The organism is Segatella sp. (genome assembly GCF_977051555.1).
This window is the reverse complement of sequence record NZ_CDRSSE010000022.1, coordinates 1-48,264: the sequence shown is the minus strand read 5'-3', so window position 1 is coordinate 48,264 and position 48,264 is coordinate 1. Positions and strand designations below refer to the sequence as shown.

General features: G+C 46.0%; 32 protein-coding genes. 7 read left to right on the top strand and 25 right to left on the bottom strand.

The window, feature by feature from the left end; all coding sequences use genetic code 11:
- Nucleotides 1-243 precede the first annotated feature (243 nt).
- The 6 genes from ACWJAO_RS07075 to ACWJAO_RS07050 form a co-directional block, all read right to left on the bottom strand.
- Entirely contained in the window at nucleotides 244-1,707 is a 1,464-nt protein-coding gene (locus ACWJAO_RS07075; protein ID WP_287828977.1) for an MFS transporter, read from the bottom strand.
- 110 nt (nucleotides 1,708-1,817) lie between these two features.
- Nucleotides 1,818-2,783, bottom strand: a complete 966-nt coding sequence (kduI, locus tag ACWJAO_RS07070) for a 5-dehydro-4-deoxy-D-glucuronate isomerase (RefSeq protein ID WP_449139743.1) — start codon at nucleotides 2,781-2,783, stop codon at nucleotides 1,818-1,820.
- Nucleotides 2,784-2,810: 27 nt separating this feature from the next.
- On the bottom strand, nucleotides 2,811-4,166 hold the full coding sequence (locus tag ACWJAO_RS07065) for a PTS transporter subunit IIC (protein WP_287839734.1): 1,356 nt from the start codon (nucleotides 4,164-4,166) through the stop codon (nucleotides 2,811-2,813).
- Between the two features lie 236 nt (nucleotides 4,167-4,402).
- Nucleotides 4,403-6,880 (bottom strand): bifunctional UDP-N-acetylmuramoyl-tripeptide:D-alanyl-D-alanine ligase/alanine racemase, encoded by a 2,478-nt coding sequence (locus ACWJAO_RS07060; protein WP_449139742.1) that lies wholly within the window; start codon nucleotides 6,878-6,880, stop codon nucleotides 4,403-4,405.
- 27 nt (nucleotides 6,881-6,907) lie between these two features.
- Nucleotides 6,908-7,729 (bottom strand): GSCFA domain-containing protein, encoded by an 822-nt coding sequence (locus tag ACWJAO_RS07055; protein WP_449139741.1) that lies wholly within the window; start codon nucleotides 7,727-7,729, stop codon nucleotides 6,908-6,910.
- Between the two features lie 15 nt (nucleotides 7,730-7,744).
- Nucleotides 7,745-10,252 carry a YfhO family protein gene (locus ACWJAO_RS07050; protein ID WP_449139740.1) on the bottom strand — a complete coding sequence of 836 codons (2,508 nt, stop codon included), beginning with the start codon at nucleotides 10,250-10,252 and terminating at the stop codon, nucleotides 7,745-7,747.
- Between the two features lie 239 nt (nucleotides 10,253-10,491).
- Between ACWJAO_RS07050 and ACWJAO_RS07045 the strand changes: the two genes are divergently transcribed.
- From ACWJAO_RS07045 to ACWJAO_RS07035, 3 genes are all read left to right on the top strand, one after another.
- On the top strand, nucleotides 10,492-11,169 hold the full coding sequence (locus ACWJAO_RS07045) for an outer membrane beta-barrel protein (RefSeq protein WP_287797248.1): 678 nt from the start codon (nucleotides 10,492-10,494) through the stop codon (nucleotides 11,167-11,169).
- Nucleotides 11,170-11,457: 288 nt separating this feature from the next.
- Nucleotides 11,458-12,156, top strand: coding sequence for a 5'-methylthioadenosine/adenosylhomocysteine nucleosidase (locus ACWJAO_RS07040; RefSeq protein WP_449139739.1), 699 nt, complete (start codon nucleotides 11,458-11,460; stop codon nucleotides 12,154-12,156).
- Between the two features lie 153 nt (nucleotides 12,157-12,309).
- A complete protein-coding gene (locus ACWJAO_RS07035) occupies nucleotides 12,310-12,795 on the top strand; it encodes an S-ribosylhomocysteine lyase (protein WP_449139738.1) in 486 nt (161 codons plus the stop codon).
- Between the two features lie 116 nt (nucleotides 12,796-12,911).
- Here the strand turns inward: ACWJAO_RS07035 and ACWJAO_RS07030 are convergent, their stop codons facing one another.
- Genes ACWJAO_RS07030 through ACWJAO_RS07020 form a run of 3 tightly spaced genes read right to left on the bottom strand, consistent with a single transcriptional unit; the run spans nucleotide 12,912 to nucleotide 21,283 of the window.
- Nucleotides 12,912-16,595 (bottom strand): pectinesterase family protein, encoded by a 3,684-nt coding sequence (locus ACWJAO_RS07030; RefSeq protein WP_449139737.1) that lies wholly within the window; start codon nucleotides 16,593-16,595, stop codon nucleotides 12,912-12,914.
- A 7-nt stretch (nucleotides 16,596-16,602) separates the two neighbouring features.
- The gene (locus tag ACWJAO_RS07025; protein ID WP_449139736.1) at nucleotides 16,603-18,750 is read right to left on the bottom strand and encodes a hypothetical protein; all 2,148 of its coding nucleotides are present in this window, start codon (nucleotides 18,748-18,750) and stop codon (nucleotides 16,603-16,605) included.
- Nucleotides 18,751-18,799: 49 nt separating this feature from the next.
- Nucleotides 18,800-21,283, bottom strand: coding sequence for a glycoside hydrolase family 95 protein (locus tag ACWJAO_RS07020; RefSeq protein ID WP_449139735.1), 2,484 nt, complete (start codon nucleotides 21,281-21,283; stop codon nucleotides 18,800-18,802).
- A 158-nt stretch (nucleotides 21,284-21,441) separates the two neighbouring features.
- Between ACWJAO_RS07020 and ACWJAO_RS07015 the strand changes: the two genes are divergently transcribed.
- Nucleotides 21,442-24,183 (top strand): two-component regulator propeller domain-containing protein, encoded by a 2,742-nt coding sequence (locus ACWJAO_RS07015; RefSeq protein WP_449139734.1) that lies wholly within the window; start codon nucleotides 21,442-21,444, stop codon nucleotides 24,181-24,183.
- A 92-nt stretch (nucleotides 24,184-24,275) separates the two neighbouring features.
- On the opposite strand, the gene ACWJAO_RS07010 is transcribed toward ACWJAO_RS07015, so the two are convergent.
- The 6 genes from ACWJAO_RS07010 to ACWJAO_RS06985 form a co-directional block, all read right to left on the bottom strand.
- Nucleotides 24,276-26,660, bottom strand: a complete 2,385-nt coding sequence (locus tag ACWJAO_RS07010) for a glycoside hydrolase family 3 N-terminal domain-containing protein (RefSeq protein WP_449139733.1) — start codon at nucleotides 26,658-26,660, stop codon at nucleotides 24,276-24,278.
- Nucleotides 26,661-26,675: 15 nt separating this feature from the next.
- Complete coding sequence (locus tag ACWJAO_RS07005; RefSeq protein WP_449139732.1) at nucleotides 26,676-28,277, bottom strand: DUF5123 domain-containing protein; 1,602 nt, start codon at nucleotides 28,275-28,277, stop codon at nucleotides 26,676-26,678.
- Nucleotides 28,278-28,296: 19 nt separating this feature from the next.
- Nucleotides 28,297-30,393, bottom strand: coding sequence for a RagB/SusD family nutrient uptake outer membrane protein (locus ACWJAO_RS07000; protein ID WP_449139731.1), 2,097 nt, complete (start codon nucleotides 30,391-30,393; stop codon nucleotides 28,297-28,299).
- 13 nt (nucleotides 30,394-30,406) lie between these two features.
- The gene (locus ACWJAO_RS06995) at nucleotides 30,407-33,610 is read right to left on the bottom strand and encodes a SusC/RagA family TonB-linked outer membrane protein (RefSeq protein ID WP_449139730.1); all 3,204 of its coding nucleotides are present in this window, start codon (nucleotides 33,608-33,610) and stop codon (nucleotides 30,407-30,409) included.
- A 210-nt stretch (nucleotides 33,611-33,820) separates the two neighbouring features.
- A complete protein-coding gene (locus ACWJAO_RS06990; protein ID WP_449139729.1) occupies nucleotides 33,821-35,137 on the bottom strand; it encodes an acetylxylan esterase in 1,317 nt (438 codons plus the stop codon).
- A 332-nt stretch (nucleotides 35,138-35,469) separates the two neighbouring features.
- On the bottom strand, nucleotides 35,470-36,012 hold the full coding sequence (locus tag ACWJAO_RS06985) for a hypothetical protein (RefSeq protein WP_449139728.1): 543 nt from the start codon (nucleotides 36,010-36,012) through the stop codon (nucleotides 35,470-35,472).
- 278 nt (nucleotides 36,013-36,290) lie between these two features.
- On the opposite strand from ACWJAO_RS06985, the gene ACWJAO_RS06980 reads away from it, so the two are divergent.
- Nucleotides 36,291-36,794, top strand: a complete 504-nt coding sequence (locus tag ACWJAO_RS06980; protein WP_449139727.1) for a sigma-70 family RNA polymerase sigma factor — start codon at nucleotides 36,291-36,293, stop codon at nucleotides 36,792-36,794.
- Nucleotides 36,795-36,807: 13 nt separating this feature from the next.
- Here ACWJAO_RS06980 and ACWJAO_RS06975 read toward each other — a convergent pair whose 3' ends face one another.
- Together ACWJAO_RS06975 and typA are read right to left on the bottom strand one after the other, a co-directional pair.
- Nucleotides 36,808-37,719 carry a transporter gene (locus ACWJAO_RS06975; RefSeq protein ID WP_449139726.1) on the bottom strand — a complete coding sequence of 304 codons (912 nt, stop codon included), beginning with the start codon at nucleotides 37,717-37,719 and terminating at the stop codon, nucleotides 36,808-36,810.
- Nucleotides 37,720-37,776: 57 nt separating this feature from the next.
- The gene (gene typA / locus ACWJAO_RS06970; protein ID WP_006849082.1) at nucleotides 37,777-39,579 is read right to left on the bottom strand and encodes a translational GTPase TypA; all 1,803 of its coding nucleotides are present in this window, start codon (nucleotides 39,577-39,579) and stop codon (nucleotides 37,777-37,779) included.
- Between the two features lie 183 nt (nucleotides 39,580-39,762).
- On the opposite strand from typA, the gene rpsO reads away from it, so the two are divergent.
- Both rpsO and ACWJAO_RS06960 read left to right on the top strand, forming a co-directional pair.
- Entirely contained in the window at nucleotides 39,763-40,032 is a 270-nt protein-coding gene (gene rpsO, locus ACWJAO_RS06965) for a 30S ribosomal protein S15 (protein WP_022122065.1), read from the top strand.
- Nucleotides 40,033-40,120: 88 nt separating this feature from the next.
- Entirely contained in the window at nucleotides 40,121-41,242 is a 1,122-nt protein-coding gene (locus ACWJAO_RS06960) for a helix-turn-helix domain-containing protein (protein WP_449139725.1), read from the top strand.
- Nucleotides 41,243-41,299: 57 nt separating this feature from the next.
- Here the strand turns inward: ACWJAO_RS06960 and folK are convergent, their stop codons facing one another.
- From folK to ACWJAO_RS06920, 8 genes are all read right to left on the bottom strand, one after another.
- The gene (gene folK / locus ACWJAO_RS06955; RefSeq protein ID WP_449139724.1) at nucleotides 41,300-41,710 is read right to left on the bottom strand and encodes a 2-amino-4-hydroxy-6-hydroxymethyldihydropteridine diphosphokinase; all 411 of its coding nucleotides are present in this window, start codon (nucleotides 41,708-41,710) and stop codon (nucleotides 41,300-41,302) included.
- Nucleotides 41,711-41,720: 10 nt separating this feature from the next.
- Complete coding sequence (gene queA / locus ACWJAO_RS06950; protein ID WP_449139723.1) at nucleotides 41,721-42,905, bottom strand: tRNA preQ1(34) S-adenosylmethionine ribosyltransferase-isomerase QueA; 1,185 nt, start codon at nucleotides 42,903-42,905, stop codon at nucleotides 41,721-41,723.
- Nucleotides 42,906-42,918: 13 nt separating this feature from the next.
- Nucleotides 42,919-43,635 (bottom strand): tRNA pseudouridine(55) synthase TruB, encoded by a 717-nt coding sequence (gene truB / locus ACWJAO_RS06945; protein WP_449139722.1) that lies wholly within the window; start codon nucleotides 43,633-43,635, stop codon nucleotides 42,919-42,921.
- Between the two features lie 9 nt (nucleotides 43,636-43,644).
- Nucleotides 43,645-44,490 (bottom strand): undecaprenyl-diphosphate phosphatase, encoded by an 846-nt coding sequence (locus ACWJAO_RS06940; RefSeq protein WP_144151938.1) that lies wholly within the window; start codon nucleotides 44,488-44,490, stop codon nucleotides 43,645-43,647.
- 29 nt (nucleotides 44,491-44,519) lie between these two features.
- Nucleotides 44,520-44,750 (bottom strand): DUF3098 domain-containing protein, encoded by a 231-nt coding sequence (locus ACWJAO_RS06935; RefSeq protein ID WP_006849068.1) that lies wholly within the window; start codon nucleotides 44,748-44,750, stop codon nucleotides 44,520-44,522.
- A gap of 106 nt (nucleotides 44,751-44,856) precedes the next feature.
- The gene (locus ACWJAO_RS06930) at nucleotides 44,857-45,735 is read right to left on the bottom strand and encodes a cell division protein FtsX (protein WP_144151940.1); all 879 of its coding nucleotides are present in this window, start codon (nucleotides 45,733-45,735) and stop codon (nucleotides 44,857-44,859) included.
- A 283-nt stretch (nucleotides 45,736-46,018) separates the two neighbouring features.
- On the bottom strand, nucleotides 46,019-46,801 hold the full coding sequence (lpxA, locus tag ACWJAO_RS06925) for an acyl-ACP--UDP-N-acetylglucosamine O-acyltransferase (RefSeq protein WP_118139306.1): 783 nt from the start codon (nucleotides 46,799-46,801) through the stop codon (nucleotides 46,019-46,021).
- Between the two features lie 30 nt (nucleotides 46,802-46,831).
- Nucleotides 46,832-48,226 carry an efflux transporter outer membrane subunit gene (locus ACWJAO_RS06920; protein WP_264902606.1) on the bottom strand — a complete coding sequence of 465 codons (1,395 nt, stop codon included), beginning with the start codon at nucleotides 48,224-48,226 and terminating at the stop codon, nucleotides 46,832-46,834.
- Nucleotides 48,227-48,264 lie beyond the last annotated feature (38 nt).

The following is a 48,264-nucleotide window of genomic DNA, read 5'->3' as shown; positions in this document are numbered from 1 at the left end:
TCACCCTCGTGGAAAAAGGTGAATACTATGACGCAAACTTCATCAGGCAAGACCCAAGGGTCGTTAAGCATAATTAACGTTAAAAAATACGCTCAAAGCTTGCTCAATTAGAGTAAAACAGGGCGACTTTTTTGTATTTGTTTTAAAACCCAGGGCGATGCCCTGGGCTAGGAGCTTCTGCCCTTTCAGGGCGTATTGGATGTGACTTATGACACACTCTCTTTTTACTTTTTTACCTTTTCATTATTCTACAACGATTGGCTTGTACTTAGGAACCAATGCCTTCATGATGCACCAGCCTACGAGGTAAGCAACACTACAGATGCAGAATACAATCATGTAGGCACCTGGCTTGCCATCGAAGCCCATGAAGCTGAAGGCGGAACCCTGACCATCTGCATAGGTGAAGAGCATACCGGAACCCTTGTTGATCAGGAAGGAACCGATACCACCTGCCATTGCACCAATACCGGTGATAGTAGCTACAGTTGACTTAGGGAACATATCACCGATAGTAGAATAAAGGTTGGCAGACCAAGCCTGATGACCTGCACCGAGCAAACCGATGATGATAGCTGGCCACCATGCACTGTACTCACCCATAGGCTGGGCAATCAGACCGAGCAATGGGAAGCAAGCGAAAATCAACATCGCACGCATTCTACCGATATATGGATTCATACCCTTCTTGTCTACAAAGTACGTTGGCAAGTAACCACCACCAATACTCAATACGGTTACAATAGCATAGAGAGTGAAGATGAGGGCGATACCCATACCTGAATCTGAAGAATAACCATACTGGTCAGAGAAGTAAGCTGGTGCCCAGAAGAGGAAGAACCACCAAACACCATCAGTCATCAACTTACCTACGATGAATGACCAGGTCTGACGATAGCTGAAGCACTTCAGAAAACCGATAGTTTTCTCCTCAGCGGCAGTTTCTGTCTCTTTCTCAGCCTCAACCTTATCGAGGTCCTCATCCTGTTCAATATAAGTAAGCTCAGCCTTGTTTACATGCTTGCTCTTAGATGGTTTGTCATAGAGCCATACCCAGAGGCCCATCCATACGTAACCGAGCACACCGATGATAATGAATGCCCACTCCCAGCCCATACTGCGAGCCAACAATGGAATGGTAGCTGGAGCTGCCAAAGCGCCTACTGAAGCACCACTGTTGAAGATAGCGGTAGAGAAAGCACGGTCTTTCTTAGGGAAATACTCTGCTGTTACCTTGATGGCTGCAGGGAAGTTACCTGCCTCACCCACAGCTAGAATCAAACGGCAAGAGAGGAACAACCATACACTGATTGTAGCAATCGCTACAGCTGCATCACTACCTGCCTGTACCATGCGGAGCGCCTCGATAGAATCATATCCTTCCATCTGCATAGCTACCCAACCGCAACCGGCGTGCATCACAGCACCTGTTGACCATACGAAGATAGCGATGAGATAACCTTTCTTGGTACCCATCCAGTCAACGAACTTACCTGCGAAGAGGTTGGCGATGGCATAGAAGATTGAGAAAAGACCGGTGATGGTGCCATAGTGGTCATCTGTCCAGTGGAATTCTGGAGCAATGAAGTCTTTCCATGTTAAAGAGAGAACCTGACGGTCCATGTAATTGACTGTGGTTGCGATGAAGAGCAGCGCACAGATTACCCAACGGAAGTTGGACATTTTGCTTGTTGTAATAGGACTCATTTTGCAAAAAGTTTTTAAGCGTTATACTTATTTTTATTTTAGATTACTATTTAGACGGCAAAGCCTGGATCATATTAATCATGAACCAGGTTGCCATATCATGTATCTTATTATTCCAATGTAGGAATCTTCACTACCTGCATATCGTTGTAGATCAGATTCTCACCTGCCATACCCCAGATAAAGGTATAGTTGCTGGTACCTGCTGCACAGTGGATAGACCACTCTGGAGCAATCACAGCCTGCTCGTTATTCAACCAGATAGGACGTGTCTCCTGTGGCTCGCCCATTACGTGGAGAATCTTCTGACCCTCTGGTACATTATAATAGAGGTAAGTCTCCATACGGCGGAGGTGAGTATGAGCTGGCATGGTGTTCCATACAGAACCCTCCTTCAACTCAGTAACACCCATCTGCAACTGGCAGGTACGAACACCGGCTACACCGTCGATAATCAACTGGTGGATTACGCGGTCGTTGCTCTCTTTCAGGCTACCAGCCTTGATGTTGTTGGCATCTTTCAGGGTAACCTTCTTGGTAGGATATGTCTGATGAGCACAAGCGCTGTTCATATAGAACTTAGCTGGCTTAGCTGCATCCTTGCTGCTTACCTCGATGTTCTTGGCACCACGACCTACGTAGAGAGCCTCCTGGAAACCGAGTGTATACTTCTTGCCGTCAACGATAACAGTACCCTCGCCACCGATGTTGATGATACCCAACTCGCGGTTGTCGAGCAGATTCTTCTGATCGTTTGGCTTGTCTGTATAGAGAGGAGCGATAGAAGTCAGCTTCAGAGGAGCGGCTGTTGGCTCAGCACCACCGATGAGGAAGCGGTCGAACATGGTGTATGTCCAGTTTACCTCGCCTGGAGCAAACACCTTCTCGATAGCGAATTCACTGCGAAGACGGTCTGTTGTATAGTGCTTTGCATCCATCGGATTGCTTGCATAACGAACGTTGTAGTTAGTGTAGGCATTTTCCGCCTTCACTTCATAACCACATTTTCCACACTGGCCAAAAGCCTGACTTGCTGTTAATACCATTGCTGCTAATATTAATGTTAATTTCTTCATAATTATCTTGTTTTATTTTTTACCTTTTTACTTTTTTTCTTCCTTCACGATGCGCTGACGGTTGATAACCATCATGGCTACTGTGATGACTGCGAGAACACCCATACCTACGTATGAAAGCTTCACACCGCGATAGATAACCCATCCGAAGAGAGAGGATGCGAAATCGAGTGCACCGCCAGAGAATCCGTCAGGGATATGAGCGGCATTATCGCCTGTAGCTACATAAACCTGGTTGGCTGCCAGCGTAAAGTCTGGTGCCATATCGGTAACGAAATAGAGACCGATGACGAGGGTTACCAGGCCGATGATAAGCGTCTTCACCACATTACCTCTTGTAAATGGCAGAATCATTGGGAAGAGGTAGAACATACCTGCCAACGATGCCAAAGGCAAGAACTGGTTGCCTGGCAGGAAGACTGCGATAGCCAGGATAACCGGAATCAGAATCACAGATGCTACCAGAGTAGTAGGATGGCCAATAACCAGGGCAGGACTCATACCGATATGAACCTTCTTGCCGTTAAACTTGGTCTTCACCAACTCCTGTGTCTTCTCTGAGATAGGCTTCAAACCGTCGATAAACAGGGCTGTAATACGAGGAATCAGCTCCATCACGGCTCCCATCGTTACACCCAGGAAGAGAATTTTCTTGATATCGAGCTGGGCTGCCCAACCAATCAGGGCACCTACGATAACGCCGAGTACCAGTGGCTCGCCGAGCACACCGAACTTCTTCTTCAGTCCCTCTGCATCGATGTCGAGCTTAGAGAAGCCCGGAATCATATCGAAGAGCTTGTTGAAGACGATAGCGAATGGCATGAAACTCTGGCAGAATGGCTGCGGAATTGAGATACCATCCAAATCGTAATATTTCTGGAATCTGTCGGCTGTCAGGTCTGCACAGACCAGGGTATTGATGTAGCAGACGATAGCTGCGAAATAGCCCCAGAGCAAACTCTGACCCATCACGAAGTAAGCCACCGCACCGATAAAGGCGAAGTGCCAGTAGTTCCAGAGGTCGATATTTACGGTACGTGTTGTCTTGGTAATCAACATCAGGAAGTTGACACCCAGACAGATTGGGATAATTAATGCTCCCACTGCTGTATTGTAAGCTACAGCTGCAGCTGCTGGCCATCCCATGTCAAAAACGTTTAACTGTAGGTGGTAGATATCTGAAATAGCCTTCAATGGGTCGTTGAAGTTGGTAGTCAGCAATGCTGTTACCACGCCCAAACCTACGAAACCCACGCCTACGAAGAGTCCCGACTTCAAAGCCTTTCCGAATTTCATGCCAATACACAGACCGATAACCGTGAAGATGATAGGCATCATCACGCTCGCACCGAGACTGATAATATAGCTAAATACTTGTTCCATTTTAATTTGTAGTATTGTTTAATTGTTAGAAAATACACGACAAAGAACACCCTCTTTTGTCTTTTAATGATTTGTTGTGTGCAAAGATACACTTTTTTCTTCAATTACAATACGTTTTGATGGAAAAAATTACGCAAAAAAAATCCTATCAGAACATTTCTGATAGGATTTCTCTATTTTATACGTTTTAAAATGATTTTTTACCGAATCGGTCTTCATTCTTCCCTCTTCACTTCCTAGTCCTGGAAGTAAACTCTCTTCACACGGTTGCTGATGGTGGTCAGCACCTCGTAAGGGATGGTTTCAAGGATGTCACTCAGTGTCTGGACAGGCAGATGCTCGCCGAAGATTTCTACCGAATCTCCTTCCTTGCAAGGGATGTCGGTCACGTCTATCATAGCCACATCCATACAGATGTTGCCCACATAATCTGCCTTCTGACCGTTCACCAGACAGTAGGCATGACGATTGCCCAGACGGCGGTTCAGTCCGTCAGCATATCCGATAGGGATGGCTGCGATGACGCTGTCTCTATCGAGAATTGTCTTGCGGCTGTAGCCCACACTGTCACCTGCCTTCACGTTGTGCATCTGCAGAATGGTTGTCTTCAGGGTGCTCACGCAGTTGATAGTCTTGTTGTTGCGCGAATTGATGCCGTAGAGTCCGAGTCCCAGACGGCACATATCCAGCTGGCGCTCCGGGAAGTGCTCGATACCTGCCGAATTGCAGATATGGCGCAATATCTTATGGTCGAAGGCTGCCTGCAACTGCTTGCTGCCCTTGTCGAAGAGTTCAAACTGATGAGCTGAGAAATCATCGAAACTGTCGTCATCGCTGCCCACGAAGTGAGAGAACACAGAACGTGGGATGATGGCATTCTGGTGCTTCAGCTTGCCGATGAGTTCCTCCATATCGTTCTCCGGGTCGAAGCCCATGCGATGCATGCCGGTATCCAGCTTGATATGGACAGGGAAACCGGTTACTCCCTCTTTCTCAGCTGCCTTGATGAGCGCATCGAGCAGACGGAAAGAGTAAACCTCCGGCTCCAGGTCGTAATCGAACATGGTCTTGAAGGCGGTCATCTCCGGATTCATGATCATGATGTTGCTGGTGATGCCGTTCTTGCGCAGCGTAACGCCCTCATCGGCTACAGCCACAGCCAGATAGTCTACACGATGATCCTGTAGGGTCTTGGCTATCTCCACGGCACCTGCACCATAGCCGTCTGCCTTGATCATGCATACCAACTTGGTTTCCGGCTTCATAAACGCACGGTAGTAGTTCAGATTGGCTACCACGGCATTCAGATTCACCTCCAGCGTAGTCTCGTGTACCTTCTGTACCAGCAGTTCGGTGAGCTGGTCGAAGCCAAACTGGCGGGCGCCCTTCAGCAGAATCACCTCATCGCGCAGGGAAGCAAACACCTCGCTGGCGATGAATTCCTCTACATTCGGGAAGAAGAACTTCTCTGAAATCTGAATCACATCGTGCTGCTTGCAGAGCTCAGGACCGATACCGATGAACTTTACCACGCCACGTTTACGGGCTAAATCGCTCACCTCTTTATATAATGCCTCCGGTTCCTGACCGCTCTGGTAGATGTCGCTCAATATCAGCGTATGGCGACGACCGCGATGGTCTGGACGGCGGTTCATGAAGTCGAGGGCGATATCAAGCGAATTGATATCACTGTTGCAGCTGTCGTTGATCAGCGTACATCCGTGCTGTCCTACCTTCACCTCCAGTCTCATTGCCACAGGTTCGAGCTGTGCCATGCGCTTGTCGATATCTTCAGCCGAAAGACCGAGTTTCGATGCCACGACAGCAGAGATGATGGCATTCTGTACAGATGCATCGTCGATGAACGGGATAGAGAAACTGTCTTCCTCACCTTTATATATATAGGTAATCACGCTCACGCTCTGCTGCTTCTCGATGTTCTTCACATAGAAAGGAGCCTCCGCATTCTTGAGCGACCAGAAGAGTTTCTCGCCCTTATAGTCGGGATATTCGGCCATCACCTTGTTGATAACCTCGTCATCGCCATCATAGATTACGGTCTCTGCATCATGGAAGAGGATGAGTTTCTCCCGGCATTTCTCCTCCATGGAAGAGAAATTCTCCTGATGCGCAGCACCCAGATTGGTCAGTACGGCGATGGTTGGCTGGATGATGTCACGCAGGGCAAGCATTTCGCCAGGCATACTGATACCTGCCTCAAAAACGCCCACCTGGGTCTGCTCGTTCATCAGCCATACCGACAATGGCACACCTATCTGAGAGTTGTAACTGCGCGGACTGCGGGTAACAAACATGCTTGGCGAGAGCAGCTGGTAGAGCCACTCCTTGACCATGGTCTTGCCGTTTGAGCCCGTGATGCCTACGATAGGGATGTTGAATTCGTCACGGTGGCGCTCAGCCAGACGCTGGAGAGCCTCGAGCGTGTTTACTACCTTCAGGAAGTTGGCTCCCGGATAATCTGAAGCATAGCCCTTAGGCACATTCGTTACAACAAAGTTTTTCACACCTCTGCGATACAGCTCAGGGATGTAGTTATGACCATCATTGCGCTCCGACTTGAGCGCAAAGAACAGAGTTTCCTCTGGGAAACAAAGTGAACGACTATCGGTCAGGATAAAACCGATGTTGGTATCATTGTCTCCATAGCGACGCGCACCTATCAGTGTGGTTACCTTTTCAATAGTATATGTCATTGTCTTGTTATTTAAATATTCTTTATTTTATAAGAGATGATATTTCTCCTCAAATTGTCTTTTCTTCTCTTCCGTCCTGGCGATGAACTTCTGATGTTCCTCGCTCTCGGGATGGAAGGGCTTGTGGCCGAGTGCTTCGCGGATAGGCCGCCAGTCTTCCAGAAACTGCTCCGCTGCCTTGCCGAAGTAAGTTGCCCGGAACCGCTCCCAGATATAGTCTACAGCCTGCTGGCTCGGGTGCAGCATGTCTTCCTTGTAGAAGCGATAGTCACGAAGTTCATCGTTCATGATCTCGTAAGCCGGAAAATAGCTCACCACCCCGGGATTCTCCTTCACCAGCTTATCGGCTGCCAGCAGGAGCGTAGCCTTCGAAAGCTGACTCCCATGATAGCCGTATTTCGCATAGCGGATAGGACTTACCGTGATGATGACCTTCAGAGTGCCTTCACTGCTACCGGATGCTGCGGTCTGCGATTTCAGCAGATTGATAGCCTTCTGCAGATAGCCGGCACATTCGTCCACGCTCAGTTCCCGCTCTTCGAAGAGGCGCTGCGGGCGTTTCTGGCAGTTGTCCACTATCTCGCCCGTCTCCTTCAGGATATACACATGGTTGGTACCCAGCGTAAAGACAGCCACCCGGGGACGGACCTCGGAACATTTCTCTACCGTATGGAGAATGCTTGCCGGATTATACATCACCCCGAAGGGATTCACCGTAGCCCGGAAGCGGTTCTCCACAAACCGCCTACCCAGATTGTCGGCAAAGCAACTGCCCACAAAGAGCATCCGCTCTGCCGCCCCTATCTCGAAGTCGGCCTTCGGAATATCTATTTCTGTGCGAAACAGCATAAGTCTTTCTCTTTTTTATTCATTCACTTCCGGAGAAGCCTTCTTGAGTTTTCTCACCTCAACCACTATACCTATTATAATAAGGAGAGCCAGAACGCCATAACCGATGTAAGCCACCGTCTCGGTATTCTTGAGCGACTGAGGATGGAAATCGAGCACAACCTTATGGCTGCCTGCTTTCACGTTCAGCGCACGCAGAATATAGTTCACTCTGCCCAGCTCAGCCGGCTGTCCGTCTACCGTAGCCGTCCAGCCCGGATAGTAAATCTCAGAGAATACGATCACGCCGCCCTTGCTCGACTTCACCTCGTAAGTCAGGTTGTTCGGCTTATACTGCGTCATCTTCACCACCGAAGTATCATCCTGCTTCACGCTCTGCGCCAGCTGTTCCTTAAACTTGGCATCAGCCACAGCCACGTGTCGGAGGTTCACCTTGCCCACGCCATCGATTTCCTCGTTGGCATTGTTCACATACTTCACCTCGTCTACGAACCATGCATTGCCGTAGGCATACGGATTCTGAACCGGAACGGTCTGTCCGCCCTTCAGCGGCATGATGAAGTATTTGGTATTCAGCATGTTCAATACTGGATAGATACTGTCGCCGTTCACCTTGGTCATATCGCCGCCCGCAGCAGCTACCGCCTGCATCGTCTTCTGCATCTCAGGAGCGATATGTGCATCAATCATCTCCTGGTAGCGACGGAGCTTGGCTGGATGATAACCGCCGATGCTCTTGTGGTAGTAAGAGGTCTCGTTCTCATTGAATGTATTCGATGCCAGATTCAGCACACGGTAGTCGAGTGACTTGTCACGGCAGATAATCTTGTCGGTCTCGGTCATCTGCTGCGGTGTATCGCGCTGCGCCTTGTCCACGAACATATCATCGTAGAGATAGCGCTTGTTCACCATCCACATATCCACCAGACAGAGCACGGCGATACCGGCAATCATATATTCCTTGCCCAGCTTCTTCATCTTGAAGAGCATCAGCAGTGCCGAACCGATGAGGATGATCCAGAACGAACGCCAGCAGTCGGATGTGAAGATGCCCTTGCGGATATCCGTCAGATTGCTCATGATTGGAGAGATATACTCCTGAGGCAACTGCTGCAGCGCCTGCGTCTCCTGTACCGATACGAAATCAGAGAAAAATACGCCCGGCATGATGGCGAAGAGCAGACAGAAACCTGCTGTCAGACCGAAACTGGCATATACATATTTTATCTTCTCTGTCAGAATCTCCGGCTCATCCACAATCTTCTTCAGCGCCATCATCGCCAGGAGCGGGATGGTGAATTCTGCGATAACCAGGATAGATGCCACCGTGCGGAACTTGGCATACATCGGCACATAATCGAGGAAGAAATTGGTAAACGGCATGAAGTTTCTACCCCAGGCGAGCAGGATGCTCAGGATGGTGGCTGCAAGCAGCGCCCACTTCATCGGACCCTTCACGATAAACAGACCCAGGATAAAGAGCATGCAGACGAAGGCGCCTACATATACCGGTCCGCTCGTTCCCGGCTGGTTGCCCCAGTACTGTCCCAGCTGCTGGTAAATCTGAACGAAGTTAGGATCCGCCTTCTCCATCGCCTGATGGTTCTGCGCCAGCGGCACGGAGGCACCGCCCTTGGCATCCGGAATCATCAGCGTCCAGGTTTCGTCGATACCATAGCTCCACTGTGTGATATAGTCTCTATCCAGACCGCTGCTGGTCTGGTTAGCCGCATTTTTCTTTACGAGTTCGCTCTTTCCACGCATGGTTTCCTGACCGTACTGCCAGGTATGATAAAGGTTCGAGAGGTTGAGCGAGATACCGATAAGGGCACCCACCACGCATACCGCCGTAGCCTTTCCGAAACGTGCGAGTTCACCTTTCTTGATGGCATCTGCCAGGAAGGCAATCACCATGAAGAGGATGATAAAGAGATAGTAATAAGTCATCTGCACGTGGTTAGCCTGCACCTCGAAAGCCGAGAAGATGGCAGTAAGGAGCAGTCCCTTGAGATACTTGCCCCGATAGGCAAGCACCACGCCCGCAATCATCGGCGGCAGATAAGCCAGCGCCCATACCTTCCAGATATGTCCGGCAGCGATAATGATGAAAAAGTAGGACGAGAATGCCCAGATGATACTTCCCAGCGCCGCCAGCGACTGTCTGAAGTCGAAGGCACGCAGCATGATATAGAAGCCCAGGAGGTATACGAAAACATACCAAACATAGTCTGGCAACCACAGATGATATGCCTTCACAATCTGGCTGAGCACCTGATTACTATCATACGAAGGCGACATCTGATAGGTAGGCATACCGCCAAACACCGAGTTCGTCCATCGTGTAGTCTCTCCCGTCTGTTGCTGGAAGAGTTCCTTTTCATGTCCCAGTCCCTTTCCTGCCGCTGCATCATGTTGGAAGAGGATTCGTCCGTCCATATCGGCTGGCATAAAGTAGACGAAGGAGATGATTGCAAATGCAATAACTACCAGAATATCCAGTAGATACTTCTTCAAAAATTTCATATTTCTATATAAACGTTTATAATTTGAAGGCAAAGATAGCATAAATTGGAGACAAAACAAAAAAATATAGCAAAAATTTATATTTTTTTTGTTGAGAAAGTTGTATTAGGTCAGAAATAGGGGTTCCCCTCTATCATTTAGGGAAACACTCGCTGCCGTTGCGTTTTTTATCCGTACCTTTGCACCGTAAAACAAGTTTCTTCAAACAGTATATATTAATGTATAAAAGAATAAGAATTATGAAAAGATTAGCATTCATCATGATGGCATTGCTTCTGGCTCTGATGCCGGCAGCAGCACAGAATTATCGTGACAGCAGATATTACAACAGCAAGACAGACCGTCTAGACTACCGTTACAACCACAACTACGGCAGCCCGTATTACGGATTCCGCATCGGTCCTGCCTTCACCTTTGTCAATTCCGACGATTCCCGTCTGGATGGTGGCGACTGGCAGACCGGTCTGAATGTGGGCGTAGTAGCCGGCATCCCATTGACCGACAGCGCCCCACTCTATCTCGAAACCGGACTCTCATATATAGAGAAAGGTGGCAAGAAGGATCTTCCTGAAGGCAAGAAGATGACCTACGACCTCAATTATCTTGAGATTCCAGCCGTACTGAAGTACAAGTACGAAGTAGACGATCACTTCTCCATCCAGCCTCAGGTAGGCGGCTATTTTGCCGTTGGTGTAGGAGGCAAGATCAAGAACTTTGCCGAGCGTGAAGCAGAGAGCTCATTCAAGGATGCAAACTTCCGCCGCCTTGATGGTGGTATCCGCATCGGCTGCGGCATCGGCTACGACATGTTCTATGCCGATCTCACCTACGACATCGGTCTTGCCAACATCTGCCACGACAGTTTCGACAAATCGCGCAATGGAGCCCTCCAGCTCAATTTCGGAGTTAACTTCTAGAAACGTTTAAAGGTAAAAAAGTAAAAAGAGCCTTACCCCCCTTCGCGCCCCCGTCCCCAGCGATTCCATCGCTGGTCCCCCGTAATGTTAAAAGCCCCTGATGCAAAAACACACCAGGGGCTATATAAATTTACGAGGGAATGGGGTTATAAAGAGTTAAGGCTCTTTTTACCTTTTTTACTTTTTTACCTTTTTACCTTTAAAAGCCTTTTTCCTTAAAAACTCCTTAAACTTTGCTACACTCTGCAATATTTTTAGTAATTTTGCACCCAAAAGTTAGTATACAATATGAAAATAGGAATTATCGTTGCGATGGACAAGGAGTTCGCGCAACTCAAAACATTATTGACCGAATCGCAGGTTGAGAGAAAAAACTATAAGGACTTCGTTATCGGAAAGATTGGCAATAACGAGGTGGTGATGCAACAATGCGGCATCGGTAAGGTGAACAGTACCATAGGTGCCGTGGAAATGATTGACAACTATCACCCAGACCTTGTTATCTCTTCAGGCGTGGCTGGAGGCGCTGATATCAACCTCAATGTAACCGAGGTTGTGGTAGCTACCAACTGCGTTTATCACGATGCCTACTGCGGAGAGGAATGTGAATTCGGACAGATTCTAGGCATGCCTGCTTCCTTCAAGTCGCCTAAGGAATATGTGGAGAAGGCTCTTGCCATCAACAGCCTGCCAGACAACAAGCACCCGAAGATCCATGCCGGCCAGATTGTGAGCGGCGAATGGTTTGTTGACAGCAAGGAGAAGATGCGCTCTATCCTGGAACACTTCCCTCAGGCGATGGCGGTGGATATGGAGAGCTGCTCTATCGCTCAGACCTGCCACATCTACAAGACGCCTTTCATCTCCTTCCGCATCATCAGCGATGTACCGCTGAAGGATACCAAGGCACAGCAGTATTTCGACTTCTGGGCTAAAATGGCTGAAGGCTCATTCAATGTTACCAAGGCTTTTCTGGAAAGTCTTTAGGAGTGTTGAATGTTGAATGTTGAGTGTTGAATTTTTGCCTAACGGACTCAAGGGCGCTAGCCTAATTCAACATTCAACATTCAACACTATTCATTCAACATTCAACACTATTCATTCAACACTTAACATTCAACATTCAACATTATAAAAAAGATGAATAAGATTCCAAGTTTTACAATCAATCATAACAAGTTGCTCCGCGGCATCTACGTGAGCCGTAAGGACGAAGTAGGCGGAGAAGTGATCACAACATTCGATATCCGCATGAAGGTGCCTAACCAGGAGCCTTGTCTGCACAACGGTGCCATCCATACCATCGAGCATCTGGCTGCCACCTATCTGCGCAACGACGAGGAGTGGAAGGACCGCATCATCTATTGGGGACCGATGGGATGCCTCACGGGCAACTATCTCCTCATCAAGGGCGACCTGGAGAGCAAGGACATCGTGGAACTGATGAAGCGTACTTTCGCCTTCATCGCCGATTTCGAGGGCGAGATTCCTGGACAAGCAGCCAAGGACTGTGGCAACTACTTGCTCCACGACCTCCCTATGGCAAAGTACGAATCCAAGAAATACCTCGAAGAGGTCTTGAATGTCATCAAGGAAGAGAACCTCGTCTATCCGACACAAGACTAAAAAAGTGTTTAACCCTAGCAGAAAGTTCCGTGCCACGCCGTGGCACAGAACTTTTCACTAGGCGAAAATACATCTTTATCTAGAGATAAATATATTTTCAGTGTACTTTCGATAAATTACTTCATTACCTTTTGGGTCTTAACAGAACCATCCTCATATATCGTCTTGACGATGTTCAAGCCTGGCGAAGTGTTAGCCTTTCTGATACCATCGGCAGAATACACTTCTGTTCTTGCAACCTCAGCATCAGAAGCAACCTGAGAGATACCTGTAGAAACAGCCACCTCATACTTTTGGCTCAAACTACCATTCTCATTGACAGCCTTGATGTAAGCAGGCATCTTACCTGCCTCAATCTCACAGTTTGTGTCCTTGGTGATAGCCAATACATTGTCATTGGCATCGAATACGATGTAGCAGATAGCAAACTCAGAAGCTGTCCAACTCATCTTGTTGGCATTCTTATACCAATAGATGTTCTTTGGCGCATCCACTGGTTCCATCAACATACGAGGATTCCAATGGTCAGAGCCTGACACTACATTTTCATAGCTATACTTAGCAACATCATCTGCAGTGAGCACAGCCTTGCAAGTTCCACTCTTCTGCACATAAGTATCATCATCTTGCTTTTCACTATAAGTATATTCGGTGCGACGGTTAGTCAAATCTACAGGATTACCATTAGCATCTACTGTATTATACTCGGCGAAGATAGCAGGAATAGCACCCATATTGTTCCATCCAGCTGGAGAAATCATATTCTTGGCGATAGTGTTCAAGAACACGGTCTTAGGACTATTGTGCCAAGGGCGACCAAGAGCACAAGTACCAGTCTTAGCGATGTCGTTACCATCAATGGTACAACTCTTGAACACATAACCAAACTCAGAAGTCCGATGACATGGAGCTACGATAACCGAACCTGCGCGCATATTGTACATCGTACAGTGGTCGAGGTACACATTACCACCACCATAGAGATAATCCACAGCACCCTCGATGTGGCAATCCTTGACATAATGACGGTCTGTCTCATTCTTGGTAGAGGTCTCCCAAGTATCTTGGAATGAACGCATCTTACAGTTGTAAGTTGTCAAACGGTCTGCGTTGGTACGCAAAGCCAAAGCCATCGGACCATTCTGAGTATCTACACCATAGCTATTGACGAAATCAATATTCTCTGAATAGAAGTCGTTACCACCAATCTCTACCACGGCGTGACGACCATAGTTAGGGTCATTAGGGTTGCTATTAGAGCCTGGTTTGTCAGGAGAGTCGCACATAATATAGTGCTTGATGACAGTCTTCTCCTTATCCTGACCAATCAAGTGAATATTGGTCTTGTTCTGCTCGATGGTTACCAACTCATCATATACACCATTCTTGATGAAGATGAGGTATGGATAACCACTGTTCTCTGGAGCTGCATCAATAGCTGCCTGAACCGTGGTATAGTCGCCCGTGCCATCTTGTGCAACAACTGCATCAAAGGTCTTGGCTGTAGGACGTGGACGATCCATGACATTAAATTTCAAGGTTACCCCATCGAAAGAGTTACCTACCTTATCCACAACAGCCCCTGCTGGCAATACAAAAGTACATTCCTCACCATAGTTGAGACCTGCGTATGCGAATGAAACAGTCTTTGTGCCAAATACACCTGATAGCTGTTTGCCATTGAGAGTAGCTGAACCTGCACCCTGCTTAATCTTCTTGTCAAAAGTCAGCACGATGTTGCCTGACGCAGAAGCCGTCTTGGATGCCTGGGCTGGAGAAGAAGAAAGGAGCTTTGGAGCCTGTGTATCAGTAGCTGCATCATCTTCACCATAAACAATTACCTCTGCTAGATAGAAGCCCTCTGTTGCATTGTCGGCTGGAGAGCCAAGGAGAGAGCTATTGGTATCACCTATCCAACGAACATAAACAACACTATTAGCTGCAATGTCTGAAGGAAGAGCTACTTGCTGCTCAATCCACTTTTTCTGCTCAGAAATCTCGAAAGAAGCCAAGTCTGTATATTTCTCACCATCGAGAGAGTACTGCAACTTCTGGACCTTGTGAACACAGTCATTGTCTGCGGCAGCCAAGAAGTGTACAGAGATATTCTTATAATAACCCACATTGAACTTAGCCACGAAGCTACGTGGATTGCCCATGTCAGCCAAACCTGTGTAACGACGAATACAAGGATAATTGCCACCGTCAAAGTTGCGAACGCTTGGTCCCCAATTGCTCTGTGTTCCATCGCCATTGTAGAGATTCATGAAACCAGTGTTATCTGTCTCGGTATAGAAGTCACCAGGACGAGCATTGCGAGGATCACTCTCCTTGAAATTCCAACCTGTGATGAAAGGAATCATGTCAAAAGTTGCCTTGATAGTCTTATTACCATCCACAGTGATGATACGCTTGCTCTCGCTTGTCTGGTCTTCCCAATACAAGAAAGAACTAACCTTGTTAGGAACAACAGTAACAGTTACAACCGTACCATCCACATACTTACCATCCACTGGCTCTGGTGAAAGTTCCACCTCACCATACTTGGCGCCTTCGCCATCCATCTCTACATGGAGAGTATAAGTTGTCAACTTCTCATAAACAGCCTTAACCTGTGCATTGTCCTCCACCTTATATAGGTAAGGATTCTCTGTAGAAAGAGACTTGCCACTCTTGTCTTGCCATTCTTTGAAACGATAGCCATAGTTGGACGAGGCAGAAAGCGTAACCGTCTCATCACGTTCAAAATCAGAAGAAGATGGGGTTACTTTTCCAGCCTCAGCAGGAGAAGCCACAACATCCAAATGCACGATATCAGTAATGGTCTTCAACCATTTTGTGTCACCAATTACACCACCATCGGTAGCCGCTGTTGCCAATGGGGAAGCAGAAGTAATGTAGAAATTTCCATTGTCTGGGTCAGGGAAGTTGAGGGCATTCATGCCCAACTGTTCCAAAGTCACATCGTCGATGCTTTGACTGACAGCAGACTTCTGTGAATAACTGCCATAATTGATAATCAAGTTCTTGTTTGCCACAAGGGTACCACCAGTAGCCTTCAATACCTGAGGACGGTCTCCATCCGTTCCACCATTATAGAAGATGTTGTTGGTAAAAGTGTAAGTGGCATTACCTGTTTTCTTGGCATCCACATTACATATAGCATATTTCGCCGCCTTTGACCAATTATACACCGTATTATGGTTGAAAGTGAAAGAGAACTCACCATTATAGGCATTTCTAGGAGTAAAAAATCCTTCTCCATTGGCATAATTGTAAAGGGTAGAGTTCTCTACCTTCACGCTCTTTACAGTATGTGAAGGATAAAGGAAATTCCAACCATTCTTACCACAGTCATGCACAAGACAATTCTCGAAATTGATGGCTTCAATGTTCTTACCAGCATTATTGGTACGAATCAAACTGCGATATACATTCTTGATTTCACTATTCTTAAACGTGATTTCCTTGATGTCACCATACTTCAAGTCCATGAAATAATTGTTAGAGGTATTGATGGTTACTCCATCGAACACCAAACCTCCACCTGTGGAAGTTTCCTCTGAACTTGACACACTACCGACAATCTCCACTTCGGCACCTGTTGCAGCCTTCAATGTGATTGTTTTCCCAACAGGGAACTCGATTTTGTCGGCATACTTACCACTCGACAAGAGCAGTACATCACCATCATTTGCCTCAGCCACGGCTTGCGACAAAGTTTCTGGTGTTACGTCCTTTTCTTCCGCATGTAGGAACATACAGACAAAAAGACTCAGTAATAGGAATACTTTTCTCATGTTTTTTTTAGTTTATTAGTATTTTTTTGTTATTGATGATATTGACACCCTTTTGAGGCTTACCCAATCTCTTCCCTGAAAGGTCGTAGATGACCTGTTTGTCAGACAACTTATATGTAATCTGCTCTACTCCTGACGTTAAGGTTCCATAACCCTTCAAGAGAACATTGGCAAAGCCGATAGAGCGAGTAGGATTCAACTTATAGATATAGAACACCAGCTTGCCATGCCCTGAAGTAGGCTCTATCTTCTCATCTTGGAAGTCGATTTCCTCTGGCACTTCACTTGTCCCCTTAGGGTCGCCAGCATGGATGCCTTGGCTAAGTTGGGTTCTGTTGCCATTGGCATCTATCCAAACCGCATCAAAGTAACCTCCACTTGTTCCGTATCTCAAAGCCGAAACCGAGAGAGAAAGAGGCGTAAAAGTCATGCCGTCAGGAATTTCAATGTCGTAAGCCAAATAGCAATCCTCATCAACCTGCTTGGTTTCCTCCGCCACATTGAAACGAGTGAACTGATGATTGAAACTTCGATAAGTATCGGTCAAAGTCAACTTGTCACCAAGAGACATCGTTCCACCTTTTATATAACTGCTCTCTATCGTAGGAATCTCGGAAAGCGTGCCCTTGTCCATTTTCCATGAAATCGAGGAATTTGCCACTTTCGTATCTGGTTGGTATGGCTCGCCTGCCTTGCCAACTTCCTCAGCCCCCTCATACTGACCATTGGTTATATCCTCAACAAGTTCATTGAGATAAACCTCCAACATCGTATAACCTTCTTCATTACGCCTATTACCATCCTTGGCATCGTTCGGATTAAGACCATGCGCAGTCTCCCACTCATCAGGAATACCATCACCATCCATATCTGTTGGAGCAATTGTACTCTTCAACTCAGGCCATGGAGACCAATCATCGCCAGCATCAGCAGGTTTCAAATCAGTCAGTTTATCAATGATACCGCCCTTATTGGCAGACGCTCCCTTAAAGGTGTAAGTACCATTCTTGCATTCGGCAGTTAAACGTTCGTCAATGGCATCACGGCTCTTGCTGCAACCAGCATACTGCAACACCAAAGGATAGCAACCTTCCGCTGTGTGTTGGTGCAACAATGGCACCTCACCCAGTTCCTGACCATTATCCAAATCTTCTCGCGTTTTTTTGCCATCAATCAAGTCTGTTGTATTGATAGCGACACCATTCCAATTATCAGCGTTGACAGCTGTATATTTTGTATTTATATTTCCTTGGATGAAGAAGCTTCCCCAATAGCTCGTTGTTCCATCCTCACTGGTACCAGAACCAATCTTGATAAACTTATCCTTGGTTGAACTTGTCGTGGCTGCACCTGGCTTATAATAATTATTGATGATGTTGACGTTCATTCCCTCTGCGCCATAGCAGCCATTGCCACTCCAGTTATAGATGACGTTATTACGCATATCGGTATAATGGTCACTTGGTTGTCCCAAGGAGCCTGTTCCGAAGCGAGGGGTACGACTGTCATGATGAATCATCAAGTTATGATAGTAAGACGCACCAATTCCACCCCAAATAGCTCCATAGCCATGAGCACCCTTGCTATGCAAGCTCATGCGAAGGCTCTCAGAGATAATGCACCACTGCATCGTGAAGTTGGTGTTGGCATAGAAAGAAGCACACTCATCAGTACACCATGAGATAGAACAATGGTCTATGATGACATTGGTCGAGAAACGACCACCGAAAGCATCAGCTCCATCAGCCTCGTCAGCAGTCAACTTCTGATCGCCCATTCTAAAGCGCATATATCTCACGATGACATTGTTTCCACTCACCTCCACAGGGTAATCTGCCAAACAGATGCCATCGCCAGGAGCACTCTGACCAGCTATAGTGATATTGCTAGCAGAGATTCTGAGAGAACTATTCAAATGAATCGTTCCCGACACCTTGAATAGAATCGTTGCATTTGTCAACTTGGTTACACCATAACGAAGTGTTCCTTCTTGATCGCCATCATCAAGGGTGGTCACATAATAAACACTTCCACCTCTACCGCCTTTCGTATAGCGTCCGTAACCATCTGCACCAGGGAAGGCTGGCACTTGTGCCATGGAGGCACAAGTACAAAGCAGTCCCATAAAACCTAAAAATATATGTCTTTTATTCATAATCGTTTTTAGCTTAAGTTGTTTATCAATTTTTGTTTCAAAAGTTCTCTTACCAGTTTGCGATAATCTCCAGCACCTCTCCAGGTTTGGTATCAACATCATAGAGAGCCAAGTTTGGTCTTTCTGCCACATTGTAAGAAGGCTGCTCCACATATTCAGTTGTGCGGTCTCTCTTGTAAGTGGTATTCATGGAATATACGAAGAACAAAGGATTAGGGTTATCCCCCAGTGCCTTAGTCATCTTTCGTGTTACACACTTGATAGGGGCTGACGCATGAAGACGGAGATTTCCACCGAGTGTAGAGCGAATCTTCGCAGAAACCAACTGATGGTCTTTCCATTTCATATCTTCTATGACAAATCCACCGATACAACGCAAACCCTTCACTTCTCCGTCCTTCCACTCATCAGGGATGGCTGGCAAAAGATTGACGAAACCATCATGGCTCTGCACCATCATCTCTGCGATACCAGCCGTACAACCGAAGTTTCCATCAATCTGGAATGGTGGGTGCGCATCGAAGAAGTTAGGATAAGTTCCACCACCTTGTCCTTTTATGATGGTATCAGGCACGTAGGTGAGTTGGTTCTTGATGAGTTTGTAGGCATGGTCACCATCCAAGGTTCTTGCCCATTGGCAAACCTTCCATCCCATGCTCCATCCTGTAGATGGGTCTCCACGCTGGGTAAGAGTAGTCTTTACTGCCTCAAAAGCCATAGGTGTACGGTATGGAGAGATAAGTGTTCCTGGATAGAATCCCCAAAGATGAGAGATATGACGATGGTGGTCACGAGGGTTGTCCCAGTCTTCAGCCCATTCTTGCATCTGTCCATACTGACCAATACGAATTGGCATAATCTGCGAGCGCAAGTTCTGCAAGGTATCAGAGAATGCCTTGTCCTTGCCAAGTATCTCAGAAGCTTTCATCGTAGCAGTGAAGAGATAAGTCACCAATTGGTTGTCCATCGCAATACCTGCATTGAAGTTGGCATTCTTGCCCATTGGTTTGTTCTCTGGAGAAACCGAAGGAGCCACCACCTTATAACCGTTTCTTGGGTCAGTGACGAGGAAGTCAACAAAGAACTCGGATGCACTCTTCAAATAAGGATAGACTTTCTTCAGGTAGCTGATGTCTCCATTGTAAAGGTAATGTCCCCACAAAGCCTGACAAAACCAAGCGTTCGACATAGGCCATCCACCACTATATGGATAATCTACGGCACCTGTCATACGCCAGAGGTCGGTATTGTGATGCACGACCCAACCACGACAACCGTACATATCCCATGCCGTCTTCTTGCCTTTCTCTGCCAGTTCACTTACCATCTTGACCAATGGTTCTTCTGTTTCTGGGAGATTGACAATATCGCATGGCCAATAGTTCATCTCTGTATTGATATTGATGGTATAACGGCAAAGCCAAGCTGGATTCAACTTTTCGTTCCAAATGCCTTGTAGGTTGGCTGGTTGCGTGCCAGGCTGAGAACAAGAAATTAGCAAATATCTACCAAACTGGAAGTAAAGTTCCACGAACTGGAGGTCATCGCTATTTTTGAATCTTCTCAAACGTTCATCGGTAGGAAGACTTGCATACTTATTCTCTCCCAAGTTCAGACTGACACGATCAAACTGCTCATGATATTTTGCAATATGCAGACTTTTTGCCTCATCATACGGACGTATATTCTTCATATAATTGGCTATACGCTGAGTTGGGTCTGCGGATATATCCTTGTAGTTTCTAAAATTAGTTGCCATAGCCAAGTAGATGACCACCTCATCGGCATTGCTAACCTGCAAGGCATCCCCTACACGTACCAATTTGCCACCATGGTTGACCACCTTGGCATTGACCAAGAAGTTTACCTTACCTGGCACCTTTGTCGCAGCATTTTGACTAGTTCCCTTCAAGGTTAAAACATTACCATCCTTCACTTCTTGCGTAGTCGCAACTTCCTCAGGATAAGACAGGGAAGCCTTAAAAGACAACTTACCTTTCTTGCTTGCAGTATATCTGACAATCAAGAGTTGGTCGGAGAGAGAAGTAAAAGCCTCTTCCTTGTACGCAACATTACCTATATTATATGTAACCGTAGAGAGGGCATTGGCTATATCCAGACTTCTACGAAAGTTAGTACACTTACGTTTTCCGCTAAAGTCTATGTGTAAGTTACCTGCTGGCTGATAAGCTGCGCCACGTCCATATTCCCTTGCAGACATCATATCGGTCTTAGCCAACTCCTCGGCATCCTTGTTTTTTCCAGCAAAGATAAGTTCACGAATCTTGCCAAGACTTTGCTTCATCTTGGCATTATAGTTGTCGTATGGAGAACCCTTGGAAATGGTTTCCTCATTGAGTTGAAATACCTCATGAATAGGATTACCATACACCATGGCACCAATGCGACCATTGCCTAATGGCAAGGCATCGTTCCAGTTGTTTGCTGGAGCATTATACCATAGCTCCAAGTCGTTTGCCATCAAAGGTGAAAACACCAAGAAAGCGCATACTGCTAATAATATTCTTCTCATGATTTTGTTTTATGATTTTGATTGTTTGTTCGTTTAAGCACTGCAAAAGTAGGATAAATACAAGTTTTTTGCGTGGAAAATAAAACAAAATAGATGGAATATTTTGCAGATAGCGAAAAAAGTAGTAAATTTGCCCTAAATTTAAAAAAGTACAAGCAATGAAGAAGATTTACCTAACCCTGCTATTACTCTGCTTCATGTTTTATTCTGGAGTAAACATTTTCGCACAAGCTATAGGGTCTAAGTTCTATCAAAAGACATTCGACCAGAGTAACGGTCTCCCCGAGAACACAGTGAGCTGCATTCTTCAAGACAAGTTTGGCTATATCTGGGTATCTACATGGGATGGGCTAGCCCGCTATGACGGCAACGAATTTACCCACTTCAAATCCACCACATCCGACAAGAGTTGTTTGCTACCAAGCAATAGAATCAATTGGATAACCGAAACATCCTACAGTGACATTTGGTGCATTGTCAACCAAAAGGTCTATCTGTTCCGTAGGAGCAGCCTCACATTTGAAGAGGTTTGTCCTAAGGAACAATTACGCCCTATCCGACATATTTGCCCACAAGACAATCACAAAAGTTGGTTGGTGGCACAAGATGGAACTGCATACGAAGTGGCAGATAATCATCCACAAAAGGTATTGCGAAAGTTCAAGGTCAACTTAGATGCCGAGAACACTGCCGTCTATAAGGCATCCACCGGGGATTTCTCTTTCTTTGCGGACACTCATGGCAACATCAAGTTTCGCAACCTATATACACTGGAAATCGGTTATGCAAAAAAGAATCCTCTTGTAAACTTGATATATGGCATCAGCAAATATCGCAACAACAGCGTATTGGTCAGCACAAACCATGGCGTTTATGTCTATGAGACACCGACCAAGTTCTATCCCCTTCCAGGATGGGAAAAACAATATATGAGGTATCTGTGCGTGGATAAACAAGGCAATATATGGATGGCAAACTATCCTGGTCTCACCGAACTTTGTCCCATCAAGGAGATTATCACACCTCATAAAATTGCCATTGAACAAAAAGATGAATTTATCAGAGCCTTATACCAAGACAAGCTTGGGAGGACATGGATAGCGGACAAGAACAATTTCATTCGAATTATCCGTGACAACAAAACCTTCTACTTGTCCTCGAATGGCACTTTGTCCGAAAGCCGCTCTGCTTTCGGCAGCAACATCTATTGCATATACGAAGACTATCTAGGAAACTTCTGGTTGGGTACCAAAAGAAATGGTCTATTCAAGCTTACCCCATCAGCAGGTAAGTTTGACATCACCCATTATCCTACTACCACCCAACAGTTTGGACTCAACTGTTCCTCCATTTATGCCATCACCGAAGATGCTCAACACAACCTCTGGCTTGGCACCCATGGTGGAGGTATCAACAAAGCAGTCTTCGACAAGCAAGGAAACGCCAAGTTTCTAAATGCGAAAAACACATTCAAGAACTATCCTGAAGGATGCGAAAAGGTAAGATGTTTCTACAGCATGAAAAATGGAGTCATGCTAGTGGGCACCACCAACGGACTCGTCTCTTTCTCCACAAAAGAAAAGAACCCCAAGTTTTTCCTCAATCAGGAAAAAGTCAAAGAAAATTCGATGATTGGTAATGATGTCATGCAGATTGCCGCCAACAAAAAAGGCGAAATCTACTTGGCAAACTTTGGCGGTGGTGTCAACATCATCACCAGCAAACAACTCCTAAGCAACGACCTTACCTTCAAACAAGTAAACACACTCAATGGCTTAGCCTCGGATGCCAGCTTAACCCTTGCCTTTGACAGCCAAGACAACCTTTGGACTATCAGCGAGATGGCGATTTCCAAATATAATCGCAACCATACTATCACCAATTTCTCCATCCGAGACTTTGGAGACAACTTTATCTTTTCAGAAGTACAACCTATCTGCATAGGCAAGCAAATACTAGTGGGAACCACACAGGGACTTTTGACTTTTTCCCTTGATAAACTCAAGAAGAGTTCCTTTTCCCCAGCAGTTGTCATCAACCATATCTTCGTGGAAGGAAAAGAAAGGTTGCAAGACTTCAACATCAAGCCGTCTTTGGTGTTGGAGAAAGACGAGCGTAACCTCATCATCAACTTCTCCACCTTGGACTTCAACCGAAGTGCCCCTATTCTATATAAATATAAGGTAGAGGGACTGGATGATGATTGGAAAGTTGTCAAAAACACTTCGCTCAACCTTGCCAATATCCCAGCAGGAAAATACACATTGGAAGTAACTTCCACCAATGGAGATGGTATGTGGAACTGTCCCATAAGGAAACTATCCATCGAGGTAAAGCCTAAGTTCAATGAAACACTCTTCGCCAAGGTATTATACTCTATCCTACTGATAGCCCTAGGTTTCTTCATCTATATCATCGCCACCTATATCTATAGGCTGCGTGCCCAGATAGAAGAAGTACAACTTGCAACCAACGAGAAAATCGAAAAGATTTCACAGAGAATACACGAGTTGATGGGCAACAAAGCCTCCTTGGAAGATTTACATACAGATGTCGCAGACAAGATTATTGACAAGCAACGAGAGTTTACAGACAAGCTCATGGAGTACATGAACCAGAACATAGAGCGTTCCGAACTTCAGGTAGGTGACATTGCCGCCCACATGGGAATGAGCAAGACCTTGCTATACACCAAGACCAAGGAAGCCCTCAACTGCACCCCACTCACTCTCATCAATGACCTTCGTATCAAACGAGCCGTCAAACTGTTAGAATCTGGCAATAATGTATCTTCAGTAGCTTATTCTTGCGGTTTTTCCGATCCACATTACTTTAGTAGATGCTTCAAGAAAGCCATGGGATGCTCACCATCAGAATATAATAACAAGAACGAGGAATAATATAAAAAAAAGGTGTGCCATAATCACTATGACACACCTTACTCTTTACCAATCTAACCTAACTACTAATTATTTTTTACTAAACCTAAAACTTAATGTATCTCTGATAACAATTCTTTTCTATACTTCTTGGTAACCACCTTGCCTTTTACCTCAAATTCACCTACAAGCCTAATGTCGTTTGAAGCGGCACCCACCTTAATCTGGTATTTACCAGGGGCAATATTCCAAAGTTTCTTGCTGTAGTACGCCAACTGGTCCATGAATATCTTTCCACGAACCGTCTTCGTCTCATTAGGCAGGAGCGTAACACGCTTGAATCCCTTCAACTGGATTGGCTTCAAATTTGGGTTATCCACAGGAGAGATATAGACCTGAGTAATTTCCGTTCCTTCCCTCTTTCCGATATTTTGCAAGTCGAAAGTGAACTCCACTGCATCATCCTTGGTAGAAACCACAGGGGTCGCAATCTTCAAGCCATCATACTTGTACTTCGTATAAGACAAGCCGTAACCGAAAGGATAAGCCACCAGAGAATCCTGAGATGAACCATAATTATAGCAAATAGGTTGTTCCGTCTCCACAGTTGGGAAGCTGATGGACAACTTAGCCGAAGGGCTTGCCTTTCCATAAAGAATGTCGGCAATGGCATTTCCGCCCTCTTCCCCTGGATACCAAGCATGCATGATAGCAGCACAACCAGTAGCAATGTCATTGATAATCATCGGGCGACCACCAAACATAATCAACACAACAGGCTTACCTGTGGCAATGAGAGCCTTGACAAACTTCTCTTGGTCGCCCGGCAACTTGATACCTGTTCTCAAACGAGCCTCACCACAGAGAGCTGGATTCTCGCCCATGGCAGCTACAATGACATCGCTCTTCTTTGCCAAATCGATAGCTGCATCCCAATTGGTACTGTCTGCGGATTCCACCATCATAGCCGTAAGACGAGAGGTACGAGGATCGACATCACCCGAAGACTTGATGGTTGCCTCACCTGGCAAAGCCCACTCACAGCCTCTTTGATAACTTACCGTAGTAGAAGCAGGCTTGTTGTTCTTCAAACCATCTAGCAAAGTCACCATATTTGGATTCTTGCCATCCTGCTTCTTGCCATGCCAGAATGCCATCATGGAAGGATAAGCATAATCGCCCACCAAGCTCCAAAAAGAATTGGCATTAGGACCAACAACAGCAATATTGATACCCTCTGGCAATGGCAACAAAAGATTGTTTTTCAAGAGAACGACCGATTCACTTGCCGATTGATAAGCCACCTTGCGAGCCTCAGCATTATCCAATACCAAATGCCCAGTCTCATAAAGTTTGGCATTGTCACCAATCATACCCAATCTTACCTTGAGAGTTAAGGCACGTTTTACAGCCTCCTCTACCCTTTTCTCCTTGACGAGACCTTTCTTCATCGCCTCCATCAACCAAGGATAACACTTGCCATTGCTAAACTCCAAGTCGGTACCAGCATTCATAGCCATTGCACCACTTTTGAGTTCCTTTTCATGTTGGTCACCTTGACGAAAAACTCGTCCGATAGCCCCATAGTCACTAACAGTTATACCATCAAAGGCTGTGCGATTGCGAAGATAGTCTCCTATTATCTTGGAACTTGCCACCACAGGCACCTTCTCAAAGCTATGATAGCCTGTCATCACACACTTGTTGTTGGCCATTCGGCTGATAGCCTCATGAGGGAAGAGGATTTCCTCGGTCAATTCCTTATCGCTCAACTCCGAGCCACCACCATAGCCCAAGAAGTGCTTGCTGCAAGCAGCCACACCCTTGGTCATGTCCTGACCTTGCAAACCTCTAACAAAGCCAACGCCCATGCAACCCGAAAGATAACCATCCTCTCCATATCCTTCTTCCAAACGATTGAAGGTTGCTGTACGAATCACATCTACCATTGGTGAAAGAGCCATTGTAGCACCTATCTTGCGCATTTGGATGCGAGTCTGACGAGATTTTTCTATCATCAAGTCCATGTCCCAGCTACAGCCCATGCCAATCTGCTGAGGGAAAACGGTTGCACCCTTTGCGGCAAATCCCTCAATAGCCTCCTCATGACAGATGGCAGGCACACCTGCCTTTGTGTTGGCTTTCAACCATGCTTGCAAGTCAGCGACAAAATCACGAAGTTTATCCGGCTCATTGTCCAAGGCACAAGCAAACTGGCAAACATGTCCAATACCGTATGGTATCACTTCTTTACATTTCTCTGGGGAAAGTTTTCCTTTTTTATCAGTCAATCTTCCTGGGGTCACACCATACAACTGAGCTATTCGTTCCTCCCAACTCATCTGTTGGTAGATACGATTCACGATTTGCAAAGTTTGCTTGTCTTGAAATGGTTGATAGACATATCCATCAGCCATTGGTTGTGCTAAGATATGGGATGGGGCAAAAAGCCCCAGTCCCATCATTATTGCAACTACTATTTTCGTTTTCTTCATCATTTACCATTTTTATCATTAATACCAACGAGGGTCACCAGCCTTCTCCAATCCACCGAAGCTGACACCACCCTTAATGTGGAAGTCACCATCGGCAGGAGCAACGAAGAAATCTTCAGAAGAATAAGGAACTTCCTCGATATTCAAGAACGGAGTCTTAGTGCTCACCTTCATATCATTGGTCTTATAACAGCTATTGAAGTCCAATATATCGTAGTTCTTACTACCAGCATTAAACTCATTGCCATTGTTTGCACCAGCAAAGATGGTATTGGTAATAGAAACGGCCTCAGGATTTGCATCGAAGCGGAACAAGCCCTTACCACCGCCAGTGCTATAGAAAGTACACTTGTCGATGACGATAGACTGCCACCCAGCATTAATCTGCAAGAACCAGTCGCTACCCATATTGACCAAAGTTGAATTGGTGAGAGAGAAGAGACCAACACTCTTCTGTGCACTCTTTGGCGTGTTGATGAAACCATAACCACCAGTAGCGATACTCTCCAAGATACAGTTATTCACCTTAATCTTCTCAATTTCCAAGTTTGCAGTATTGAAACGAACGAAGCTACGGTTGATGTTTCTGATACGACATCCATCAAACTCCAAGCTATTGAAGCAATTGGTTCCCTTGATGTCGAAGAGATAGTTAGCACTATTCTTACGAGCATTCAAGTCGATGTTCTGGAATGTTAAACTTGACACCTCGCTCTGCAAGTTGAACTGAGGGATAAACAACTCAGGCATGTCCGCCTTATCAGTTGCATTTCCAGCGATATAGAGATCTGAGATTCCTGTAGGAATGGTCAACTTGCCAATTTCGTATGTTCCAGAAGGGAAGATGAGCGTAAGGGCAGAAGTTCCCTCGGCAGCAAACTGAGCAAGAATCTTGTTGACATCATCCTCTGGCTGAACGGTATATTCCTTACCATCCTTCATACCCAATGTCTTGAATTTCTTGGTTCCTCGCTTGGCATCGTCATTATAAATGACAGCCGTATATTGTGTACCACTTGCCAAACCCTCGATGAGAGCCTTGCCTGCAGCCATCTCCTCATCAGTAATTTGGCGTGTCACGACTGCATCGTCAGCTGCACCCACCTCAGAATAGATGATATGAGTAACCTTTGCCCCAGGAGTCCACTGTAACATAACTGTGTTGACTGTTGCCTCGCAATCCGTGAAGATTTGCTCATCAGGAGTCGTAAACTTATCAGCCAAGTAACCAGACTCCGTACCATCTGCACTGACAGCCTTCATTCTGACATTGTAATCAGTAGAACCTTTCAAGTCATCAAAGAGGGTACGATAGGTTGTCTTTACCATATCCGTAGCCTCTGCAAAAGCCGTCAAGGTATCTGCCAAGATGGTAACAGATTTCTTAACTTCTGTAAACTCTTCGTCCCCCTCACTAAACTCAAACACATATTGAGTAGCTTTAGGTACGTATGAGTAAGTGATAGACACAGAATTGGCTGTAGTCTTGCCCACCTCAAAAGTTAGTGGACGGAACAAACGATTACAGCTTGCATCTACCCCCCAATCGTTAGCATCATTACAAGATGACACAAACATCATCGTGAAGAGGCTCAACAATATAAAATATTTCTTTTTCATTGTCTTTTCCTTTAAGTGATTAATAACCATAAGAGTTAGACAGATATCCATGAGACTCAGTCAAGTCCTCATACTTGATGGCAAAGAAGTGGCGATAGTTGCACTTGCCATTACCTGCCTTTTTGGTAAGGAAGGAAGATTCCACTTCGCTACCCCATGCCAAGTTTGGATAAAAAGAGCTGTAGTCGTAACGTGCTCTCAAGCCTGTGGCATTGAGCAACACTTTCACACAGTTACTTACCAATGTGGTGCGAACCTTATTATCTGGTGCAACATCAGGATTCTCACGAGCTGAAGCTGTAGGGAACCAAGCCACTGCTGTATATTTACTAGGATCAGGATTTTTGGCAACATGCTCGTAGAAGTTGGCACTGCTCAAATCCAAGAACTTAGTATTGGCGCCAGTCTGATACTTGACATATACGGTATCAGGGAATTCCTCTGGCTGATAAGTCTTGTCGAAAATCTTGACTGGCTGAGTACCATCAAGCATCAAGCAAAGGCTCTTCTTCATGTCCTCTATCTTACTATCTAAGAGCCCCCAACGGATAAGGTCGAACTTGCGAACACCCTCGCAACCGAACTCCCAAGCTCGTTCGTTGACAATTGCATTGAAGAAGTCTTGGTCATACTCCTTCACCTTGAGAGAACCAGTACCAAAAGCTCTTTCTCTTACTTTCTCTAGAGCTTGGCGAGGACTCATCTTTGCCGTCTCATTCACGGCATCAACATTTTCACCCAAGCCATTGGCTGCCTCAGCAAACATCAAGAGCACGTCAGGATAACGCATCATAATCCAGTTGATACCTGTTGGAATACGAGAGTTGGCGGTGTACCACAAAGACTTGAAGTCATCAGATGTCCAGAAGAAGTTCCACTTGCCAGAAGGGATGCCCATCATGCTATTGCCCAACTCTTCTTGCTCCACACTTTGCTTATTCAACTTGTAAGAAGGCAAGCTGCACTCATAGTCACGACGTGTATCAGCAGGATCAAAAGAATAGAAATAATAGCCTGTAGTTGTTACATAGTTACCACCAAAGCCACGACCATTCTTATTGACAGTTGGAGTACCAGCCACATTATAGCCCATCAAAGAACCGATGTCGCCGCTCTGTCCCATACCAAAAGCTATCTCAAAGAGATTTTCATTGTACTTATTGTAGTCAAGATGGCAAACGGTCTTCCAGATGTCACCATAGTCAGGGTCCAACTGATGAGGGTTGCTTGGGTCGCCAATCATCTTGGCACAAGCATCTTCTGCTATCTGATAGTATTCTTTCCAATTCTTAGGTCTGCCTACGTAATAGCCGTTTTCCTCAGCCATTCCATCATCGCCTGTACTCTGGTATTTCTCCACATTAGAAGCATCGAAAGTATTACCGTCTCTTACCGACCAACCACCTGCATGCAAGGCAACTCTTGCCAACAAACCGTAGGCATAGCCCTTGGTTACACGCTCACAGTTATAGTCAGTACTCTCACCGAGCCAAGGAAGATACTCCACTGCCTCTTGCAAATTCTTAATCAAATCGGCATAGATGAGGTCTCTATCTATCTTCTTCATATAGACATTCGACAAGTCTGACTTAGAAGATGTGTCCTTGTAAGGAATATCACCCCAACGACGTACCAACTCAAAGTAAGCCAAAGAGCGCAACACCAAAGCCTCTCCCAGATATTGTTTCATTTCCTTGGAGGTAGAAGGGGCAGACAACAAGGAAGAGTTTCGGATACCCTCAACCGCAGTACTTGCCAACTCACCCATTTTGAAGAGAGACTTCCAAGGAGTGGTCTTGTTATATACATCATCGTAGAAGTTGGATGCGCCCTTGTCACCACTGGTACTATAGTCTGTATCAGAGAAGCCTGTAGGAATCTCTATATCTGAGCAACCTTGCCAGTTGACAGGTATTTTCTGACCGAAAGCGTAAGAGTCGAGCATCTGAGAATAGATACCTATCACAGCCGACTTTGTCATTCCGATGTTTTCATATACCACATCGTTGCCTTGCTGCGAAGGAGACTCAGTGTCTAGGAAGTCGCTGCATGACCACAAAGGAAGCGTAGCCAATGCCACAGCGCATATCTTAATTGCAAAATATCTTTTTTTCATGACCTTTCAAATTCTAAAATGTTACGTTCATTCCAATAATATAAGTACGAGACTTTGGATAAGCCGAGCAGTCGATACCAGGACACAAGTTGTTGGTAGAAGTACTTACCTCTGGGTCCTGACCGCTATAGCCTGTGATACAGAACAGGTTGTAACCTGTCGCATAGAATCTCACATTTCCAAGTCCTATCTTGCTAGTCACCAACTTAGGCAAGGTATAGCCCAAGGTCAATGTACCCAAACGCAAGAACGAACCATCCTCCACAGCCCAATCCGTAACGATGGTAGAACCAATCAATGGAGACCAGATTGAGGCATTCTTGTTGATTTCCTGCAAACGCTCAGGGTTGGCATATCTACCATTGAAGATATTCTGACCTGTCTCTGGGTCGATGATGGTAAATCGTTTGCCTAAAGCAACCTCTGTACTCACGTTCTGATAACGCTTGCCACCTGCATAGGTCGTATAATCTATCTTGTTGGCATTGAGCACATCATTACCTACAGAGAAGTTGAACATGGCAGCCAAATCGAATCCCTTCCAAGAAGTCTCCAAGCCAAAACCGCCCGTAAACTTAGGCAAAGCATGACCGATAACAGTTCTATCCTCATCTGGGTTGATTTCAGTTCCGTCACCACTAAGTTTCTTCAACTTCATGAAACCAGGACCGAAGTAAGAACTCTTGGTCAAGACCTTAGACGCATCTACCACTCCAGGATTCAACTCCCAACCTTGTTTGGTTGCATTATAGGTAAAGTCATCGAAAGAATACATGCCATCCGTCTTATAACCCCAAATCAAGCCAATCTCTTGTCCTTCAAATACACGGTAATCATCGGCACCAACTTCACCACTTCTACCTGAGCTGACTATCATCTCGTTACCTTGACCCCCATAGAGTTTATCTACTCTATTCTTATTAAAGGAGATATTGAAGTTAGCACCTAAATAGAAATCTTTTCTATCTACGATAATGCCCTTTACATTCGCCTCAAAACCTTTATTGGTTGTCTGACCGAGATTTTGATACTGCTTGTCATAACCTGAGTTGGATGGGAGGTCAACTGCCATAATCAAATTCTTGGTCTTATTGTTATATACATCGAGTGAAACATCCAAACGACCATTGAAGAGGTTGATGTCAAGACCTGCATTGGCAGAGTAAGTTGTTTCCCAAGTCAAGTTCTCATTACGCAAGACTGTACTTGTCTGAAGAGAACTCAATGGTTTCTCATTCTGATAATACAAATTCTTGGTAAGAGCTTGGTAAGTCTGACGCCAATAAGACTTGACACGAGCATTACCTGTGGCACCATAGCTCAAACGCAACTTTAAGTTGGACAACCATTCCTTCGTACCTTTCATGAACTTCTCCTCTGAGATACGCCAGGCACCTGCCACAGCAGGGAAGAAGCCCCACTTGTTGCCTGGAGAGAATACGTTGGTTCCATCCTCACGAGCTGTAAGGGTCAGATAATATCGATTGTCGAAGATATAGTTGACACGTCCGAAGTAAGAAGCAGTACGGCTTGGTTCATTGATGGTGGTATAAGTAGGTTGTGCCGTACCATCGTTCCACATGGCAAGTACATTGTCTGCCGTATAGTCGATAGGAAAATAATCTGACTTGATGTCCATGTTGTCGCTCTGCGAATGAACCATCTCGGCACCAGCCTGAGCGTTCAAACGATGTTTCTTCAAGAAACGAGTATCGTATGACAAGACTGCACGCAAGGTATAGTTATTGCCATCGGTATAAGTGCGCTTACCTACTGGCTGACCACCCTTCTGGGCTGCCTCACCTGTATTCTTCAGGTAAATGTCATCAAACTTAGTATGTGAGAATCCGTATGCGCCCTCACCTCTCAAAGACAAGCCCTTGATGATACGCCATGTAAGCGAACCTTGATAGACATTGTTGAAACGACGCTGCTTGCGATATTCATTGGCGATATTGTAGAATGGGTCGTTCAAACTACTCAAGTTTTCCGTAACGTCATCCTCACCCAAGTCCTCACGTCCAAGACTAGACAAAGTTTTCACTGGCGAATACTTCACACAATCACGAAGTTTCTTGCCATTGGAAACACTAGCACCATCTATGATGGTATTGGTCATCTTCACATTGAAATCAAGGGTCAAGTTCTGACGAATATCCTTGGATAACTTCAAGTTGAGATTGTCACGTCTAAACTTAGAGGTCTTCATGATGTAGCTTTCATCATCATGTGTATAGCTGATGCTATAGCGCATATCCTTCGTACCACCTGTCATGCCCAAGTTATAACTCTGCTTGACACCAGTACGAGAGAAAAGTTTCTTCTGCCAGTTGGTACCTTCCTGTGACTTATAGATGTCGATGTCTTCCCATCTTCCATACTTGCCAAACCAACCAGCATTATCAGATGGATCTAATTCTCGCTGATAATATACAAATTCGTATGGAGACAAAACATCGGTCTCGCCATAGAGTTTATTAAAACCTACGGAAGCATTGAAAGTGACCTTCACCTTACCTTCCTTACCACTCTTAGTCGTAACAAGGATAACACCATTAGCACCCTTGGAACCATAGATAGCAGTAGAGGCAGCATCCTTCAAGACATCGATGCTCTCTATATCTCCTGGAGGGACATCATCCAAGCTGCTCACCTGAAAACCATCTACTATATAAAGAGGTGAATTGTCCTGAGTGATAGAGCCACCACCACGTACACGAATATTGACTGCGGCATCAGGAGAACCTTCTGTTGTGACAACAGACACACCTGCCAAACGACCTGTCAAGGCAGAAGCTGCGGATGTCGTAGGTATCTTACCCAAGGTTCGAGAATCAACAGATGCAACAGAACCAGTCAAGTCCTTACGCTTGGCAGTACCATAACCGATAACCACAACCTCATTCATTTGGTTGGAATCATCCTGCAAAACCACACTAACCTCAGTCTTTCCCTTCAAGTTCACCTTTTTATTTTTCATACCAACGTATGACACCATCAAAGGGCTTGAATTGTTGTTCAATTTGATAGTAAACTTACCATCAAGATCAGAAACTGTGGCATTATTGGTATTACCTTCTTTTATGGTAGCACCGATAACGGGTTCACCACTGGAGTCAACCACAGTTCCAGTAATGACATCTTGTGCAAAAGCTCCGCAAGGACTTAATGCCAAGAATGACGCAAAGAGTAGTTTGTCTATTCGTCTTACTTTCATTGTTTATTGCTTTAAGTTATTAATGTTGTCAATTGATGGCGCAAAAGTAATAACTAAAAACGATACATATAGTAAAAATAAGCACTTTTTATGTGTAAATTCTTCCAAAAGGATATATTTTGCACAAAAATATACAGCTAACAAAATAAAAAAACCATTCATCACCGCTCACAGAGTGATAAATGGATTTTTTACTTCCTATTTTTTTGCTTACTTCACCAAATGGGCTTTTATCCACTCCATTTGATTCTTATTGGTATCTTCGCTTGTCCAATGCTCATTGATTGGGGTCAAGAGCGATTCTTTCTTGCATTTCAAGGTATTCCACACTGCATAGCTTGTAGTTGGAGGACAAGTATTGTCATTATATCCCCAAGTAAGATAGGTATCGGCTTTCACATAACGAGCAAAGTTGACCACATCAAAGTAAGACAAGGTATTGAGACAATCCTTGTTACCTAGTATCTGAGGTTGCTTGTTAAAGTGAGGATAACCGCCTGTCCTACCCTTCTCGACATAACCAGCCATGTCACTAAGGGCAGGATGATTTGCCACACACTGGGTTACTCGCTTGTCAAGACCAGCCGCGATGATTGCCAAAGCACCACCTTGGCTTCCACCTTGCACAGCCACATTCTTACCATCCCATTCAGGAAGAGAGGTCAAGAAGTCGATACAACGAACCAATCCGCAATAGACATGCTTCATATAATAGATGTCCTTGTTCTCCAATCCATTGGCAAGATAACCACCATTGGCATCATTGAAGGCACGAGTCGCATCCTCGAAGGCAGACTGAGGCAAACGTGGGTCTAATCCATGAATCTCTATCTCAAAACGGATGAAGCCGTTCTCAGCATAGAACTTATTGCGCAATGGTTCCTTGATGGTTTTGATACCTGCTCCTGGAGGTGTCAAGACAACAGGACAAGAACCAGCCTTGGCATTCTTTGGGATAAACAGATAGCCATACATCGAATGGCGCATCTTGTCGATTTGAAGTTTGATGAGATAGCAATCCATCTTGTCCGTGCAATACTCCTTGGCGAGTTCCTTAGTATAACTCATAGGAACTTGCTCCAAATCTCGTAGGTTTTTCTGCCAGAAAGCCTCGAAATTTTTTGGTTCTTGGGTATAAGGTTGTATCTTATCCACTGAATATCCCACCTTCACATGATGCTGATACTTTTTGCCATCAAGAGCATAGGCCAAGCGCAAGTCACGAAATCCTGGGGTCTTGCGAGTGCCCATGTTGATGACAGCACGACCGTTTTTGAGTTTCACGCTCCCCTGCTTGTCACCTTCGAGCATGTCATTGCCGATTTCATACTTCACCTCACCATCACGAGGTATGCCGTATTGATAGAAGCTCACCTCCACCTTGGCTTGTTCACCTGTTTGATAGAGCCAGTCGGCATGGTCTGGCACGGTCAGCCATAAGTAATCACTGCGATAAGGATAGTTCTCGGCATGTGTTGCCAAAACTATCCAAAGGAAGAGAGCCATCAGAATGTTTCTTACTTTCATTTTTTCGATACGTTTATAGTTATTCCTTAAATTAGCAGACTTAAAATTTCACAAAAATGCAAGCCTTTGGGCAGCAAAAAGTTGCCCAAAGTTTGCATATGTCAGAAAATTCACTTACCTTAGTGCTGCAAAACAAAAACAAGGAATATCTAACACATGGCAAAGGTAAGCAAAAAATTTGAGAAACTCACTCCTTTTGGAGGAAATTATTTCACGAACAGGGCTTTTAGCTCTCTTTCCCTTGACAAGGTCATCAACGAGACCCTTGGCAAGCGCAGTTCAACCTACAATGGATACCAATGGGACGAGATTGTCTCTTCCATGCTCGATGTTTATCTCAGCGGAGGCAATTGTGTGGAAGACGTGAACAGAAAGGAGTGCCACATTCGCGAGACTCCCGACACCCGCATACCGACAAGCCACACCATCGGTCGTGCCATCAAGACACTGTCCACATTGTCATTTCCACAACGGAAACGAACATATCTAATAATTACATTAGGAGCCTTGATGACAAAAGGCCAAGATGCGATACAGATGCCATCACCAGGAGCGGTCTGTCCTGCGATAGTGACATCACCCGACTGCAAGTTGAGCTGGCTCTTCAAGAAGATAGTACCCGACACATCAAAGATAATGGTACGAGCACCTTTCTGATTACACGCCCATCGGAAAGACCCTTCCTCGCCTGTATCTTCGAGTGTGGTGACATGATAGACTGCCCCACCACGGCCACCTGTTACATACATACCATAACCTTGTGCGCCTGGGAAAGAAGGAACTTTGTTAGACTGTGCCATCGTTGTTGTGGCTGTAACGAGCATACTGCTGAAGAGTACACCTTTCAATAGACTGCTAAGTAATGTTTGTCTCATATCGAAAAACGGTTTTTAAGTTATAATTCTTAATGGTATCGGACTCGTCACCCTCACATGATGAAGAATGGCATTGAATCCTTGATTCGCTTGCAAAATTAGGAGAAAGAGAAGACTCTTTATGGTGTATTTTTGCCAAAATAAGAGTATAAAATGACGGAGATACCCCCAAGTGATTAATTTTACCCACCTTTCCGTACTATCTTCTCCCTCAACTTATTTTTTCTTTCGTACTTTTGCGGTATCAATAAAACAACAACTTAAAAACAAACCAAATCATGGGCAACAACCATCTATTGATTCAAGATTACTATGCAGCCAACTGCTCCAAGCTCATCAACTACGCATTGAAATGCCAGATGAGCATGGATGATGCACAAGACATCGTACAAGATGCCTTCGTTCGCTTGCTATCGTCAGACAAGATGATCAACGAGACCACTCTCCCTGCATTAGTGAGGAGCATCGTCTCCAACCTCATCAAAGACCGCTGGCGACACCAAGCCTACATCTACCAACATGAGCGATACATCAAACTGACCTCTTCCCAATATGAAGACGGACAAAGCCTCCTTTCCATGCACGAGACGGAGCTTTGGCTACAGAAGAGCATGGCGAGGCTCGACGAGAAGAGCTGCAAGATATATCGCATGAGCATGGAAGAGGGGAAAAAGGTAAGCGAGATAGCCGATTGCCTCAACATCAAATATAAAACGGTGGAGAATCGCCTCAGCATGGCTAGAAAAGAAGTTCGGCACTACATGGCAGCGATATGCCTGTAACAGGCATACTCTCTTACCATTTCAGATGCCCATACTTTTCCTTATACCAGATTTGCCAACCGTTCACCATATTCTGCCAAACGACGTAGGCACCAGGGGCAACGGCTGCCAATGGATTGAGGAAAGTAAGGGTGAGCCAAATGCCCACGATGGTATTCTTCTGTCCGAGAGCCTGACCCGCACTGATACTTGCCCCGTAATGCCGACCCACCGCCTTGCCAATCGCAAACTGGATAAGGCAAACTAACAGCGGAACTATCAACAACAAGGCTAGAATCCATCCAGAAACCTCAGCATGAAGGATATTCCTTACCGTCTCCCCCATCAAGATGGTAAGGTTGAAGCACCACATATAGAAGCCCAAGTCTTTCACGCTCTTCACCTTATCCACAAACTTAGGCAAGAATTTCCTACTCAACAATGCCAAGAGCAAAGGAACGACTAAGACCGTTGTCACATTGCGGAACACCATCGCACTCATCATGAGGAACGAGACATCTGCCCCCTTCTCTACCATCGGGAAAAGACTCGGAATGATGACCATCGTAAAAATGTTGGCGATGACCGTATAGGTGGTCAGCGAACCGATACTGCCGCCCAACTTCTCCGTAACCACAGCCACGGCGGCTGCCGTAGGACAGATGAAGCAGATGAAGGCACCCTCGAGAATCAGTTTGGTACTGTAATCGGAACCGAACTCGAAGATGAGCACCACCATCGCCAATGCCAGCGAGGTGCGGATGAGCTGGAGGATGAAATGCCAGGTCTTAGGCTTCATCTCCTTGATTTCTATCTTACAGAAAGTAACATAGAGCAGGGCGAAGAGCACCACCGGCATCAGACTTACCAACCTCGGACCACAATAATCGCCAATGGGCACCAGGAAGGGCACATTGGCGAATATCAGGTAGCCCAATGCTCCCATAACCAGGGAGCAGGGCAATGAAAACTTTCTAAAAAATCTCCACAAAAACATATCAGTTTAGTCTTTGTTGCTGCGCTTGCGCTTCAGGTGATCAAGCTCAATCTTGCGCATACGCATGTTCTTTGGAGTTACCTCTACGTACTCGTCCTCACGGATATACTCCAGGCACTCCTCAAGACTCATCACGGTCTTAGGAATCACGCGGGCCTTATCGTCTGAACCGGAAGCACGCACGTTGGTAAGCTGCTTAGCCTTGGTTACGTTAACTACCAGGTCGTTATCGTGAACATGCTCACCTACAACCTCGCCGCCGTAAACCTCCTCACCCGGGTCGATGAAGAACTTACCACGATCCTGCAACTTATCGATGGCGTAAGCAAAGGCAGTACCGGTTTCGAGCGCAATCATGCTACCGTTAGAACGGCGGCTGATTTCACCCTTGTATGGCTGATACTCCTTGAAGCGGTGAGCCATGATAGCCTCGCCCTGAGAAGCGGTCAGCACGTTGGTACGCAGACCGATGATACCACGTGAAGGGATATCAAACTCGATGTCTACACGCTCGCCCATGTTCAGCATAGAGGTCATATCACCCTTGCGGCGGGTAACCATATCAATCATCTTAGAAGCGAACTCCTCTGGTACGTTGATGGTCAACTCCTCTACAGGCTCGCATTTCACACCGTCAATCTCCTTGTAGATAACCTGAGGCTGACCTACCTGGAGCTCATAGCCCTCGCGGCGCATGGTCTCGATGAGCACAGAGAGATGGAGCACACCACGGCCTGATACAATCCACTTATCGGTAGAATCCTCGTAAGGCTGTACGCGGAGAGCGAGGTTCTTCTCGAGCTCCTTGTTCAAGCGCTCCTGGATGTGGCGTGATGTACAGAACTTGCCTTCCTTACCGAAGAATGGTGAATCGTTGATGGTGAAGAGCATGCTCATGGTAGGCTCATCGACAGCGATTGGAGGCAGAGGCTCAGGATTCTCGAAGTCGCAGATGGTATCACCAATCTCAAACTTCTCCAAACCGATAACGGCACAGATATCGCCAGAATCTACATGATCGGTCTTCTTGTGACCCATACCCTCGAAGGTGTGGAGTTCCTTAATCTTGGTCTTCTCCTGGGTACCGTCGCGGTGGCAGATAGTAACGTTCATGCCGTCCTTCAAAGTACCACGGTGAACACGACCTACGGCGATACGACCTGTATAAGAGCTGTAATCGAGTGATGTGATAAGGAGCTGAGGAGTACCCTCAAGCTGCTTAGGAGCTGGGATAACCTCAATAATCTTATCGAGCAGATAGTCGATATTGTCGGTTGGATGATTATAATCCTCGCCCATCCAGCCGTTCTTGGCAGAACCGTAAACTACAGGGAAGTCGAGCTGGTCTTCTGTAGCATCGAGGTCGCACATCAGGTCGAATACCATCTCATACACCTCTTCAGGGCGACAGTTAGGCTTATCTACCTTATTAACAACAACGATAGGCTTCAGTCCGAGCTGCAATGCCTTCTGGAGCACGAAACGTGTCTGAGGCATCGGACCCTCGAAAGCATCGACGAGGAGGAGGCATCCGTCTGCCATGTTGAGCACGCGCTCAACCTCACCACCGAAGTCAGAGTGTCCAGGAGTATCGAGGATATTAATCTTAGTACCTTTCCAATTGATAGATACATTCTTTGAGAGAATGGTTATACCACGCTCGCGCTCCAAGTCGTTGGAATCGAGCACTTCGCCGCTGTTATCCTGGCCGTCGCGGAACAGCTTACCGGCGAGCATCATCTTGTCGACCAATGTAGTCTTACCATGGTCAACGTGTGCAATAACTGCAATGTTTCTAATGTCTTGCATTTTAATTTTTACCTTAAATACTTAAATTTGGGTGCAAAATTACAAAAAAATCCCGAAATGTTTGCATAATTCGCCAAAAAGTTGTACCTTTGCACCGCATTTTTAATGAAACCACCGTGAGGAAGGTCATCAGATGCGCAAAATTAAACATATTCATATTTTATTAAATTAAGTATTACAGCTATGTATTTAGACAAAGCAAAAAAAGAAGAGATCTTTAGCAAGTACGGAAAGTCTAACTCTGATACTGGTTCAGCTGAGAGCCAGATAGCATTGTTCTCATACCGTATTGCTCATTTGACGGAGCACGTTAAGAAGAACCGTAAAGATTATACTACAACACGTGCGTTGACACAGCTTGTAGGAAAGCGTCGTGCATTGCTCGATTACTTGTATGATCGCGACATCAATCGCTATCGTGCTATCATCAAGGCCCTCGGTCTTCGTAAGTAATCAGCTTAGGCAGACACATTGCTTAACAGAACAAAGAATCCCATCACTCGCAAGAGCGATGGGATTTTTCTTGCATAAAAAAAAGAATATGATTCACTTCTTAGAACAGTACTTTGTAGAACTTGTTACTGTAACCAGCATCATCTATCTGACGCTGGCTATCATTCTGTTGCTCTACAAGACACCTGATACAGCCGTTTACAAAACCTTCCGCAGATCTAAAAGACTGATGGCAGGCGGAATGGGACTCATCAGTCTGAATATATGGATCTGGATAGCATCATTTACCGGAAGCTGGACTGAATATAACAACTGGGTACCCTGTTTCGACATCATCCTCTTCTATCTGATGGGCATCTGCTTCAGCTTCTCGCTCAGCAGTCTGCTCGACCCTCATTATATCTCCCGTAAGCGCTACAGGGCGATAGCTGTAAAGTTCACTCTGACGGCTTTCTTCGCCCTTATCGCCATGACAGATGCGCTGAAGGCATATCAGCTGCCCCTGCTGCTTATCGCCCTGATAGGACTGCTGGAGATGCTCATAGGGCATATCTACTACTTCAACAAGTGCTATCTGAGGAGCAACGCCCTCTTCGAAAACTACTTCTCGAACGAGAAGAGCCATTTCATCAGATGGCTCAAGGTGAGCCACTGGCTCTTCTACGGCATGCTGATACTGGGCGTGATATCCATCCGTTCGGGTGCGCTGTTCAACTGGCTGTTGCAATTCTATGTGGTGGGCATGAATCTCTATATCCTGGTAAACATCATCAACTATGCCTCAGAATACGAGACGCTGATGAAGGCAAACGTCGATAAGGAGGAAGAGGAAAAGATGGGAGAAGCCAATCCGAAGAAAGCCTTTATCGAGACGCTACGCCCGAGAGTGACAGAATGGACTCTGGAGAAATCGTATCTGAAGGAACAGTTCACGATAGATGATCTTGCTACTAAGCTGTATACCAACAAGACGTATCTCTCTACCTTTATCAAGGAAGAATTCGGCATGAACTTCAGCAGTTGGATAGCAAGCCTGCGCCTGGAAGAAGCCAAGAAAATGATGAGCGAGCATCCTGATGCCAAGCTGAAGGATATCGCCTACAACGTAGGTTTCTCCTCGCTGCCCTACTTCTCAAGCGTCTTTGCCAAATCAGAAGGCGTCACGCCATCTGCCTGGATGAAAGAAATCAGCAGGAATAAAGAAAGATAAGAAACGGAAGAACGGGCTAGAAACTTTAAAGTTTCTGGCCCGTTCTTGTATATTTAGTTACTTAGAATAAATCTCCTTCAAAGGATTCATCACGAAATCACGCTCCTCCATCAGCGGATGAGGAACCTTGAAATCGGGCTCATCTATCACCAGATCATCTATCATCAGGATATCGATGTCGATGATGCGGTCCTGATATTCGCCATCCACCGACTTCATGGTGCGCCCCATTTCGCGCTCTATGCGCTGCGTAGCCTCCAGCACCTGGCGCGGAGCCATCGTGGTGAGAACCAGCACACAGGCATTGATATAATCGTTGGGCGACGAATAGCCCCAAGGCTTGGTTTCGTAAAGAGCAGACTGGCGCTCTACCACACCAATCTGCTCTCCTATCTTTTCTATTACCTCGCGAATGTTGCGCTTTCGGTTGCCCAAATTCGTACCGAGACTTAAATATACTTTATACATGTTCACCCCGTTAATCTGGAAGAATCAACAATGAATCACCATAGCAGCCAAACATATAACCGTTCTTCACAGCCATCTTGTATGCCTCGTAAACCAGGTCGTAACCACCAAAGGCTGCGGTACTCATCATCAGAGTTGACTCAGGATGATAGAAGTTGGCTACGGCACAGTCAGCAAGTCCGAAATCGTATGGAGGGAAGATGAACTTGTTGGTCCATCCGTCGAATGCCTTCATCATACCGTCGGTGCCTACAGCCGTTTCAGTTGCCTTCATCACGCTGGTACCGATAGCGCAGACGCGATGACCGGCAAGCTTAGTCTTGTTAACCAGATCGCATGCCTCCTGACTGATCATCATCTGCTCAGAATCCATCTTGTGCTTGGTAAGATCCTCAACCTCGATATCGTGGAAGTTGCCCAGACCGCAGTGCAGGGTGATATAAGCCTCGTTGATACCATTGATTTCCATACGCTTCATCAGCTCGCGAGAGAAGTGAAGACCGGTAGCAGGTGCAGTTACAGCACCCTCTACCTCAGCGAAAACACACTGGAAATCGTCCATATCATCCTCTGTAGCGTGATGATCCTCACGGGCATCGATGACGTAGCGTGGGAGCGGAGCCTCGCCCAGAGCGAAGAGCGAACGCTTGAAGACATCATGACTGCCATCCTCATCATAGAGGAAACGGAGGGTACGGCCACGGCTGGTGGTATTGTCGATAACCTCGGCAACCATCTCGTTGACATCATCGAAGAAAAGCTTGTTGCCGATACGGATCTTGCGGGCAGGCTCTACCAATACGTCCCAAAGACGCATCTCAGGATTGAGCTCGCGGAGCAGGAACACCTCTATCTTGGCATCGGTCTTCTCCTTGGTACCGTAAAGACGGGCTGGGAAAACCTTGGTATTGTTGAAGATGAAGGTATCGCCCTCTTCGAAGTAATTCACGATATCCTTGAACTGCAGGAATACTGGATTGCCATCGGCATCAACCATATCCTTGCCGTTTTCATCTTTCTTGTACATCACGATGGTTTCACTCTTCTTGTGGAGAACCATGAGTCGGGACTCGTCGCGGCGAGTAATCTCGAATGTACGTTCACCACTAGCAGTTTTTACCACGTGCTTTGCCTTATGTGGATAAAGTGCCACCTGATCTTTTGGCAACTTAAAGTTAAATTGTGATAGCTTCATGTTATATTATTTATTACTTGGATGACTGAAGGCTGTCTTCGAGAGGCTGCTCATCAAGCCATTCCTGGAAATGTTCAAAACTGATGCAGTTTTCTACTGCGAAACTTCCTGCCTTGGTACGGCGGAGGGCGGTAAGATAGGCACCGCTATCCAGAGCCCTGCCGATATCACGGGCGAGGGAACGGATATAGGTTCCTTTGCCGCAAACCACACGGATGCTGGCGGTCTTCTGCTCATCGTTATAATCGGTGAGTTCTATCTCGTCTACACGCACGGTCTTCGGCTTGAGCTGAACCTCTTCGCCTGCCCGGCGCAAGGCATAAGAGCGGTCGCCATTCACCTTTACGGCACTGTAGGTAGGCGGAACCTGCTGAATCTCGCCCACAAACTGCTTGAGCGTTTCCTCCACCAGCTGGCGGGTGATATGCTCCGTAGGATAGGTGTGATTCACGCTGTGTTCCTTATCGTAGCTGGCGGTAGTAGCACCGAGCTGCAGGGTAGCTGTATACTCCTTGGTGTGGGTCTGCAGCTGTTCTATCTGCTTGGTACATTTACCGGTGCAGAGCACCAGCACGCCAGTGGCAAGGGGATCGAGCGTACCGGCATGTCCTATCTTTACCTTAAAACCGAGTTTCTTACTGAGCAGATAGCGAACATGCGCCAGGGCTCCGAAACTCGACATGCGATAAGGCTTGTCGATGGCAATAATTTCTCCTTTTCTGAAATCCATAGTTTATGTTTAGTCAACCATCTGCATATCTACACCGCAAAGGCCGCAGATGATAATGATAAGTCCTACTACGATACGGTACCAGCCGAAAGCTGCAAAACCGTACTTGGTGACATAATTGATGAAAAACTTGATGGCGAGAATGGCAACGATGAATGCTACCACTGAGCCTAATATCAATGTGAACAGGTTGTTGCCCTGGGTGAGCAATGAGCCGCCGCCATGGCTGATGAGCTTATAAACCTCGAGACAGGTGGCGCCAAACATGGTTGGCACTGCCAGGAAGAATGAGAACTCGGCTGCTGCCTTGCGGGTAAGACGCTGGGACATACCACCCACGATGGTTGACATGGAGCGCGATACACCAGGAATCATCGCTATACACTGGATGAAACCGATAATCAGGGCACGCTTGTAAGTAAGCTTGGTCTGTTCGCTGCCTTTATTGAATATCTTATCGCAGAAGAGCATGAAAATACCGCCGATGACAAGCATCCAGCCCACCAGTTGTACATTGCCAAGGTTTGACTCGATGAAATCATTGAAGGCAAGGCCCAATACCACGGCAGGCACGGTACCAACAACCAGACGGGCATAGAAATCGAACATCGCCTTCCAATAGGTCTTCTCACCGGTCTTCACAGCCTCCGGATAGAAGAATCTCTTCCAATACAGACAGATGACAGAAAGGATGGCGCCAAACTGGATGATGACAGTAAAGGCGTTGACAAACTTATCCTGGATATCTACACCCAGCAAATTTTCTGCTATAATCATGTGGCCCGTACTGGATACAGGCAAGAACTCGGTCAGTCCCTCTACGATAGAGATAATGATAGTCTGAATAAAATCCATCTAATAATAATATGTATATTAATTATAAATTATTCATTGTCTTTCGGTTTGTGAATCACCGCATAGATGATTGAAAGGAAACCAATCAATGTTACGGTTGGTGCTACAACGATGCGACGGGTACTGAAAATATCAGTATCGAAGGTATGCTCGTTAGAACCGGCGCCACTCATCAGCAGAAAACCGATGATGATAATCGCCATTCCGATGCCTAACAAGATAAAGTTCATCTTGTCGAATGCTAAATTCTTCTTATCCATTATTTTATATAATTTACAATTTATAGTTTACAGTTTATAGCAAACCTGCTATACGGCAAAGCTGCCATTAACTTTTAACTATTAACTTTTAACTATTAACTATCAACTAAATCTTATAAAGGTCTCCCGCCTTCATCTTCAGGAACTTATTGACTGAGATGCAGGCGCAGAAGGCGGTAATGATGATACCGAAGAGGAAAACGGAGCCGCCGGTGATGGCAAGTTCCTGCCAGCCCAAAACATTCATCAGTTCCGGTTCGTGGAGCGACCATGCATAGAGACAACCGCCCAGGAAACCATCTGCCAGCAGGGCTGAAACAACGCCCACAAGCACAGCCTTGCGCAGGAACGGACGGCGGATAAAGCCCCAGGATGCACCTACCAGCTTCATCGTATGGATGGAGAAACGGCGGGCATAGATGCCCAGACGCACCGTATTGTTAATCAACGAGAACGAGATGAAGGTGAGCAGGGCTGCTACAATCAGCAATCCGATACTGATCTTTGCCAACGAATTGTTCACCTGTTCTATCAGGTCGTGCTGATAAGTAACCTCGGTAACACGCGGATATGCCTTCAGTTCCTTGGCAATCCACTTCAAAGAATCATTGTTCGCATAATCTGCCTTCGTCGTAATCTCTATGGAAGGCTGGAAAGGGTTGACACCGGCAAACTCGCTCGGGTTGGTACCCAAATCGCGGGTAGCTTCTTTCAGTGCCTCTTCCTTGGTGATATAAGTCAGCGTATTGACATAAGGTCTTGCATTCAGGCGTTTACACATCTGCAATCCCTCCGGGTTAGTCATATCCTGTTCGAGCATCACCTGTACCACGAGATTCTCCTTCACATAGGAAGAGAGATTGCGTCCCATGAGGACAGAGAAGATAACTAACCCCAACAAAATGAGCACCATAGCGGTACTGATACACAAAGTAATGACCTGCAATCCACGATGATTGCTAGGCTTATATTGTTTCTTTCTCATTTTAAAAAATCTTTACTAACTTAAAATCAAAAGGGCACAATTACCCAAATTGTCTGCAAAGATACGCATAAACGAAGAGATTACAAAATAAAATTGCATTTATTTACATTTATTCAATTAATTAATCGAACCACAGGCAAAAGTTAAGTTCAATTGAAAAAGGAAAAGGGCCAACCTCACGGCCAGCCCTTCACATACTAAGTAAAATTCAAATAGGTATGACTTGAATTTACTAAATGAAAATATTTTTTTTAGGAAATTTCCCACTATAATTACACCATCGTTACATTTTAGTGATGACACCCTTCTCTGAACTCTCCAGGAACTGGATGATGTTCTGAATCTCCGGTCCATCTGGCACCTGATCCTTGATCTGGTTAATGGCATCGAAGAGGGATGTCTGACCATGGAATACCAATCGGTAGGCATTCGCAATATGCTTGCGAACCTTCTCGGTAAGCTCGGCTGCTTCCATGATGATGGTGTTAGGACCTGCATACTTCACAGGCTTTCCACCGGCAATGATATAAGGAGGAATATCCTTAGAGAAGGTAGTACCTGCCTGAATCATCGCCAGGTCGCCTACTCGGGTCTTGGCGTTCTCTACTACAGATGTTGAGTAGATGACACCGTTACCAATCACACAGTCGCCCGCAATCTTGGTGCCATAACCGAATACGCAACCGTTGCCGATGACGGTATCGTGAGAGATATGGGCACCTTCCATCAGGAAGTTGTTGTTGCCCAGAACGGTCTTGCCGCCCTTATGGGTACCACGGTTGATAACCACGTTCTCACGGATGGTATTGTTGTCGCCAATCACTACCTCACTCTCCTCACCTGTAAAGTGGAAGTCCTGTGGGAGGGCAGCAATAACGGCTGCCTGGAACACCTTATTATTATTACCCATGCGAGTACCGTTCATGATGCTCACGAATGGATAGATGGTACAGTTGTCGCCGATGACCACATCGTCCTCAATATAGGCGAATGGATATATCTTGCAGTTGTCTCCAATCTTAGCCTTTGGAGAAACCTCTGCCTTTGGACTTATTATACTAGCCATAACTATAAACTATTAATTATTAACTATAAACTACTTAGCTCCTCCACCCAATGCATAGTAGAGATTTACTACTGCCTGCATCTTGTTGAAGTCATCAGCTACCTTAGAAAGCTGTACGTTGAGGAGTGAAGACTGTGCCTGGATGATTTCAAGGTAAGAGCTGCCTGCAATACCCATCAATTCCTTGGTAGATTCTACATTCTTCTCGAGTACTTCTATTCGCTTCTGCTCTATCTTGCTCTTCTCATCAGAGTAGTTGTAGAGAACAAGCGCATTGCTCACCTCGCTACCAGCCTTCAGCACAGTATTCTGCCAGGTATTGTAAGCCTGCTCATACTGCATCTTAGCCACCTTCAAACCGGCAATGATACGGCCGTTCTGGAAGATTGGCTGGGTAAGAGAACCTACAGCTGAGAGCAACCACTTACCTGGGTTCACGATGCCCATACCACCTGAATTGGTGAAGGCACCTGTACCGGAAATGGTGATAGATGGATAGAACTTGCTGCGGGCGGTCTCTACACCATAGAAGCACTGGGCAAGATTCATCTCGGCTGCGTGGACATCAGCACGGTTGTTGAGCAACTGGATGCCTACACCGGTTGAGAAATTAGATGGAAGACTCTGGTTATCCAACTTGCCACGGGCGATGCTATGTGCCTGGTCGCCGATGAGCAAACTCAGAGAGTTCTCTGTCTCACGAATCTGGCGCAACAGATCGGTCTTCTGGGTCAACACAGAATAGTAGTTAGACTCAGCAGACTGGATGGCTGGTGTACGGTAACCCATTCTGAGATCGTGCATCTTCTGCATAGTCTCCCAAGTATCCTTGGTCAATCCTTCCATATTGTTAACCAACTCCACCTGCTTGTCGAGCATCAACAGAGTATAATACATGTTGGCGATGTTGGCGATGAGGTTGGTCTTGACAGATACCTGATAATCCTGCAACTGGAGCAGCGCCATCTGGGCACTGCGCTTCTGAGAGAGCAGGTTGCCGAAGAGGTCTACCATCCAGCTGGCTGTAACAGGCATCGTGTAAGTCTTGGTGGCAGCCTGACCATCCCAGGAGGCGATGGTTCCCTGAGGAGTGAAAGACAAGGCAGGCACGAATGCCAACTTGGCACACTTCAGCTGCTCTTCAGCTATCTTCACGTTCAAAGCCGCATTGAGGAGGTTGACATTGTTGTTCAATCCCTTCTCGATGAGCGACTGAAGCTGAGGGTCGGTGAAGACACTGCGCCAAGGAATATTAGCGAAGGTTGTAGTATCCTTTACAGCCAAAGTATCTGTAGCAGAGTTGACATCGCGAACGATGCCGCTGATCTTCACATCCGGACGCTCATACTTTCCGTAGAGAGTCTTGCAGCTGCTCAGAGAGAGCGCTGCGAGACCCAATATGATGATATTTAAATTCTTTTTCATTGTTTCCTTTGAAGTTACATTGCGTTATTACTTCTTCT

What these genes read in the sequence shown, in the direction of transcription:
- ACWJAO_RS07075 (WP_287828977.1), bottom strand. Translation starts at nt 1,707, where the DNA reads ATGAGTCCTATTACAACAAGCAAAATGTCCAACTTCCGTTGGGTAATC.
- kduI (WP_449139743.1), bottom strand. Translation starts at nt 2,783, where the DNA reads ATGAAGAAATTAACATTAATATTAGCAGCAATGGTATTAACAGCAAGT.
- ACWJAO_RS07065 (WP_287839734.1), bottom strand. Translation starts at nt 4,166, where the DNA reads ATGGAACAAGTATTTAGCTATATTATCAGTCTCGGTGCGAGCGTGATG.
- ACWJAO_RS07060 (WP_449139742.1), bottom strand. Translation starts at nt 6,880, where the DNA reads ATGACATATACTATTGAAAAGGTAACCACACTGATAGGTGCGCGTCGC.
- ACWJAO_RS07055 (WP_449139741.1), bottom strand. Translation starts at nt 7,729, where the DNA reads ATGCTGTTTCGCACAGAAATAGATATTCCGAAGGCCGACTTCGAGATA.
- ACWJAO_RS07050 (WP_449139740.1), bottom strand. Translation starts at nt 10,252, where the DNA reads ATGAAATTTTTGAAGAAGTATCTACTGGATATTCTGGTAGTTATTGCA.
- ACWJAO_RS07045 (WP_287797248.1), top strand. Translation starts at nt 10,492, where the DNA reads ATGAAAAGATTAGCATTCATCATGATGGCATTGCTTCTGGCTCTGATG.
- ACWJAO_RS07040 (WP_449139739.1), top strand. Translation starts at nt 11,458, where the DNA reads ATGAAAATAGGAATTATCGTTGCGATGGACAAGGAGTTCGCGCAACTC.
- ACWJAO_RS07035 (WP_449139738.1), top strand. Translation starts at nt 12,310, where the DNA reads ATGAATAAGATTCCAAGTTTTACAATCAATCATAACAAGTTGCTCCGC.
- ACWJAO_RS07030 (WP_449139737.1), bottom strand. Translation starts at nt 16,595, where the DNA reads ATGAGAAAAGTATTCCTATTACTGAGTCTTTTTGTCTGTATGTTCCTA.
- ACWJAO_RS07025 (WP_449139736.1), bottom strand. Translation starts at nt 18,750, where the DNA reads ATGAATAAAAGACATATATTTTTAGGTTTTATGGGACTGCTTTGTACT.
- ACWJAO_RS07020 (WP_449139735.1), bottom strand. Translation starts at nt 21,283, where the DNA reads ATGAGAAGAATATTATTAGCAGTATGCGCTTTCTTGGTGTTTTCACCT.
- ACWJAO_RS07015 (WP_449139734.1), top strand. Translation starts at nt 21,442, where the DNA reads ATGAAGAAGATTTACCTAACCCTGCTATTACTCTGCTTCATGTTTTAT.
- ACWJAO_RS07010 (WP_449139733.1), bottom strand. Translation starts at nt 26,660, where the DNA reads ATGATGAAGAAAACGAAAATAGTAGTTGCAATAATGATGGGACTGGGG.
- ACWJAO_RS07005 (WP_449139732.1), bottom strand. Translation starts at nt 28,277, where the DNA reads ATGAAAAAGAAATATTTTATATTGTTGAGCCTCTTCACGATGATGTTT.
- ACWJAO_RS07000 (WP_449139731.1), bottom strand. Translation starts at nt 30,393, where the DNA reads ATGAAAAAAAGATATTTTGCAATTAAGATATGCGCTGTGGCATTGGCT.
- ACWJAO_RS06995 (WP_449139730.1), bottom strand. Translation starts at nt 33,610, where the DNA reads ATGAAAGTAAGACGAATAGACAAACTACTCTTTGCGTCATTCTTGGCA.
- ACWJAO_RS06990 (WP_449139729.1), bottom strand. Translation starts at nt 35,137, where the DNA reads ATGAAAGTAAGAAACATTCTGATGGCTCTCTTCCTTTGGATAGTTTTG.
- ACWJAO_RS06985 (WP_449139728.1), bottom strand. Translation starts at nt 36,012, where the DNA reads ATGAGACAAACATTACTTAGCAGTCTATTGAAAGGTGTACTCTTCAGC.
- ACWJAO_RS06980 (WP_449139727.1), top strand. Translation starts at nt 36,291, where the DNA reads ATGGGCAACAACCATCTATTGATTCAAGATTACTATGCAGCCAACTGC.
- ACWJAO_RS06975 (WP_449139726.1), bottom strand. Translation starts at nt 37,719, where the DNA reads ATGGGAGCATTGGGCTACCTGATATTCGCCAATGTGCCCTTCCTGGTG.
- typA (WP_006849082.1), bottom strand. Translation starts at nt 39,579, where the DNA reads ATGCAAGACATTAGAAACATTGCAGTTATTGCACACGTTGACCATGGT.
- rpsO (WP_022122065.1), top strand. Translation starts at nt 39,763, where the DNA reads ATGTATTTAGACAAAGCAAAAAAAGAAGAGATCTTTAGCAAGTACGGA.
- ACWJAO_RS06960 (WP_449139725.1), top strand. Translation starts at nt 40,121, where the DNA reads ATGATTCACTTCTTAGAACAGTACTTTGTAGAACTTGTTACTGTAACC.
- folK (WP_449139724.1), bottom strand. Translation starts at nt 41,710, where the DNA reads ATGTATAAAGTATATTTAAGTCTCGGTACGAATTTGGGCAACCGAAAG.
- queA (WP_449139723.1), bottom strand. Translation starts at nt 42,905, where the DNA reads ATGAAGCTATCACAATTTAACTTTAAGTTGCCAAAAGATCAGGTGGCA.
- truB (WP_449139722.1), bottom strand. Translation starts at nt 43,635, where the DNA reads ATGGATTTCAGAAAAGGAGAAATTATTGCCATCGACAAGCCTTATCGC.
- ACWJAO_RS06940 (WP_144151938.1), bottom strand. Translation starts at nt 44,490, where the DNA reads ATGGATTTTATTCAGACTATCATTATCTCTATCGTAGAGGGACTGACC.
- ACWJAO_RS06935 (WP_006849068.1), bottom strand. Translation starts at nt 44,750, where the DNA reads ATGGATAAGAAGAATTTAGCATTCGACAAGATGAACTTTATCTTGTTA.
- ACWJAO_RS06930 (WP_144151940.1), bottom strand. Translation starts at nt 45,735, where the DNA reads ATGAGAAAGAAACAATATAAGCCTAGCAATCATCGTGGATTGCAGGTC.
- lpxA (WP_118139306.1), bottom strand. Translation starts at nt 46,801, where the DNA reads ATGGCTAGTATAATAAGTCCAAAGGCAGAGGTTTCTCCAAAGGCTAAG.
- ACWJAO_RS06920 (WP_264902606.1), bottom strand. Translation starts at nt 48,226, where the DNA reads ATGAAAAAGAATTTAAATATCATCATATTGGGTCTCGCAGCGCTCTCT.